Genomic DNA, 55,708 nt, shown 5'->3' on the forward strand with positions numbered 1-55,708 from the left:
CGAATGGGTCGGGTTTGTGCCCGGCGCGGTGCCTGCGGCCTGGAAGCAGTGGCCTGGCATGGTCATGAACCCGCAATTTGATGATGCGGTGCGCCAAGCCGGCGCTGGCGGGAAAAAGCTGGTGCTGCTGTGCCGCAGTGGCGTGCGTTCCATTGCCGCAGCCAAGCGGGCAACCGAGTTGGGCCTGGAGGCTTACAATATTCTGGAAGGTTTCGAGGGCGACCCCGATGCCAGCGCCCAGCGTGGTCACAAGGGTGGATGGCGCCACCAGGGCTTGCCTTGGCGCCAGAACTGAGTCGGCGTCGCCGTCTGTTGCTTTTTGGCGCCGCTTGTCGGCAGAACAGCACCAAACTTGAGAAGAAAGCGTAACAAGCCCTGTCAACCTTGACAGGGCTTGTGCATTTTTTCACGCATTTTTTTTTCAATGGGGTTTTCTTTTCCTTAAGGAGAACTCCATGGACCAGCTTGAACTGACCCGCGAAAAAACGCCCATCAACCCAGCCCTGTCGGCGCATTTGTGCGACCGGATCGAAAAGGACTTCATCAGCCGATGGAACGATCTATGGGGCGGTCGCTCACTGGTGCATGGCCGAGATCCTGGCGCCGATGCTGTGAGGCTCAATGGAAATGATTACCTGAGCATCACCGGGCATCCAACGATTGTTGAGGCACAAACCGCGGCCATTCGCCATGATGCGGAGTTTGTCATCCAGTCGGGATCGTTCCTGCTGGAGACACACCCCGTGCGGGCGTTCGAGAAGAAGTTTGCCCAATGGATAGGCAAAGACGACGGTGTGTTGTGCCAGTCGGGCTATGCCGCCAACATGGGGCTGCTGCAGTGCATTGCTGACGCCCATACGCCGGTCTACATCGACATGCTGGCCCATACCTCGCTGTGGGAAGGTGCCAGGCGAGCAGGTGCGCCGGCTCATCCGTTTCGCCACAACGACGTGGAGCACCTGCGCAGGATGATTGAAAAACATGGTCCCGGGCTTGTGGTGGTCGACTCGGTGTACAGCACCACCGGGGCGGTGGCGCCGTTGATTGAGGTCGTGGATGTGGCAGAGGCTGGGCAGTGCATGATCTTGGTTGACGAATCCCATTCGCTGGGCACCCACGGCCCCGGGGGAGCTGGTTTGTGCATGGAGCTGGGTTTGAGCCATCGCGTTCACTTCATCACAGCGAGTCTGGCCAAGGCGTTTGCTGGCCGAGCGGGGTACTTCAACATTCCCACTGGCTTGCGCAACTACATTTTGAGCACCAGTTACCACAACATGTTCAGCTCTTGTCTGCTGCCGCACGAGGTGGCGGCCCTGAACGCGACACTGGACGTGGTTAAGGCTTGTGACAACGAGCGCGCACGGCTGCAGCTCTTGACACGGCGTATGCGGGCCGCGTTTACGGACCTGGGTTTTCCCGTGCATCAAGGCACCGAGCAGATCATTGCTCTGGAAGCGGGTACCGAGCCGGATACCTTGGTGTTGCGAGATCGTTTGGAGGAGCGAGGTGTGTTTGGCGCGGTTTTTTGCGCACCCGCAACGACGCGCAACCGCACCATGGTCCGCCTGACCTTGCACGCAGCCCTGACCGACGCCGAGCTGGACCACGTCACCTCGGTGGCGCGTGAGATAGCGCCGCTGGTGAAACCATGGGACTGGCCGATTGCGCGGCGCGCTCGGGCCGCAGGGCTCAACTGTCCTGGATGATGCGGGTGTCCTGGGCAGCCAGAAAATGGCTGTAGGGGTAAATGGGCTGTGGCAGATCTGCCGCGTCCAGCACGAAGCTGGCGGCGTACAAGGCGCCGTCGCTCCCCATCGGCATGGTCGGTGCGGTGCGCACCGGTCCCATCAGTCCCAGTTGCTGGTGCAGTTCGATGGCGGCCAGTTGCTGGCCGTTTTCGATGGACCGCACCAGGTCAAAACCCAGCCCGGCCGAGCCTGCGAGTTCCGCGAGGTCGCTCAGGCCGGGTGTGGGCTCCAGTTGCAGCCAATGGCATTCGCCGTTGGCGGTGAGTCCCAGCAAGCCAAACGGGTCTCCGAGCACCACGTATTCAACCCAGTGTTGAGCGGTGTAGGCCTGCAGCGCCTGCGCCACCGAAGGCACTTGCAACAAGGACTGCTGGGCTGGTCGCAGAGCGGCACGCCACAGCGTGTTGAGCCGCGGGTGTGCGGCTACCGACAACTTGTGCAGCACGCCGAGCAGGTGGCGGGTGATGTCGGGGTCTTGCTTGGGTACAAACTGGTCAATCAGGCCGCTGTTGAACGCTTTGACCGCCACTTGTTCGTCGGCCTGGCCCGTCAGCAACACCCTTGAGCCAGGCCAGTCCAGCAAGGTCTCCAGCACGTGCAAGCCGTTGGTGCCGGGCATGGCGTAGTCGATCACACAGGCCTTGGCCAGCTGGTAGCGCGAGGGCGTGTTGGCCCAATAGTCCAGTATTTGTGGCATCAGCGGCTGGCCCTGGCGCCAGCGATCCAGCATGTGCAGTTGCGCAGCAGCGTCGGCTTCCCAGCGGGCTGGCTCTTGGCGCATGCGCTCGGCAAAGCCCGAGGGGCGTGAAAACAACTCGACCTGCCAATTCGGCGGCACCACCATGCCCAGCATGTCCAGGTAGTCCGGGTCGTCGTCCAGAAACAAAATGCTGCCAGGGCGTTGAAAGAGGGAAATCGTCAGTGCCATCGGGAAATACGTTGGGTGCGTGGGTTGTCAGAGCGTGAAGGGTCAGAATGCGCTCAGCATTTCAGCGGCAGGTCGATCATGAACACGGCGCCCAAGCCCGGTTCGGAATGCACGCTGATCGTGCCCTGAGCCGCCTCGACCGCGTTTTTGCAGAATGTGAGCCCCAGGCCGCTGCCGGCGCCGCTTTGGGTGGAAAAGAAGGGTTCGAAGATGCGGTGTTGTTGCTCGTGTGCAATGCCCACGCCGTCGTCCGACACCGCGATGCGGCCTTTGCCGTGGTGCAGACCCACATCCAGCCGAAGATCGCCGGGGTTGGGCGCGTTGCTGGCTGAGGCCAGTGCGTGCAAGGCATTTTTCAGCAGGTTGGTCAGCACCTGGGCAAACAACGGGCGGGAACCCACAAAACAGAAATCCTGCTGAATGTGAACCCGCACACAGTCGCGTTCGCGGGTGGATCGGTAGGGGTAGCCGTTGATCACCTCTTGCACCAGTTCGGCCGCCATGATGGGTTCTTGTTCGCGCGGCAGGCGCAGCAGCTGGGCGTTGGAAATCTGGGTGTCGATCTGCCGGTTCATGCTGCGCACCAAGTTTTGCAGTCGGGTGGACAGCTCGTCAATTTTCTTGCGTTTCGCCTCTGGCATGTCGTGCTTGGCCAGCGTGCGCAGCACGTCGCCCATGAGGTTCACTGTGGCGAGGGGCGTGCGCAGTTCGTGTGCCATCACGCCCATGGTGCTCAGGGTGTTGATCAGGCGGACACGGCGCAGGTTGGCGCTGGACGCGCCCAACAAGAAAGCGATGCCCCACGCAAACACGATGATCGCCATATTTTCACTGGGCACTGAAGCGGTCGTCGCGTTGATTTGCATGTGCGATGCAGCCCATCCGACCAGCGCCCCAACCGCACTGCCCACCGTGGCAATCCGCCAATCCGTGAGATGGTAATAAATCAGAAACATCGCACTGATGCTGGCGAGCCAGGTCGCATTCCCTGCGTTCATCCAGTACATCCAGAAAAAAAATGCGGGTAACGACGTCCAGCACACCACCGAAAAAATCAAGGTGCTGCAGCGTGTGCTGGTGTCCTTTGTCACACAGGGCAGGAGCAGCAAAAGTCCCATGGCGGCAACCCACGCGCGGGCCCATAGGCTCTCAAACGGCTGTGGCCAAACGGTCTGCCATAACCAGTAAAAGATCAGGTTACCGATTAGGGTGCAGAAGCCGGCCCACCACAGACGCATTCGCGATGGATGCAAAATAGGCTCCAGCGGTGCGTGAACGACTTCGTCCAGCAGCCACCGACCGAGGCGCGCTTTGGCGCTGTGGAACCACAACCGGTCCAAAGGCACTATGTTTTCCTTTCAATCATCCAACGACTCCCGCTCGTGCTGTGCACGGCGAGCAGCAGCGCATTGTCTGTTCAATTGCGTGCAACGGCCATGACGTTGCCTGTCAATTTTGACAGTGTGGGGGTCGATGCTGTGCTGGCCGACTGGGTGACCGCCCTCAGCGACCAGGGGGTGGAGTCGGTTCTGGTGCTGGGGCCCAACCCGCTGGGCAGTGTGGACGACCGCGAGGTGCTGGCCGTGCATCCGCCGCGTTTGCTGGGGCCGGCGCAGGCGCTGGCCGAGAGCCGCGACTTTGGCGCCAGCTGGCGCGACAGCGATGCCCCATTGGTGGCGTGGCAAGACATATCCAAATCGGCCCTGGATCCGGCCAGCCGCTGGCGCCGGCTTTGGCTGGCCCATGGTTACCAAACGCTGGTGCGGGTCGCGTTTACCTTGCCGGCGGGGCGCGCTTTTGAATGTTTTTTGTTCAGCCCGCGCATGTTTGCCGGCCGTGCCGAGGCCGCCACGCTGGCCTGGTCGGCGTTCAACATCTGGCCCATGCTGCGCAGGGCCATTGCCGAGCAGCGCGTGAGCCTGAGCCCACGTGAGCAGGAAAGCCTCAACCTGGCGTTTGAAGGATTGACCGCCCGCGAAACTGCCCTGCGCATGGACTGCTCGGAGCGCACGGTGAATTACCACCTGGCCAACGCCATGGCCAAACTCCAGACCGACAACAAGCTCGCTGCCGTGCAGCGTGCTTGCTGGATCGGGCTGATCTGAAAGAGGCGTGCGGCGCCTATGCTGCACTGCCGCAAGACCGTCCGCCGCGCATGGTGATAATGCGCGCATGACTTTTCTGGCCCTCGACGTTGGCAACACCCGCCTGAAATGGGCTCTGTATGACGCACCTTGCGCTGGCGCACGGTTGCTGGCACACGGGGCGCAGTTTCTGGAAAACATTGAAAAGCTGGCCGAAGGCGACTGGTGCGACCTGCCCGCGCCCCGCTGGGTTGTCGGTTGCGTGGTGGCGGGGGATGCCGTCAAGCGCCGTGTGCAGGAGCAACTGGAGCTCTGGGACGTTGCGCCACAGTGGGTGGTGTCCAGCAGTGCCGAAGCGGGGCTGGTCAATGGTTACGACCACCCGGCACGGCTGGGTTCGGACCGCTGGGTGGCCATGATCGGTGCGCGCCAGCGCGTGTTGGCCCAAGGGCCTTCGCGGCCGTGTGTGGTCGTGATGGTGGGCACGGCGGTGACTGTGGAGGCCATTGACGCCGAAGGCTGCTTTCTGGGCGGCATCATTTTGCCGGGCCACGGCATCATGCTGCGGGCGCTGGAGTCGGGCACGGCCGGGCTGCACGTGCCCACCGGTGAGGTGCGCGACTTTCCCACCAACACCAGCGACGCGCTCACCAGCGGGGGCACCTTTGCCATTGCCGGCGCGGTGCAGCGCATGGTGGAAAACCTGCGGCAGCATTGCGGCGCCGACCCGGTGGTGTACATGACTGGTGGCGCCGGCTGGAAGATGGCGCCCAGCATGTCCACCCAGGTGGAGCTGGTGGACAGCCTGATTTTTGACGGCCTGCTGGAAATCGCTGACCGGCGCTTGCTGGCCGTCTGACCCGCGTCAGCCTGGGTCGCCCGCCTCACCCCAGGGCAGCATCAGCGTCAGGGTGAGCAGCCGGGCAAATTCCGGGTGAAACTGGTCAATGATGCGTTGGGGCTCGGGGCACAGATGGCTGTCTGCCATCACGCCAAATTGCACGCCGCCGCCGTAGCTCAGGATCGACACCCCCAGACCCACGGTGCCCGTTTGCGGCACCCAAAACATGGTTTGTTCCAGCGTGGAACCGCACAGTTTCATCTTGCCCAACGGGCCGGGCACGTTGGTCATCACGGCCGTGGTTTTGCGGCCAAACAGGCTCAGCAATGCGTCTTGCGCGGGCTTCACCAGCAGCCCCGCCACCGACAGCAAACCAAAAGTGAGCAGGGGTTGCAGGCTGCCCTTGAGGCTGTTCATGCGCGAGCGCACCGCAAATACGCGCTCGACCGGGTTGTCGGTGCCAATGGGCAGCACCAGCGGGACCAGCCCGAAGCGGTTGCCCAGCTTCCAGGCTTCTTCCATGGGGCGCAGATTGATCGGCACCATGGCGCGAATTTCTTGCCCGGCGGGGTTGTCGCCCATGGCCCGCAGGTAATTGCCAATAGCGCCGGCCACACAGCTCAGCAGCACGTCGTTGACCGAGCAGTTCAGCGCTTTGCCGATGGCCTTCACTTCGTCCAGCGGTATCGGCTCGCACCACGCCACCCGCTTGTGCTGGCCGGGCTGGCCCTTCAGCCGGGTTGGCGAGTCGTCGGGCATCAGCGCGAGCGCAGCCAGATCACTGGCCAGCTGCCCGCCCATGCGGGCCAGGTTCATGGCCTGGTCCAGCGTGTCGCTCAGGCCTTGCTGCGGTGCGGCCAGCAGCGAAAGCGATTTGGCCGCGCCACCCCCGGCCACTTCCAGCGCGCGGGCGGTCAGGTCGCCCAGCGGGCGAATCAGGGTGTCGGCCACCCACTCTTCAGCGCCGTCCAGACCCGTGCGGCTGGGCTGGGTTTTCTTGCGTTGCGGGGGCAGGGCGCCGCCGTCCACCAAGCTCATCATGACGCTGATGAGCGCAATGCCATCAGCAATGCAGTGGTGGATACGCGCGATCAAAGCCGAGCCGCCACCGTATTGCTCGACCAGCTCAAACCGCCACAGCGGGTGGTTGTGGTCCAGCGGCTGCATGGCGAGTTCGGCCACGCGCGCTTGCAGGGCATCTTGCTCGGTCTGACCGCTTTGGCGGGTCAGCGTGTGGCGCACCACATGGCGGCTGAGTTGAAAGTCGGGGTCGTCCAGCCAATGTGCGCCTGCGGCGTCCTGGTGGGCCGCTTGTACAAAGCGCCGGTAGGGCAGCATGCGCTCTTGCACCCGCTCGCTCAGCGCCGCGAGGCTGATGCCGGGCCGCAGAATCCACACGCCCACAATCATCATTAGGTTGGACGGTGAGTCCATGCGCAGCCAGGCGGTGTCCACCTTGCTCATGCGCTCACCTTCCAGCCCCAGGGTGGTGGCCAGCGCTTTCACGGCACTACGCGGCGCAGGCCCGCCGGGTTGGGCGCTCGGTGTGGTCCGGCGAACGGATGGGGCCTGGGCTTGGGTTGCTGGGGCAACGCGCTGAACCATGTCGTCTCCTGCTGCCGGCCCTGTGCAGCGTCACCGGGTGGTGAGCCGGGCGCGGCGTGTTGTGGGTGTTTGCGTCTATTTTGCCGCCAAGGCTGCCCGTAAGATACCGGGCTGGCCCTGATACGGTGAACGTTTTTCGTTCATCCGTCCGCCGCACCCCTTACCTATCTGGAGAAACTGCATGTCCGACCTTCAAACCCGTTTCGATGCCGCCGTCGCCAACTCCAAAAACCTGACCGAGCGCCCGGACAACGCCACGCTGCTGAAGCTTTACGCGCTCTACAAGCAAGCCACCGCAGGCGACAACGCCGAGAAGAAACCCGGCTTCAGCGACATGGTGGGCCGCGCAAAATGGGACGCCTGGAACGGCCTGAAAGGCACCGCCAACGAGACAGCCATGCAGCAGTACGTGGACCTGATCGAATCGTTGAGCTGAGCGGCCAAGCGCCAGCCTCTGCGTTCACCAGCCCCGTTGAGGGGCTATTTTTTTTTGCGCGCAGCGGGCTTTTTGGCCGCCAGCAGCTGGTCGAGATTTTTCACAATTTCGCCTTCAATATGCTCTTTGAACGCGCCCAGCAGAAAGCCCAGCTTGGCGTCCAGTTCAAAGTGGTCGGCTGACACCCGCAAGGTGCCGTTCACGCCGCTGCGGGCAAACTGCACCTCGTCCACGTCGTCGCCTTCGGCGTAGGTGCAACTCATGTCGAAGTCGGCCTCGGCCTGCTCGGCCCATTTCCAGGCCACCTTGCGCGCGCCGCTCAGGCCAAGGTGGTGGTCGCGTCGAATGTGAATGTCTGCCATGTCGTGTTCCGTGGGGCTGAGGTTCAGGGGCGCGCAGACTGCGTGATGGTGACGGGGCTTAACTGCCCCAAGGCCGCATGCCGCGCCGCTTTGGGCTGCGCCGCCAAGGCGCGTACCGCATCATAGAACCGGTTGAAGTCCCGGCCCTCGCGTTCAAACAGCGCCATGAACGCCGGCACTAGTTCGTCGTAGGCCGCCTGGGCGCCAAAGCTGGCGTTGTTGGCCCGCGCCACCCAGGCGTCGTACCCGGCGAAGCCAGCCCAGCGGGTTTTGAGCGTTTCGTAATCGCGCCGAAATGTGGCCATGACCTCGGCCTTGAGGCGCAACTTGTGTTCGTCGTCCCAGCGGCTGTCGCTGTAAATGGCCTGCAGTTCCCCGCGCACCCCGCGCGTGAGGGCTCGAAACTGCTGGCGCCGCTCGTCGAACACCCGGTAGGTCTCCCGCGCACTTTCGCTGGCCTCTTGCGCCAGCCAGCGAGCGCCGCCCAGGCGCTCTACGGCGGTGGCAAACGATTCGTTGAACATGGTGTCGTCTTTGGCGTACACCACCTGGTGAGCGAGTTCGTGAAACAGCAGGCGCGCCAGCTCGCCTTCGGGGTAGCCCATGAAGGTGTTGAGCAGCGGGTCACCGCCGGCCCAGTTCATCCAGCCCAGGGTGGAATACGCCGGCACCGGGTACACCGTCACTTCCAGCGTGTCGGGCAGGCTGCGGGCAAAGGCCTGCGCATCGGCCTCGCTGAAATAGCCCTTGTAGCCCACACAGCCCGCCACCGGAAAGCACCAGGTGTGCAGCGTCAGCGAAAGGGCGGGCGCCGCCACCACGTTGTAAACCGCCGCGCGGCGCTGCAGGTCGGCGTAGCGGTGGTAGCTGGCGTTGTCGGGCAGGGCCAGTTCGGTCACCGCAAAGGCTCGGATGCGCTGGGCCAGCAGCAGGCGCTGTTTCAGGTTGGCGGGTGTCTGGTGGTCGTCCAGCCAGTCTTGCACCGGCCTGGCTGCGTGCATCAGGCGCAGGTGCCCGGTCACCGACTGCCAGTAGTAGCCAACCCCCAGGTCGCGGCTGGCGCAGCCCGACAGGGCCAGCGCCAGCGCCAGGGCGGTCAGCGTGGCGCGCCAGCGCATCAGGTGCTCTCGGGCAGCCCGGCCACTTCAACCAGGCAGTCGTAAAACACCGGGCCATTGCCCATGTCGGTCAGCTTCTGGCTGGTGAGTTCGTTCACGTTGGTGCCAAACGGCCCCAGCTTGCGCCACCACACACCCAGCCCGTTGACCACGCCCGGCCGCGCGCGCGCGCTCACCTTGACCTTGCAGCGGTATTCACCGCGGTCGTTGAACACGCGCACCATGCGTCCGGTCTGGATGCCACGCGCCAAGGCGTCGTCGGCGTGCATCTCCAGCAGGGGTTCGCCTTCCATGTCGCGCAAGCTTTTCACGTTGACGAAGGTCGAGTTCAGGAAGTTGCGCGCTGGCGGCGAGATCATGGCCAGCGGGAAATGTGGGCTGCTGCCTGCGACCTCGAAGTTGGGCAGGTGGTCGGGCAGACCGTCTTGGCCCTGCGCGGCCAGCCGGGGGCTGAAAAAGGTGCAACGGCCTGACGGGGTGGGGAAGCCCCCGTGGGCAAACGGCGCCTCGGGCAGGGGCAGGGTGGCGTAGCCCTGTTCCAGCAGCGTCTCAAAGCTAACCGTGTCGCCAAAGGCGGTGCGGCACAGTTGCAGGTCGTCGTCGGCAAAGCATGGGTCGTCAAAACCCAGGCGCGTGGCCAGCGCGCGGAAGATGTCGGTGTTGGTGCGCGCCTGGCCCAGCGGGGCAATGGCAGGGAGGTTCAGCAGCACGTCGGTGTGGCCGTAGCTGGTGTGTATGTCCCAGTGCTCCAGCTGGGTGGTGGCCGGCAAAATGTAGTCGGCGTAGTCGGCCGTGTCGGTCTGGAAGTGTTCCAGCACCACGGTGAACAGGTCGTCGCGCGCAAAGCCCTGCACCACCTTGCCCGACTCGGGCGCCACCGCCACCGGGTTGCTGTTGTAAACGATGAGTGCTTCGATGCGCGGGCCGAATTCCGGCGACGCTTCGCGCAACAGGTCGTTGCCAATGGTGACCATGTTGATGGTGCGCGGTGTGCGCTGGCCCAGCAAATCGGGCCGATGCAGCGCCGCACGTTGCACCGAAAAATGCCCCGATGCCGACATCAGCAAACCACCCGCTCGGTGCCGCCAGGCGCCCACCAGTGCCGGCAGGCAGGCCACGGCGCGCACCGCGTTGCCGCCGCCGCGCACGCGCTGCATGCCGTAGTTGAGCCGGATGGCTGCGGGTTTCGTCGTGCCGTAGGCGCGCGCCAGGTCGGTGATTTGCTGCACCGGCACGCCGCACACGGCGGCTGCGCGCTCGGGCGGCCATTGCAAGGCGCGCTCGCGCAGGCCTTCCCAGCCTTCGGTGTGTTGGGCGATGTAGTCGTGGTCCAGCCAGTCGTGCTGTATCAGCTCGTGCATCAGGGCCAGCGCCAGGGCGGCGTCGGTGCCCGGGCGCAGGGCAATGTGCTCATGGCATTTTTCGGCGGTTTCGCTGCGCCGGGGGTCAATGCACACCAGCCGCGCACCGTCGCGCTTGGCTTGCTGCGCGAGGCGCCAGAAATGCAGGTTGCTCGCAATCGAGTTGCTGCCCCAGATGAGAATCAGCCGGGACTCGGCAAAGTGCTCGACCTTCATGCCGACCTTGCCACCCAGGGTGTTCATCAAGCCCTCGGCGGCGGCCGATGCGCAGATGGTGCGTTCCAGGTGCGCGGCCCCCAGCTGGTGGAAGAAGCGCGCGGCCATGCCTTCGCCCTGCACCAGGCCCATGGTGCCGGCGTAGCTGTAGGGCTGAATGGCCTGCGGGTCGCGCGCTGCAATGGCTTTGAGGCGGGCAGCGATGTCGTCCAGCGCGGTGTCCCAGTCCACCGGTTCAAAGTGCCCGCTGCCTTTCGGCCCCACCCGCTTGAGCGGCTGCAGCAGGCGCTCGGGGTGGTAGCTGCGCTCGGTGTACCTGGATACTTTGGTGCACAGTGCGCCATCGGTGTGGCGGTGTGCCGGGTTGCCCTGCACGCGTATGGCCACGCCGTTTTCAACGGTGGTGATGAGCGCGCAGGTGTCTGGGCAGTCGTGCGGGCAGGCGCCTCGCACGGCTTTTTGTATCGGGCTTGTCGGCTGATGGCTGCCGGAGGTCGGCTCAGACATGGTCAAAACCAGTGTATGTTGTAGGGTACATAAGTATTCATCCCGGGGTCTGCCGCGCAGGAATCGGACAAAGAAAAACAGCATATCAGGAGAACCCGTATGCGACGTCGTGAGGTCATTTCAAACGTGGGGACGCTGCTGGGCGCGGCTACCATGGGGGCTTGGAGCAGCAGCGCGCAGGCGCAAAGTGCCGGTGTGAGCGACACACGGATCTTGCTGGGCCAGTCGGCGCCGTTCAGTGGTTCGGCCACGCAGTTGGGCTTGCAATTTCATCTGGGCGCCCAGCTGTATTTTGAAGACTTGAACGCCAAGGGCGGCGTGAACGGCCGCCGCATCGAGATCAAGCGGCTGGACGATGGTTACGAGCCCGAGCGCTGTGTGGCCAACACGAAGCAACTCATCAGCGACGATGTGTTTGCCCTGTTTGGCTATGTCGGCACCCCCACCAGCCTGGCGGCGCTGCCGCTGGCCACCGAGGCCAAAGTGCCCTTTTTTGCGCCCTTTACGGGCGCAGAGGCCTTGCGTGAACCCTTCAACCGCTACGCCATGCATGTGCGGGCTTCGTATTTCGACGAGACCGCCGCGATCGTGCGCCAGGTGACGGCAGTGGGTATCAAGAAAATTGCGGTTTTCTACCAAAACGACGCCTACGGCAAGACCGGGCTGGAGGGTGTGGCCCGCGCCATGAAGGGTCTTGGTCTGGAGCCTGCGGCCCTGGGCACGGTGGAGCGCAACACCGTTGATGTGGAGCAGGCGATCAAAACCATCATGGCGGTGAAGCCCGAAGCCATTGTGCAGATTGGCGCGTACAAGGCCTGCGCCACCTTCATTCGGCTCGCCCGCCGACAGGGGTTCGTGGGCAACTTTTACAACGTGTCGTTCGTGGGCACGCAGGCGCTCATGGATGAGCTGGGTGCCGAGGCTCGTGGCGTGGTGGTGAGCCAGGTGATGCCCTTTCCTTATGCGCCCGTGACCCGGTTGTCGGGTGACTACCTGGCCGCGTTGAAAGACAAGCGCGGAGTGGTGCCCAACTACTCGGGCATGGAAGGTTTCGTGGCGGCCAAGGTGTTTGCCGAAGCGGTGAAGCGGGCCGGGCGCGCGCTGACCCGCGATGCGTTTATTACCGCCATTCAGGGCATGCAAAATGTCAACCTGGGGGGCTTTCCGGTGGATTTTTCCCCCAGCAAACACACGGGCTCCAAGTTCGTTGAGCTGACCCTTCTGACCGAAGACGGTCGCATCCGCCGCTGATTCTCTTGCCACCACCCGGCGGTTGTTAGGGGTGTCGCCCACGGGGCGCTGGTACCGGGCGGGTCTTCGGTACCATGGTCGTTTTTCAACCTGGTGCCGGCCTGCGGCACTGAGAGGCGCCCATGCAACTGATCGACTCCATCCTGACCCAGGCGGCGGGTATTGCCGCTGTGCGGCGTGACATCCACGCCCACCCCGAACTCTGTTTTCAAGAGGTGCGCACGGCCGATGTGGTGGCCCAAAAGCTGACCGAGTGGGGCATTGAGGTGCGCCGCGGTCTGGGCACCACAGGCCTGGTGGGCATCGTGCACGGGCGCGATGGCGGCGCCTGCGGCCGGGCCATTGGCCTGCGTGCCGACATGGACGCCCTGCCCATGCAGGAGCACAACACCTTTGCACACGCCAGCCAGCACGCCGGCAAGATGCACGCCTGTGGCCACGACGGGCACACCGCCATGCTGCTGGCAGCAGCCCAGCATTTTGCCAAGCACCGCCATTTTGACGGCACGGTGGTCCTGATCTTCCAGCCGGCCGAAGAAGGCGGCGGTGGCGCACGCGAGATGATCAAGGACGGCCTTTTTGAACAGTTTCCAGTGGAAGCGGTGTTTGGCATGCACAACTGGCCCGGCCTGCCGGTGGGCACGTTTGCTGCCAGCACCGGTCCGGTGATGGCGTCCAGCAACGAGTTTCACATCGTCATACGCGGCAAGGGTGCGCACGCCGCGCTGCCGCACAACGGCATCGACCCGGTGCCCGTGGCCTGCCAGATGGTGCAGGCCTTTCAGACCATCATCACCCGCAACAAAAAGCCGGTGGACGCGGGCGTGATCTCGGTCACCATGATCCACACCGGCGAGGCCACCAACGTGGTGCCCGACAGCTGCGAGATCCAGGGCACGGTGCGCACCTTCACCTACGAGGTGCTGGACATGATCGAGCGCCGCATGGGCGAGATCGCCCAGCACACCTGCGCCGCTTTTGGTGCCACCTGCGAATTCCAGTTCAAGCGCAACTACCCGCCCACCATCAACCACCCGGTGGAGACCGCCTTTGCCCGGGCTGTGATGGCCGAGATTGTGGGAGCGGACAAGGTGCTGGACCAGGAGCCCACCATGGGCGCCGAAGACTTTGCCTACATGCTGCAAGAGCGGCCCGGTTGCTACGCCTTCATTGCCAATGGCGACGGCGCGCACCGAGAGATGGGCCACGGCGGCGGTCCCTGCATGCTGCACAACCCGAGCTACGATTTCAACGACGACCTGATACCGCTGGGTGCCACCTTCTGGGTGCGCCTGGCCGAGAAATGGCTGGCCCAGCCCCGCACCGGGGCGGGCGCATGATCAGCGCGCAAGCCGCGTTTTCGCCGTCCTACGCCCGCGCGCGGGTGCAGTTCCTGGAGGGGGCTGCCACCGCCGGCATGGCCATCACCAGCCACAACCACCCGTTGCCCGGCAGGGACGGCGAGACCCTGGCGATGGACGTGGCGATGGACGGCGCACCCGACGCCGAGCGCCTGCTCATCGTCAGCAGCGCCTGCCACGGGGCTGAAGGCTACTGTGGCTCCGGCGTGCAGGTGTTTGCCACCCACGACGCCGAATGGCGCGCACACGCCCGCGCGGCCGGGGTGGCGGTGTTGTACATCCACGCGCTCAACCCGCATGGCTTTTCATTTGTGCGCCGTGTGACCCACGAAAACGTGGACCTCAACCGCAACTTTCAGGACTTCAGCCAGCCCCTGCCGCAGAACCCGGCCTACGCCGAGCTGCATGCGCTGCTGTTGCCCCACGACTGGCCGCCGCAGCCCGACAACCAGGCCGCGATAGACGCCTATGTGGCCACCCACGGCCTGGCGCGTTACCAGGCCGCGGTGTCGCAGGGGCAGCATGCGTTTGCCGACGGCCTGTTTTTTGGCGGCACAGCGCCCACCTGGAGCAACCTGACCCTGCGCCAGGTGTTGCGCAGCCATGCGCGAAAGGCCCGCCGACTGGCCTGGATCGACCTGCACACCGGGCTGGGCCCGAGCGGTGTGGGCGAGCGCATTTGTGCGTGTCGCGACGAGCCCGCCGCGCTGGCCCGGGCCCGCCGCTGGTGGGACGGCAGCGGTCAGACGCCGGTCACCTCCATCTACGACGGCAGCTCCACGTCGGCGCGCCTGACCGGGCTGATGTGGGGTGCGGCCTACGAAGAGTGCCCGCAGGCCGAGTACACCGGCATGGCGCTGGAATACGGGACCTTGCCCATTGAAGACGTGATCAACGCTTTGCGTGGGGACCACTGGCTGCACCAGCATCCCGAAGCGCCGGCGGCGTTGCGACAGGCCATCAAGCAGCGCATGCTGGACACATTTTATGTCAACACCGATACCTGGCGCGCCCAGGTGGTGGCGCAGGCGCGGCAGGCGCTGTTTCAGGCGGTGGATGGTTTGAACACGCCCTGAGCCGGTACCCAGAGCGGTCGCCTGCCGCAGGCGCTTACGTGCGAAGCGCCACGCGGGCGGCGTCCACGTACAGCCGCTCCATGGCGTCCAGGGGTTCAAAGGCGGCGCAGCGTTCTTGCAGGCTCAGCGCTTGCTCGGCGGCGCTCTCGCCTTCCAGCATCAACAGCCCGCTCGCGTATTCACCCAGTGTGATGGGTGAGTCCGGGTTGAGCGCCAGGGCCTGCTGGTACAAGGCCAGCCCGGTGTCTTTTCGCGCGCCGTAGGTCATGCCGCCAATGAGGCTGCCCACCTTGTCGATCACTTCGGCATGAAACGCCGCCAGCGCCAGGTGGGCGTCTGCGTGGTGGGGCGCCAGCCGCAGGGTGGTTTCCAGCGCGGTTTTGATGCGCAACCCCAGCCCTTGTGCCAGCGCCTTGGCCACACTGATGCCCTGGCTGTAGCGGCCCAATGCGTAGGCTTCCCAATACCAGGCGCCAGCCAGATCGGGCGCCTGCTGTTGCTGGGCCTCGGCCCGGCTGGCCGCTGTTTTCAACAACAGCAGGCGTGCTTCTTCGCGGGGTTCGAGGTAGTTGGCGTAAATGCAGGTGGCCTTGTTGGCCACGGTGGCGCCGGCAGCATCCAAGGCCAGCCCAGCTTCTGCGGCTTGCTGAAAGTCGCCGTTGTGAAACAGCGCCCAGGCGCGCAGCACATCGGGCTCGGTCGGCAGCGGTTCCGCGTCGCCGCGGTGCAGGCGCGCCCAGTGGTCCGGCAGGCTCGCTGCGTCGAAACGGTACGCGCCCGGGTACGGGAAAGGGGGCCATTGGTGCATGTGTGTGGCTTGGACCGGTTCAGGTTGGGGCGGTGTACGCGCCGGTGAGCTGCAGCAGGTGCTGGCGCTGACTGGCTTCCAGGTAGGGCGCCAGCAGGTTGAGCACATGGTAGGCGCCGCGCATCAGCGCTTGCTGCGCGTTGTCGGGTTCCAGCGCGTTGCGGGGGTCGCGCACATATTCAAAACTCAGCCAGTAGGTCAGCACCACCACCATGCAGTGGGCGGTGGGCTCCACTTCGCGTGCGTCAATGTCGACCGCGCCGCTGCGGCTCATGCTGGCCAGCAAGGCGCGGATGGCGCGGGTCTTGTTTTTCAGCACCGCCTGAAAGTGGGTCTCGAGCATCCGGTTTTTGGACAACAGGTCGTTCAGGTCACGGTACAAAAAACGGTAAGCCCAGATGGTTTCAAACAGCGAGTGCATGAAAAACCAGGCGTCTTCTACGTTGCGCACACCATCGCTGGCATTGAGCAGCTCGCTCAGCGAGCGCTCGTAGCGTTCAAACAGCGAGTTGATGAGTTCGTCTTTGGCCGGGTAGTGGTAGTACAGGTTGCCGGGGCTGATACCGAGTTCGGCCGAGATCAGCGTGGTCGACACGTTGGGCTCACCAAAGCGGTTGAACAGTTCGAGCGTCACCTCCAGAATGCGCTCTGCGGTGCGGCGAGGGGCTTTTTTGACCATGTGGCGTGTGTCCTTTGGCCCGCTCAGTGGCTGCGCGTGGGGTGTTGGGGCAGCCCGAGTTGGTGTTGCAGCTGGTCCAGTGTGGCGTGCAGCCGCTGGGTGGCTGATGCGCCTCGCCCCTTTTGCGCCTTGGCCCGGCGCCGCGCGGGTGCCAGCAGGTGCCGCGCGGGGTCGTTCAGCGCGGCGGTGTCCAGGTGCACGCCGTGACGGGCCAGCTTCGGCGCCAGTTCGGCCTGGCGTTCGAGCAAAAGCTGCCGCGTCTGCTGGTAGGCGTGTTCGGCCATTTCGCGGCGCTGGCGGTAGCTAAAGGTGTTGGCAAAAAACAGCTCGGCATCGCGCTGGTCGGGTTCGATCAACACGATGTCGCTCTCGGGGTAGGCTCGTTCGTAGTGCTTCAGCCCCAGCGCCAGCCGCGAATGGATCATCGAGCGAAAGGTCTGGCTCATCACGGCGGGAAAGCCGCCTTCCACCAGCGAGGGGATGCGTTTGGTGCTGCGCGGGTGCTCACTGGCGTGAAACGGCACCAGCGGGTTCAGGCACAGCAGCAGGCCCACGCCCTCGTCCAGTGCCACGGTGGCGTGCAGGGTTTTCTTGAGGGCACCGTCCACATAGTACTTGCCTTCAATATTGACCGGCGGGAACAGCCCAGGCAGCGCGGCGCTGGCCTGTATGGCCCGCGAAATGGGTACGTGGTCCCAGCCTGGGCGGCCAAACGGGGCGGCGTTGCCGGTATCGAGCTGGGTGGCCACCAGCGTCAGGCGCGCACGCAACTCGCGGAAGTCGTTGCTGCGGCCCTCGCGGCTGAACAAGTGCTCAATGTGCTGGTGAATACCCTCGTTGTCGAGCAGGCCGGTGGGCAAGGCGGCACCCAGCCGCTCAAAGGCGTTGGTCAGCGGCTTGCCCTGCACACCCCAGGCCCACAGGGCGCTGCCCAGCAGGCCTGGCAGGCGCTGCAGGCGGTGTCCAAACTCGCCCCAGGCGGGCTTGAGCAGCCAGGAGGGATCGAAGTTTTCTGGATTGGGCAGGTCTTCAATGAACATGGCGCAGAGCTGGCGCGGTGTCATGCCGTTGGCCAGTCCTGCCGCAATGAAGCCCCCGGCCGACACACCCACGTAGTGGTCGCAGGCATTGAAGTCCAGACCTTGCAGGCAGTCGTCCAGGGCGCACAGCGCACCTATTTCGTAGATGGCACCCAGCGGCCCGCCACCGGCCAGGGCCACCGCAATGCGGGGGCGCGCACGCCGTTCGGTGCGCTGGCGCGCAGCAGGCGCGGTGGAGCGGGCGGGAGCTTGGCGGGCTTGCATCATGCGTTCGAGTGTAGACCTCGGAGGTTGCTGGAAGTGCTGCGCTGCAGCATGCCTGGCAGGCGTAAAAAAGGGACGTCAAGCGTCCCTTCTCGTGTCTGGCAATGCGCTGCCAGGTTGTCGTTCAGACGGCTTCGACCACGGGTTCAGCCGCCTTGCGTGGCGCGGCCTTGCGGGCCACTTTTGCTGCGGCTTTGGCCGGCGCTTTGGCCGCCGGTTTTGCAGGGGTTTTGGCGGCAGTCTTGGCTGGGGCTTTCACGGTAGCCTTGCGCGCAGCGGGCTTGGCCGCTGCCTTGACCGGGGCCTTGGTGGCCGCCTTGGCCGGCACTTTGCCGCCCAGGCGGTGCACCGCCTGGCTCAGGGTGTCAATGCGCTCCATCAGCGATTCGATGTCGCGCGCCGAGGGCACGCCAAGCTTGTTCAGCGCCTTGGCCACACGGTCTTCAAAAATGTTTTCCAGCTTGTCCCATTGGCCTGCGGCTTTGCTGGAGATGTCCGTGGCCATGTTGCTCACCCGGTTGGTGGCTTCAGAGATGCGCTCTTCGGCCACGGCCTGTGTCTTGCGCTGAATCGACAGACCCTCTTTCACCAGCGAGTCAAAGGCTTTGCCGCCTTCTTCCTGGGCCTTGGAAAAAGCGCCCAGACCGGCCAGCCAGATCTGCTGTGCCGAATCTTTGATGGCGCCCGACAGGGGCGAGTTGAAGCTGGCTGCAGCGGCTTTTTTGTCGGTGCCAGATTTCTGGATTTTCTTGACCATGGTGAACTCCAAGGAATGCGTTAAGGGTAATGTGGGCAGGGCGATTGGCCCGTGACGTGCTGGCAATGTAAGCCGGCAGGCCCCCGCCTGTGTAGGGGCGCGTGACTAAAGCGAGCGCTTGAACACATGCGGTGGACAGCGGTCGGGCAGGCGGTGTTGAGCGCGGGTTATTGCGGAATCGCCGGACCGCATTCGTGGGCAAAAATGGGGGGTTGAATGGCCGTCATTTTTCAGTACCGCGAACGCAGAAAACCGCAATCAGGAGTCCTTATGCATTATTTCGTGACCGGAGCGACCGGTTTCATTGGCAAGCGCTTGGTCAAAAAACTGCTGGAGCGCAAGGGCTCGGTGGTGCACTTCCTGATCCGCCAGGCGAGCGAAGGCAAGGTGCCCGCGTTGCTCGAATACTGGGGCGTTGGCCCGGCGCGGGCCGTGCCCGTGTTTGGTGACCTGACGAGCAAAAAACTGGGCGTCAGTGCCGACATGGTGAAAGCCCTCAAGGGCCAGGTGGACCACTTCTACCACCTGGCGGCGGTGTACGACCTGGAGGCTGACGCCGAGAGCCAGATCGCCGTGAACATTGATGGCACGCGCAACACGGTGGAGCTGGCCAAGGCCATCGGCGCGAAGCATTTCCACCATGTGTCGTCCATCGCAGCAGCCGGCCTGTACGAGGGCGTGTTCCGCGAGGACATGTTTGACGAGGCCGAGAACATCGACCACCCGTATTTCATGACCAAGCACGAGAGCGAAAAGATCGTGCGCAACGAATGCAAAGTGCCCTGGAGCGTGTACCGGCCGGCGCTGGTGGTGGGCGACAGCCAGACCGGCGAGATGGACAAGATCGACGGGCCCTATTACTTCTTCAAGTTGATCCAGCGCATGCGCCAGATCTTGCCGCCCTGGATGCCCAGCGTGGGCCTGGAGGGCGGTCGTATCAACATCGTGCCGGTGGACTTCGTGGTGGATGCGCTCAACCACATCAGCCACCACAAGCGCGCCAGTGGCCAGTGCTTCCACCTGGTCGACCCCATGGGCTACCGCGTGGGCGATGTGCTCGACATTCTGAGCAAGGCCGCGCACGCGCCCAAGATGAATCTGTTCATCAACGCCGCGTTGATGGGCTTCATACCCAAGAGCGTGAAGAAGGGCCTGATGGCGCTGGCACCGGTGCGCCGCGTGTACCGCGCCATCATGCAAGACCTCGGGCTGCCCGAGGACATGATGAACTTCGTCAACTACCCGACGCGGTTTGACTGCCGCGAAACGCTGGTCGCGCTCAAGGGCAGCGGCATTGCGTGCCCGAACCTCAAGGACTACGCCTGGCGCCTGTGGGACTATTGGGAACGCCACCTCGACCCGGACCTGCACATCGACCGCAGCCTGAAGGGCACGGTCGCGGGCAAGGTGGTGCTGGTCACCGGCGGCAGCTCCGGCATTGGCCTTGCTGCGGCACACAAGTTTGCAGAAGCGGGTGCGGTGACGATCATCTGCGGGCGCGACCAGGACAAGCTAGATGAGGCCTGCAAGGAAGCCCAGGAAAAGGGCTATGCCTTCATCGCCTACGCCGCCGACATTGCGGACATGGCCGACGCAGACCGCTTTGTGCAACTGCTGATCGCCAACCACGGCGGTGTCGATTTCCTGATCAACAACGCGGGCCGCTCGATCCGCCGAGCCATTGAAGGCAGCTACGACCGCTTCCACGATTTCGAGCGCACCATGCAGCTCAACTACTTTGGCTGCCTGCGCGTGACCATGGGCCTGCTGCCGGGCATGGTGGCCAAACGCAAGGGCCATGTGGTCAACATCAGCTCCATTGGCGTGCTGACCAATGCGCCTCGGTTCAGTGCCTACGTGGCCAGCAAGGCCGCGCTGGATGCGTGGACGCGCTGCGCGTCGAGCGAGTTTGCCGACCAGGGCATCAGCTTCACCACCATCAACATGCCGCTGGTGCGCACGCCGATGATCGCGCCGACCCAGATCTACAAAAATGTGCCGACTCTGGCGCCTGAAGAGGCGGCTGACATGATCGCGCAGGCCTGCATTTTCAAGCCGGTGCGCATTGCGACGCGATTGGGCGTGACAGGGCAGGTGTTGCACGCGTTTGTGCCACGGGTGGCGCAGATCGTGATGAACACCAGTTTTCGCATGTTCCCGGATTCTTCTGCGGCGAAGGGGGAGAAGGGGGCCAAGCCACAGTTGTCGCCGGAGGCGGTGGCTATGCAGCAGATGATGCGGGGGATTCACTTCTGATTTCTTTGCCTTTGTGTTGTTCGCTTTCGTGGCTTTTGTGGCTTTTGTGGGCCGGGTCTCGGCCCGGCGGCCGCCTTACTTTTCTTTGCTTCGCCAAAGAAAAGTAAGCAAAAGAAAGGCGAGCCGGATGCGCTGTCCCTCCGCTGCGCTGCGGGCACACTGCGTTGCTCGGTCTGGGCGGGGTCGGGCTGAACTCGCCTTCGGCTCAAACAACGCCCGCCCTGATCCGCCCAGCCCTGCGCTACTCGCCAGCGCATGACGGCGGAACCCGGAAGCGGGTACGGATACGGGGACACGCTCTCCGGCGGAGTGATGGGTATTGACTTCACCCCTGCCCCAGAGGGAGAGGGAGCCCGGCACGCAGCTCTGGGAGGGAAGTCCGTTCCAGAATCCGATCCCGCTTTTTGCTGTGTGGCCGGGCTGAGCAGCGCAGGGGCGAGCGGATCAGGGCGGGCGTTGTTTGAGCGCAGCGAGTTCAGCCCGACCCCGCTCGACGTGAGCAGCGCAAGGCACCGCGCAGCGGCCCGGGCTTCGGCTCGCCTTTTCTTTGCTTACTTTCTTTTGGCGAAGCAAAAGAAAGTGAGGCGCCGCCGGGGCGCGACCCGGCACGCCACAGGCGCCAAAAATGCAGATCACGACGCCTACAATTTGCCAAACGTCAACCCGCCGGAAAGCAAAGAATGACCACCCACACCCCAGTAGACCTCTCCCACATCCACCCCCGCGAAAAAGCTGAAATTCTGGCCCAGGCCCTGCCCTACATCCGCAAGTACCACGGCAAAACCATGGTCATCAAGTACGGCGGCAACGCCATGACCGACCCGGCCCTGCAGCAAGACTTTGCCGAGGACGTGGTGCTGCTCAAGCTCGTGGGCATCAACCCGGTGGTGGTGCATGGCGGTGGCCCGCAGATTGAAACGCTGTTGCAGCGCCTGGGCAAAAAAGGCGAGTTCATCCAGGGCATGCGCGTGACCGACGCCGAAACCATGGAAGTGGTCGAGTGGGTGTTGGGCGGCGAGGTGCAGCAAGACATCGTGGGCCTGATCAACGCCGCGGGTGGCAAGGCGGTGGGGTTGACCGGGCGCGACGGCGCCATGATTCGCGCCCAGAAGCTTCGCCTAGCCGACCAGCAAGACCCCAGCCGGGAGCACGACGTGGGCCAGGTGGGCGACATCGTCAGCATCGACCCGAGCGTGGTCAAGGCTTTGCAGGACGACCAGTTCATTCCGGTCGTCAGCCCGATCGGTTTTGGCGAGCACAACGAGAGCTACAACATCAACGCCGACGTGGTGGCGGCCAAGCTGGCCACCGTGCTGCAGGCTGAAAAGCTGCTCATGCTCACCAACATCCGCGGCGTGCTCGACAAAGAAGGCCAACTCTTCACCGAGTTGACGCCGCGCCGCATTGACGAGTTGTGCGAAGACGGCACCATCAGCGGCGGCATGATTCCCAAAATTGCCGGCGCGCTGGACGCGGCCAAGAGCGGTGTCAACGCGGTGCACATCATCGACGGGCGTGTGCCCCACGCGCTGCTGCTGGAAGTGTTGGGCAACGAGCCTTTCGGCACCATGATCCGTTCACACTGAGGTCTTTTTCCGTGCGGCATGGGGTAGGCGGCGGGGCCGCAAACCCCTGTGCGAGAATCAAAATGTAAGCAGGGGAAGACAACCACCGGGCCGGGAACGCAGCCCGCCAGCCGAACACGAACGGACCGACTGCCCATGACACCCAACGGCCCAGAGCCCATGCCCACCGCGGCATCTGACGACACCCAACGCCACGAGACGGCCGAGCCAGCTGAAGGCTCGGCGGGGCGCAAGCGCCCCAAGCCGGGTGAGCGCCGGGTGCAAATTTTGCAGGCCCTGGCCACCATGCTGGAGCAGCCGGGCTCCGAGCGCATCACCACGGCGGCACTGGCCGCTCGGCTCGGCGTGAGCGAGGCCGCCCTGTACCGCCATTTCGCCAGCAAAGCGCAAATGTTTGAAGGTTTGATCGAGTTCATCGAGCAATCGGTGTTCGGCCTGATCAACCAGCTGGGCGACCGCGAGCCCGATCCGCTGCTGCGCTCGCGCCGCTTGGTCACGCTGCTGCTGCAGTTTGGTGAAAAGAACCCTGGCATGGCGCGCGTCATGGTGGGTGACGCGCTGGTGTTTGAAAACGATCGCCTGCAGCAGCGCATGAACCTGTTTTTCGACAAAATTGAAGCCGCCCTGCGGCAGAACCTGCGCGAGGCGGCGGTGCTGGTGGGCACATCCACGCCGACCGTGGACGCGCAGGCAGACGCTTCGGTCATCACCGCGTTTTGCGCCGGCCGGCTGCAACGGTTTGCACGCAGCGGTTTCAAGCGCGTGCCCACCGAAAGCCTGGAACACAGCCTGTGTTTGCTGCTACCGGCTGGCCGACTCTGAGCGTGAGCAGCCAGGGGCAAAGAGCAACGCATTGAACTACGGGTTAACCCTTGTCGGGCGGCTGTCCTGGCGGTTTTAGGGCTTGTGCTCTAAGCAATTCCCCATAAAAAAAGCCCTGCAATGCACCGCAGGGCTTTTTTTGCGGTAAAAATAGCACGACCGTTCGATTTATCGCGCGGTTTGCTTTTTTCGCCACCCAACGCGGCCCTGCCGCCCCCACCGCATGAGCGTCACGTCCATTGTTCGCCGTTCGCAAAGCGCCAGCGCCGCCAGCAAGCCGATGCAAAAAGGCCAGCAAACCAAGGCAGCGATTGTCGAGGCCGCCCTTGGCCTGGCCACGCAGATCGGCCTGGAAGGTTTGTCCATCGGTGCGCTGGCCGAGGTCATGCAGATGAGCAAGTCGGGCGTTTTTGCCCACTTCGGTTCGCGTGAAGAGTTGCAAATTTCGGTGGTGCGCGAGTACCACACGCGGTTTGAAGAAGAGGTGTTTTACCCCGCGATGTCCGCACCGCGTGGCTTGCCGCGCCTGCGGGCCATGTTTGACAACTGGATGAAGCGCACCTCGGTGGAAATCGACTCGGGTTGCATCTACATCAGCGGCGCGGTGGAGTTTGACGACCGCCCGGGCCCTGTGCGCGACGCGCTGGCCAGCTCGGTCAACACCTGGTTATCGGCAATGCGCCGGGCGGTGGAACTCGCCGTGGCCGAGGGCCATCTGAACCCCGACACGGACGCCGACCAGATGGCTTTTGAAATCCATGCCCTCATTCTGGCGCTGCACTACGAAGCCCGCTTTTTGCGCAGCCCCGACTCGTTGCGCCGCGCCTTGAAAGCTTTTGAGGGCATCGTGGGGCGCTTCAGCTCACCCGCACCCGCCGCGGCCAGCCCCGCGCGCGTTTCTCGGGCGCGCAAACCCCGCGCTGCCTGACCCTTTTTCTCTCACAAACCCATTTCAGGAGTTTTTCATGCCCGTCTACAACCCGCCTTTGCGCGACATGCAGTTTGTGATGCACGAGGTGCTGCACGTCACCGACGAATTCAAGTCGATGCCCCAGCACGCCGACACCGATGTGGACACCATCAACGCGGTGCTGGAAGAGGCGGGCAAGTTCGCGTCCCAGGTGATTTTTCCGCTGAACATCAGCGGCGACACCGAGGGCTGCAAGCTCAACCGCGACACCCACGAAGTGACCACGCCCACCGGCTTCAAGGAAGCCTACAAAACCTACGTGGACGGTGGTTGGGCTGCTCTGAGCTGTGACCCTGCCTACGGCGGTCAGGGCTTGCCGCTGGTGGTGAACCAGTGCCTGTACGAAATGATGAACAGCGCCAACCAGGCCTGGACCATGTACCCTGGCCTTACGCACGGCGCCTATGCTTCGCTGCACACGCACGGCACCGACGAGCAGAAGGCCACCTACCTGCACAAAATGACCAGTGGCGAATGGACCGGCACCATGTGCCTGACCGAACCCCACTGCGGCACCGACCTGGGCCTGATGCGCACCAAGGCCGAGCCACAGGCCGACGGCACCTACAAACTCACCGGCAACAAGATCTTCATCAGCGCCGGTGAACACGACATGGCCGACAACATCATCCACCTGGTGTTGGCCCGCCTGCCCGATGCGCCCCCCGGCATCAAGGGCGTGAGCCTGTTCATCGTGCCCAAGTTTCATGTGAACAAGGACGGCACGCTGGGCGAGCGCAACGGCATTTACTGCGGTGGCCTCGAACACAAAATGGGCATCCACGGCAATGCCACGGCGCAGATCGTGCTCGACGGCGCGGTGGGCACGCTGGTGGGCCAGCCCAATAAGGGCATGCAGGGCATGTTTGTCATGATGAACGCTGCCCGCCTGGGCGTGGGCAACCAGAGCCTGGGGCTGACCGAGGTGGCTTACCAGAACGCCCTGGCGTATGCCAAAGACCGCATCCAGATGCGCAGCCTGACCGGCCCCAAGGCCAAAGACAAACCGGCCGACCCGATCATCGTGCACCCCGATGTGCGCCGCATGTTGCTCACCGCCAAGGCCTACGCCGAAGGCGGCCGCGCGCTGGCCATTTACAGCTCGGTGCTGCTGGAAAAGTCGCACAACCACCCCGACGAAAAGGTGCGCAAAGAGAGCGACGAAATGCTGTCGCTGCTGACGCCCATCGTCAAAGCCTTCCTGACCGACAACGGCTACAACGCCGCCACCCAGTGCCAGCAGGTGTTTGGTGGCCACGGTTACATCAAGGAATGGGGCATGGAGCAGCATGTGCGCGACGCCCGCATCAACATGATTTATGAGGGCACCAACACCATCCAGAGCCTGGACTTGCTGGGCCGCAAGGTGCTGGGCAACAACGGCGCCACGCTGAAGAAATTTGGCAAGCTGGTGGGCGCGCTGGTGCAAGAAGAGGGCGTGAATGAGAAAATGGCCGAGTTCATCAACCCCATCGCGGTGCTGGGTGAGCAGATCACCAAGTTCACCATGGAGCTGGGCTTCAAGGGCATGCAAAACGCCGACGAAGTGGGCGCTGCTGCGGTGGACTACCTGCGCGTCGCCGGCCACCTGGTGTTTGGCTATTTCTGGGCCCGCATGGCGCAGGTGGCCTTGCGCGAAATTGCCGCCGGCAACACCGACCCGTTCTATGTGGCCAAGCTGCAGACCGCACGTTTCTACTTTGCCAAGCTGTTCCCCGAAACCGCGACGCTGATGCGCACGGCGCGCACCGGCAGCAAGGTGCTGATGGACACCGACGCGGCCTTGGCTTGAGCCGGTTGATCCCTTCCTCACGTCCCATCTTCAGAGGTGTTCACATGATCAAGACTTCCCTGGCTACCGTTGTTATGGCGGTTTTTGCGACCGGCGCCTGGGCCCAGACCTCCCCCGTGGGCGTCTGGCATTCGATCGACGACAAGACCAAGGAGATCAAGTCCGAGATCGTCATTGCCGACAACGGTGGTGTGCTCTCTGGCAGGGTGGCCAAGCTCTTGCGCAAGGACGCCAAGCAGGACGCGGTGTGCGATCTGTGCACCGACGACCGCAAGGGCAAACCGGTGCTGGGCATGGAAATCATCCGCGATGCCAAGAAAACCGAAGGCAAGGACGTGTGGGAGGGCGGCAAAATTTTGGACCCCGAAAACGGCAAGGCTTACACCCTGCGCCTGACACCGATTGAAGCCGGTAAAAAACTGGAAGTGCGCGGTTCGGTGTTTGGCATTGGGCGCACGCAAACCTGGGTTCGGGTGACCAACTGAAGTACCTCCTCCGCGCCCGGCGCGACCCCTTCAAGGGGGCGGCACCAGCAGCCCGGCCAAGCCGGTTCTGCGGTGCCTCTCGACCGAATCCCCCTCCAGTGCTGCCCATTGAGCAGCGCCCAAAGGAAACCAACTGATGAACCGATTTCAAGTAAAAAAAGTCGCCGTGCTCGGCGCCGGCGTGATGGGCGCGCAGATCGCTGCGCACCTGGTCAACGTCAAAGTGCCGGTGGTGCTGTTCGACCTGCCGGCCAAGGAAGGCCACAAAAACGGCATCGTGACCCGCGCCATCGACAACCTGAAAAAGCTCAAGCCCTCGCCGCTGGGCGTGGCGAGCGACGCCGAGCTGATCGGGCAGGCCAATTACGAAGAGCACATGGAGCAGTTGCGCGACTGCGACCTGATCATCGAAGCGATTGCCGAGCGCATGGACTGGAAGCTCGACTTGTACACCAAGATCGCGCCCTTCCTGGCACCGCACGCGATCGTGGCGAGCAACACCTCGGGCCTGTCGATCACGAAGCTGAGCGAAGCGCTGCCCGAGAGCATCAAACCGCATTTTTGTGGCATCCACTTCTTCAACCCGCCGCGCTACATGACGCTGGTGGAGCTGATCGCCACACCCACCACCGAGCCGCAGGTGCTGGACGACCTGGAAGCCTTTGTCACCAGTGGGCTGGGCAAGGGCGTGGTGCGGGCCAAAGACACGCCCAACTTCATCGCCAACCGCATCGGCATTGCCGGCATGCTGGCCACGATGAAAGAGGTGGACAACTTTGGCCTGACCTTTGACGTGGTGGACGACCTGACAGGCAAGCGCCTGGGCCGCGCCAGCAGCGGCACGTTCCGCACCGCCGACGTGGTGGGGCTGGACACCATGGCCCATGTGGTCAAAACGCTGCAAGACAACCTGTCGCTGGAGAGCGATCCTTTTTACGAGAGCTTCGGCACACCGCCGGTGCTCAAGGCGCTCATTGACGCTGGCCACCTGGGCCAGAAGGCCAAGGCCGGCTTCTTCCAAAAAGTGGGCCGCGACATCTTGCGCTACGAGCTGGAGAGCGGTGAATACGTGCCCGCCGGTGTCAAGGCCGACGAGGTGTATGGCCGCATGCTCAAGCGCCCGGCCGCTGAGCGCCTGAAGTTGCTGCGCAACGCCGAAGGACCGCAAGGCCAGTTTCTGTGGGCGATTCTGCGCAACAGCTTTCATTACGCCGCCGTGCATCTGGCCAGCATTGCCGACACCGCCCGCGACGTGGACCAGGCCATGCGCTGGGGCTTTGGCATGAAGCAAGGTCCGTTTGAGCTGTGGCAAGAAGCCGGCTGGCTGGACGTGGCGAAGATGGTGCAAGAGGACATTGACGCAGGCAAAGCCCTGAGCCGCGCACCGCTGCCCGACTGGGTGTTCAAAGGCCCGGTGGCCGACGCCGGCGGCGTGCACACGGCGCAGGGTTCGTGGAACCCGAGCCAGGGCGTGTTTGAAGCGCGCCGCAGCCTGCCGGTCTACGCACGCCAGCACTTCCCCGAGCTGTTGCTCGGCGAAGCGGGTGCAAAGTATGAAACCGCGGGCACCACCATCGAAGAAAACGACGGCCTGCGTGTGTGGACGCTGGACGGCGAGGTGCTGATCGCCAGTATCAAAACCAAAATGCACGCCATCAGCCCCGACGTGTGCGAAGGCTTGATGGCGGCGGTGGACCTGGCCGAGAAGGAATACCAGGGCCTGGTGGTGTGGTCGGGCGACGAGCCTTTCAGCGCCGGTGCCGACCTGCAAGCCATGCTGCCCGCCTTCATGGCGGTGGGTGTGAGCGCCATTGAAGATGCCGAGGGCTTCATGCAGCAAACCATGCTGCGCCTGCGCTATGCCAACGTGCCGGTGGTGAGCGCCGTGCGCGGCCTGGCGCTGGGCGGTGGCTGCGAACTGGCCGTGCACAGCGCGCGCCGCGTGGTGCACATGGAGAGCTACATCGGACTGGTGGAAGTGGGCGTGGGCCTGGTCCCCGGCGCCGGTGGCCTGACCTACATCGCCCGCCGCGCCGCGGAAAACGCCGAAACCTCCACCGGCAAAGACCTGCTGCCCTTCCTGACCGAAGGCTTCACCGCAGCGGCCATGGCCAAGGTCGGCACCAGCGCGCTGGAATCGCGTCAGCTGGGTTTCGTGCTGCATTCCGATGTGATCGTTCCCCACAAAGACGAGCTGCTGTTTGTGGCCATCAACGAAGCCAAGGCCCTGTTTGTCGGCGGCTACCGCGCACCGCACAAGCGCCTGTTCCCGGTGGCTGGCCGTTCGGGCAAAGCCACCATTCTGGGCAGCCTGGTCAACATGCGCGACGGCGGTTTCATCAGCCAGCACGACTTCCACATCGCGTCGCTGATTGCGCACGTGGTGACCGGTGGCGACGTGGACCCCGGCACGCTGGTGAGCGAAGAGTATTTGATGACGCTGGAGCGCCAGGCGTTTTGCTCGCTGATCGTGCACCCGAAGACGCAGGAGCGGATTCTGGGGATGCTGAACACCGGGCGCCCTGTGCGGAACTGACGCAATGCAGTCGACCGAGGCCGCAGTGACTTACCCCCTCTCCCGCGTGCGGGAGAGGGTTGGGGTGAGGGCGGACGCCAAGGTGAAAGCACGTGGGTTGCGCGGGCAGATGACCGATGCCGAGCTCCTGCTTTGGCAGCATCTTCGTGGCCGCCGTTTCCAGGATTTCAAGTTTCGCCGGCAGCGCCCGCTCGGCCCTTACATCCTCGACTTCGTTTGTCTGGAAGCAGGCCTGGTGATCGAAGTCGATGGTGGCCAGCACAGCGAGCAGCAGGCATATGACCAAGCGCGAACCACGTTGATTGAAGCCCAGGGCCTGACTGTGGTCCGGTTCTGGAACCATGAAGTGATGAATGAAACACCTGCCGTGCTGGAAAGAATCTGGCACCTGTTGCAGGCCCTCACCCCAACCCTCTCCCGCATGCGGGAGAGGGCGTAAAAACGAATACCGAAGGCACCTCCCATGAAACAGATTCAAGACGCCTACATCGTCGCCGCCACCCGCACCCCCATTGGTCGCTCGCACAAGGGTTCGTTCAAGCACCTGCGCCCCGACGACCTGCTGGCCATTGCGCTGCGCTCGGCGCTGGCCCAGGCCCCGGGGCTGGACCCCAAGGCCATTGAAGACATCATTTGTGGCTGCGCTATTCCCGAAGCGCAGCAAGGCTTGAACGTGGCGCGCATTGGCGCCATCCTGGCCGGCTTGCCCAACACCGTGGGTGGCATCACCGTCAACCGGTTTTGTGCGTCGGGCCTGTCGGCTGTGCAGATGGCGGCCGACCGCATCCGGGTCGGCGAGGCCGAGGTGATGATTGCCGCCGGTGTGGAAAGCATGAGCATGGTGCCCATGATGGGCAATTCGCCCAGCTTGTCGCCCGCCATTTTCAGCGACACCGACGACGTTGAAAAATACGGCATTGCCTATGGCATGGGCCTCACGGCCGAGAAGGTGGCGCAGCAATGGAAGGTGTCGCGCGACGCGCAAGACGCTTTTGCCGTGCAGTCGCACGCGCGCGCCGTGGCGGCCATGAAGGCGGGCGAGTTCACCGACGAAATGACGCCGGTGGAAGTGACCGAGCGCCAGGTGAACCTGGAGACCGCCGAGGTGACCACCACCACCCGCACCGTGAGCCTGGACGAAGGTGCGCGCCCCGATACCACGGCCGAGAGCCTGGCGCGCCTGCGTACGGTGTTTGCGGCGCGGGGCTCGGTCACCGCCGGCAACAGCTCGCAAACCAGCGACGGTGCGGGTGCGCTGATCCTGGCCAGCGAGTCGGCCATCAAGCGCTACAACCTCACGCCGCTGGCCCGCTTCGTCAGTTACGCCAGCCGCGGTGTGCCGCCGCACATCATGGGTATTGGTCCGGTGGAAGCCATTCCGGCCGCGCTGAAATACGCCGGCATGCACCAGAACGACATCGACTGGTTTGAACTGAACGAAGCCTTTGCCGCGCAGTCGCTGGCGGTCATGAACACGCTGGGCCTGGACCCGGCGAAGGTCAACCCCATGGGCGGCGCGATTGCGCTGGGCCACCCGCTGGGCGCCACCGGTGCGATCCGTGCGGCCACCGTGGTGCACGCGCTGCGCCGGCACAACAAGAAGTACGGCATGGTGACGATGTGCGTGGGCATGGGGCAGGGCGCTGCGGGTATTTTTGAGCGGGTGTGAACACCCGCCCCCCCCCGCGCCGCTTCGCGTCACCCCCCCCAAGGGGGGCGGCACTGGCGGCCCGGCAAAGCCGGTTCCGCGGTGCCCTTGCCGAATGCACATCGTCTCGGAGACGACTCAGGATCGGCGCCGTCTTCTGCAAACTGGGGCCCATGAACCCACACATCTTTGACCAGGCCATCGCGCTCACCGCCACCGGTGATGGCCAGTACACCGGTGCTACGTCACCCGCCTACGCCAACATGGTGGGGCCATTTGGCGGTATCACGGCGGCCACGGTGCTGAACGCGGTGATGCAGCATCCCGCCTTGTTGGGCGAGCCGCTGTCGCTCACCGTGAACTTTTGCGCCGCCCTGGCCGACGGCCCTTTCACGGTGTCTGCGCAGCCGGTGCGCACCAACCGCTCGACCCAGCACTGGGTCATGGCGATCACGCAGATCGCCGCTTCGGGCGAGGCTGAGACGGTGGTCACTGCGTCGGCCGTGACCGCCGCGCGCCGTGAAACCTGGAGTGTGGACGACGAGCCCATGCCGGCTGTTCCGACCCCGGCCGAGGTGCCGCCGTACACCGTGCCGTCACCGGTCGAGTGGATCAGGCGCTACGAGATGCGCCCTATCGAAGGCGCGATCCCGAACAGCTGGGACGGTACGGGCAGCGACAGCCTCTCGCGGCTGTGGATGCGTGAGCACCAGCCACGTTCGCTGGACCTCTGCGGTCTCGCTGCATTGGCCGATGTGTTTTTTCCGCGCATCTGGCTGCGCCGCGCCACACACGTCCCTGCGGGTACGGTGTCGATGACGGTGTATTTCCACGCGGGCTCCGCGCTGCTGGCCGAAGTGGGCCATGGCTGGGTGCTCGGCCAAGCGAGGGCGCAGGCCTTTCGCAACGGATTTTTTGACCAGACCGCTCAGCTCTGGACCGAAGCCGGCCACCTGCTGGCCACCAGCCATCAGGTGGTGTACTACAAAAACTGAAGCTGGCTCACGGCCGGCCCAGGAACAGGTACAGCCCGGTGTAGCCGCGGGGTGCGCTCACCACGCTCAGGTACAGCGGCCCAATGCCGGTGTCGGCGCCTACAAACAGACTGCTGCCCGCCCGCAAACCATCAAAGCTGATGTCGCGGCTTTGCGCCCAGGCGTTGCCCGCTTCCAGCGAGCCACCCGCAAACAGGGCTCTTGCCACCCCGATGCGCACCGGCAGGCGCTGGTAGTAGGTGAGGCGCCCAAACAGCAGGTAATTGCCCGCCACCTGGCCCACCCGGTAGCCCGACAGTTGCTGGAAGCCGCCGAGCGAATACTCGTCAAGTGCCCCAGGTGGAATCTGGCTGGCGCGTGCGAAACGCGCCCCCAGGTTGAAGGTGTGCACGCCCCAGGTCTTGACCCCGGTGGCGGTGCCTTCCATGCGGGTGAAACTGGTGCTGCCGTTGCCCTCGAAGCTGCGCCGGCCCGCCACCACCTCGCCTTTCAAGCGGTAGCCGTCCGACGGAAAGTTGGCGAAGTCGAGCTGGTCTGAAATGACGGCCGCGCGCAGGCCCACTTCGCGCCAGCCCAGCGATTGCACCACCTCCTTCGGTACCAGTCCGGCCACCAGCTCGGGCGTGGTGCGCCGCTGCGAGGCCACCACGCCCACACGCATGTCACCCAGATTGCCGAGCAAACCCATGGGCCAGCCCACGTCAGCACCGACCTGAATGCCCTGGCGCTGCACGAGTGCAAGCGCATCGCCGTTGGCGCCGAACAGCCCCACCTTGCGCAGGCTCGCGTCCACATACGCCGCCGCAAAGCGCTCGCTGGCGTTGTCCAGCGGCTGGTAGATTTCAGAATACAGACCCAGGGTTTCGCCCAGCTGCACGCGGTTGCGCCATTCGGCGCCGTGCTCGTTGAGCCAGTGGCGGTTGTGGCTGATGCGCAGGTTGAAAGCGCCTTGGCCCTGGAAATCGGTGCGCAGGTCCAGGCCCACGCGCAGGTAGTTGGGGCCCCAGTCGTTGGGGCGCAGGCGAATCGTCAGGTCCTCTTCACCGCTGTTTTCACGCCGGCTCAGGCGGTAGTCCACCCGTTCGTAGTCACCGGTAGCGGCCAGTTTTTGCAGGTCGCCTTCAATCAGCGGCACGTCCACACGCAAGCCTGCCGCGGTGTCCAGGGTCACGGCCAGGCGCTGGGCGCGCTCTTCGCTCACGCCCTCAAAGCGCACGCTGGCAATGCGCCCAATGCGCTGGGTATTGGCCGCCAGCTGTGTGCGGCGCGCGTTGGCCCATTGCTGGTAACGGGTTGGCTCGGCCGCAAAGCGCACCAGGGCTTCGCTGATGCTCTGGGCGTAATCGTTGCCAATCTTGACCAGCTCGGCCGCCCGGTTGAAGTCGGCCGACGTGAGCTGACCCAGCGGCGGCAACAGCAGCAAGTCTTCTGTGGTCAGCGTGGCGATGCTGGCCTGCACGTTTTGTTCGGTCAGGATGTTGACCATCTGCGCCGTGATACCCAGCACGCTGCCCAGCGTTTCGCGCCCAGCCAGTGGGGTACCGATGTTGACCGCAATCACCACATCGGCCCCCATGCGCCGGGCCACGTTCACCGGCAGGTTGTTCACCAGCCCGCCGTCACCCAGCAGGCGGCCGTCCACTTCCAGCGGGGCAAACACGCCCGGCACCGACATGCTGGCGCGCAACGCCGCCGCCAGGTCGCCGTGCTCCATCACCACGGGTTGGCCGGTTTCCATGTCGGTGGCCACCGCGCGAAAGGGGGTGGGCAGGCCGTCAAACGTGGCCAGGTGGCGGGTTGACAGGGTGTAGCGCCGCAGCAGCATTTCCAGCGAGCGGGTCGACACGGCGCCACTGGGCAGGCGAAACTCGCCGTCGCGAAAACCCAGCTGCAACACCGGCGAGAGCTCGAAGTCTTCTTCCTTGCGGCGCTGCGACAGCAGCTGGCGTGGCTCGCGGCGGTCAAACAGGTCGCCCCATTCCACCGCCAATATCTCGCGCTCCAGTTCTTCGGCGCTCATGCCGCTGGCATACAGGCCGCCAATGATCGCGCCCATGGACGTGCCCACGATCAGGTCCACCGGCACCTGCGCGGCCTCCAGTGCCTTGAGCACGCCCACATGCGCAAACCCGCGCGCACCGCCGCCCGAAAGCACCAGGCCCACCACCGGGCGGGCGGCGGTGTCTGTGCGCGGCGCAGGCTCGGCGGCCCACAGCGGGCCAGCCAGCGCCAGCGTGGCGGCGGCCAAGCCCAAGAGCAGCAGGCGGTGCAGCAAACGAAGGGAGGCGGAAGCGGTAGGCATGGGTGGGGCGCTCGGGGTGAGCGAGGTCAAAAAATGGGTGCCACGGGCAAGCCCGTTTGCGGCAGCCCAAAGTGTAGGGTGCGTGTCCCGTATTGGGCAGCTGAACCCAGACGGCGCGCACCTTTCGTGTTAATTTGCAAAGCTTGCGCAAAACCGCCACGGCGTTGTTGTCTGGTCCAGGACTTTGCGCAATGCCTGATTGGGTAACTTCCAGCTCCCGACGGTCAGCCTTCAAACCCCTGAGCAGGGTTGGCGCAGGCCGTCTCCATCCAGCGACACTTCACCGACCATGAGCGATATCCTCGTCCACACCGAAGCCGGCGTTTGCACCCTCACGTTCAACCGCCCCGACAAGAAAAACTCCATCACGGCCGCCATGTACGGCGCCCTGGCCGACGCGCTGCAGGCCGCAGAAGCCGATGCCAGCGTGCGCTGCGTGGTGTTTCAGGGTGTTGAGACGGTGTTCACCGCCGGCAACGACATTGGCGACTTTCTAAACAACCCGCCCGCCACGCACGACTCGCCGGTGTTCCGCTTCCTGCGCGGCATGGCGCAGTTCCCCAAGCCCGTCATTGCCGCGGTGTGTGGCCCGGCGGTGGGCATTGGCACCACGCTGCTGTTCCATTGCGACCTGGTCTACGCCGGCGACAACGCCGCTTTTTCCATGCCCTTCGTCAACCTGGGTCTGTGCCCGGAAGCCGCTTCAAGCTTGCTGGTGCCCCAGATGCTGGGCTACCACCGCGCGGCAGAAGCGTTGCTGCTGGGCGAGCCTTTCATGGCCGAGGCGGCACTGGAAGTGGGCTTGGTCAACCGTGTGCTGCCCCCCACCGAAACGGCGGGCTATGCGCAGAGCGTGGCGCGCAAGCTGGCGGCCAAGCCCATCAGCTCGCTCATCGAGACCAAGCGCCTGATGAAAAAAGGCCAGTCACAGCAAGTGATGGCGACCATGGCCGAGGAAGGCCAGAGCTTTGGCCGCATGCTCAGCGAGCCGGCTGCGCGCGAGGCCTTCACCGCGTTCATGGAGCGCCGCAAGCCCGACTTTTCTCAGCTCTGAGCGTTCAACGTGGCGCCGCCGAAGGGCGGTGGGCTGTCAGGTTTTTGGGACCCGCGTAAGCTCGCGGGTGATGCAGCGCACGTGTAGCCGCTGCACTCTTTTTATCAGGACGATCACCATGGACGACGACCGTTGCTGCGGCACAGGCACTTGCATCATCAACGACGAAGGCCTCTGCTGGTGCGGCCAGCAGTGGAACGGCGAGCGAATGTGCTTTCCCGAAAAGACGCCCTCAGCGCCCGCCACTGAAACCACCACAGACGCAACGGACGGCGGCGGCGATTGACGCCTTAGCCGGGAAAACGCTGCGGCGTATCGCCGGGCTGCCACACCGGGTATTTCTGCATACAGGTGGCAAACAAGGCGCTGGTTTGCCAGCCTGTCAGCCAGCGCTGGCTGGCGGGCCAGGACGATGCGGTCCACCACGCGGCGTCCACTGCGGCAAACTGCCGCACAAACGGGAACACCGCCGCATCGGCCCAGCAAGGGCCATCACCACCCAGGTGCCCACTGGCCAGCAGGGCGGCTTCCAGTGGTTCGATCAGGCAACGTATCGCTTCGTTACGGTAGGCCGCCTGTGCGCGATCGGGGTGGCGCTCGGGGTATTTGTAGCGGTCCAGCCAGTGTTTGAAGTCGCTGTCGGTGGTGCTCACCAGCTGGCGTGCCAGCGCTCCGTCGCCCCGCTGCAGCCAGCTGGCGTCGCTGGCCTGCGCCAGTGCCCAGTGCATGATGTCCAGGCTCTGCGTCAACACCCCCGCGGTTTCGGTCACCAACACCGGCACGGTGGCCTGGGGCGACACCACCAGCAGCTCCGTCGGCTTGCGTTTCAGGTCCACCTCGCGCAGTTCCACGGGCACCCCGGCCTGGCACAGCGCCAGTCGCGCCCGGATGGCGTAGGGGCAGCGGCGAAACGAATACAGAACGGGCAATGCGGGCGCCACAAGCCTGGCCCCGCTGTCAGGCCGCGCCCACCAGCGCGGTGTAGGCCTGCCGGGTTGTGGGTGACACCGCGCTCAGCACCTGTTCGTGCGACGTTTTCTGTCGAGCCAGCAAGCGTGCCGACGCGACCGCTTTGGAGCGGCAATACCAGTGGCAGGTGTGCTGGAACAAAAACAGCTCGGCCGACAGCGTGAACGCCTGTTCTTTGCGAGTCAGGCCAGCGGTATTTTGCAAAGCGCTGGCGAAACCCTTGGCGTGAATGGCCATGAGCTGGCGCAGGTCGAAGGTGGCTACGGGCAGCCAGCGGCTGGCCAGGGGCACCGCCATTGGCCAGCGCAGCACGCGGGCCTGTTCTTCACCCATGTGGGCCATGTCGGCAGCCAGGCGGCCCATCTGGTCGGCCACCGACTGCTCGGTGCTTTCCAGCATGCGCCAGATCGGTTCGCTGCGCTGGGGGTCGCTTTCGCCCAGCGCCCGCAGGTAGCCTTCGGTCAGGTTTTCCATCAGCTTTTCCAGCTGGTACTGGCGCAGATAGCCGCTGAGCAAGCCAATACGCTGGCGCTGCTCCATGTTTTTCATGGCGAAGGCGCCCACGCCCAAGGCCAGGATGATGAGGTAAGTGTCCATGCACCTATTGTCGGGCCCCGCGCAGGGCACCACGCGTCCCTTGCTGCCGCTTTCAGCCCCTCAATGGCTGCGCAGCAGGTGGTCGCGCAGGCTGAGCAGCAGTTTTTTGCCGGTGGCGTCACCGCTTTCAGCAAAAAGCTCCTGGGCGGTCAGCAGCGCATAGCCCTCCGTGGCCGTCAGTGCCAGTGCGTGGTCGCTCACAAAAGCCATGGACCAGTCGGAAAAGCTGCGTGCTTTCAGCGGGGCGTCCCAGATCTTGTCCACCGTCAGGTGCCGGCTGTCCCTGGTGATCGTTTCGTACAGGTTTGTGATGACCGCCCGTTCGCCTTCAATCAACTGGAGGAATTTGCCAGCGTGGTAGACCAGCATGCCCGTGATGCCGAGGGCTGTATTGTCCCTGCGGGACTGGACCAGCAACGCGTGCAGCTCGTGCGGCTTCAGTGGCTTGCTCGCGATGCTGGCGTAAACAATTTCGTGCAGGGCCATGGTGAGCGGCTTATTTTTGGGTGAATGGTGGTGTGCGTGACGCCATCAATATACGCCTTAAGCAGTAAGCGATGCGTCGCACCCCCCCCGTCCGTGCCTATCGATGTGTGCCCGCAACGCTTGCGCCGGCCAGACCACTGCCCTCCAACATGCAAAAAGCCCCGGCGCTGGCGCGCAGGGGCTTGAGGAACCGGCTTTGCCTGGCGCTGTGGCCAGGCGCGCAGCGGTTTTACTGCATTTGCTGAATGCCGGCGAGCAACCAGCCGCCCGAGCCCTGGCGGGGCTTGCTCAGGTGCCAGATTTCGTCAAACGTTTCGGTGGCCGCGCTGTCGCCTTCACGGGTTTCGCCGGTGAAGCGCACGCTGACCACGTAGCCGTCGGCGTTCTCTTCCACGTCGATCACGTCACCGTCGATGCGCACCACGTCGGTGTGCTGCTCAGCGGCACCGCGGTCGGCCAGGTCCATTTTCAGTTCGGCAAACATTTCTGGCGTGGTGAACTGGCGCAGGTCGTCCAGGTTGCCAGCGTCGTTGGCGGCTTGCAGTCGGATGAAGTTGACCTTGGCGTTGCGCACGAAGCTGGCCACATCAAAGTCGGCTGGGATGCGGTTGCCGGAAGCAGCGTTGGCACCAATGCCTGCGCCGATCATGGAGCCGCCCGAAGCCGTGCCCGTGTAGGCCGCAGCCGGCATGGCCGCTTTGAAGGCGGGCGTTTGCTGCGAGCCACCTGCTGCGCCAGCGCCGGCGTAGGCCATGCCACCACTGGAGCCAGCCTGGGCGGCGGCGCGCTTGCGCATCACCATGCCCACCACCGCCAGCACGGCCATGATCATCAGACCGATCATGAGCATGTTGGCCAGACCTTCACCAAAGCCCAGGTGCGAGGCCAGCGCCATCAAACCAATGCCCGCCGCCAGGCCGGCGATGGGACCCATCCATTTGCTGCGGCTGGAAGCGGCAGCGGCGGCGGCCGGTGCTGCAGTCGCAGCGCCAGGAGCGGCCGATGGCGTTTGCGCAGGGGTTGCGGTGGGCGCTTTGGCCGGGGTGGCGTCGCGCTGCATGCCCAGCGACTTGCCGCCGCCCATGCGGCGAGCCGCCTCGGCATCCATGGCCACGGTGGACAGGCCCAAGGCAAACACCATGGCCAGCAGCGAAAGGGATTTCTTCATCAAGGTCTCCGGTAAAAAGGGAATAAAACGGATTGAAGGTTAAGGCACACGCGCCGCTTTAAAAAGCAGACAAATATGGATGATTTATTCGTTAAAACGGAACATTTCTGTTGAGAATTCCAGGGTAAACCCGATGGGTGCGAGCGCTGCATGGTGGGCGGTGGGCCGGCTCAGACCTGGCGCCAGGTCCGTCGCAGGCCCACAGCCTGCTTACCCGGCGGTCTGGACGTGCAGCCGGCTGCGCGCCTTCAGGGCTTGCTGCACGGCGCGCCGCAAGGCGCTGTAGCGGCCCAGCAGGGTTTCCATGTCGGCCAGCGGCAGCATGCCTGAGGCTGCCGCAGCCAGCACGGCGGCTTTCAGCGCCTGGTAGCGCGCTTCCATGGCCTGAGGGTCCAGCGCCGTGCCGGCTGGCGCCGGTTCGTCGTGGGCGCTCAGCAGTGCCTGCGTGGCCGCCACAAAGGCCTGGTGGTGCTCCATCAGCGCGGCGTCAGCGGCCGAAGGCAGTTGCAGCGGGGCCGCGGCCAGCGCCTGGCTTGCGCAGGTTGCGTAGTAGCGCTGTATGCGCAGCAGCTCAGCCAACCGTTCGCTGCCCCGGGCGGTCAGGGCCGAGCGGCTCATGCGCTCAACAAATGCCTCCACTGCGGCGTCGAGCTGGGTCATGACGGTCTGGTCGCTCACCAGCGCGGTGGGTGCGGCGCCACCCAAGGCGGCACGCGCCATGCGCACGCACAGCTGCCCGAAGCGGGTCACCTCGCGCTCCAGCGCGTCCAGCGCCAGCGTGGGCACGGCCAACACGTTGTCGTCCAGAAAGCGGGGCTGGGCTTCGTCTTCTTCGCGTGCGCGAAAGCGCTGCAGCAGCCAGCGGGTGAGGCGGTCGGCCAGCGGCCACATGAGCAACACGCCGAGCACGTTGAAGGTGGTGTGAAACAGCGCCAGCTTGGTGGCGGGGTCGGGCGGCAGCTCCAGCGCTTCGCGTGCGGTGGTCAAGGCGGCAATGAGCCAGGGCAACAGCAGCAGCGCCACCGTGCCGGTGAGCAGGTTGAAGATCACGTGGGCGGCGGCGGTGCGCCGGGCGTTGGGCGTGGCGCCAATGCCCGCCAGAGCGGTGGTCACCGCGCTGCCGATGTTGGCGCCGATCACCACCGCTGCAGCGCCTTGCGGGCCAATGAGCCCGCTCTGGGCGGCCGCCAGGGTGATGGTCATGGCCGCGCTGGACGACTGCATCAGCACCGTCATCAGCAGGCCAATGCCCAGCTGGGTCAGCACCGAAAGCGCGTCGGTGCCCTGCGGCAGGCTGATCTGGTCGCCCAGGCCCACAAAAGCCTGTTGCAGCAGGCCAATGCCCATGAACAGCAGGCCAAAGCCGGCCAGCGCCGTGCCCAGCGCGCCGCGCCGCTGGTGTTCACCGGCCAGGCGCATCACTGCGCCGAGTCCCACCAGCGGCAGCGCCAGCGCCTCCACGCTGAACTTCAGGCCCACCAGCGCCACGATCCAGCTGGTCATGGTGGTGCCCACGTTGGCGCCAAACACCACCCACACCGCGGGCGCCAGCCCCAACAGGCCGGCGTTGACAAAACCGATGGCGGCCACGCCCACCGCGGTGGACGACTGCACCATGGCCGTGACCAGTGCGCCCGACCCCAGCGCGTGCCAGCGGGTGCGTGTGGCCTTGGTCAAAATGTTGTGCAGGGCCGGGCCGGCCGCCAGCTTGAGGCCGTCGGTCATCATGGCCATGCCCAGCAGGAACAGGCCCAGGCCGCCCACCAGCAGGCTGATCGAATGCCATAGGCTGTCCATTAAAAAACCACCTCGGCCACCAGGGCAATGGCGCCAATGCACACCACGTTGAGCACCAGGCCGCAGCGCATCATGGTGGCCTGCGGCACCAGGTTGGTGGCAAACACAATGGCGTTGGGGGGCGTGGCCACGGGCAGCATGAACGCGCACGACGCCGCCACCGCGATGGCAGCCGCCAGCAGCGGCCCCGACAAGCCGAGTGCCGGCCCCACCCCCAGAAAAATCGGGATCAACAGCGCGGCGCTGGCGGTGTTGCTCACGAGCTCGGTGAGAAACACCACAAAGGCCACCACGCCCAGCAGCAGCCACAGCGCAGGCGCCCCTTGCACGGCACCCACCAGCGCGTCAGCCATGAAGGCGCTGGCGCCGCTCACCTGCATCACCTGGCTCAGCGCCAGCCCACCGCCAAACAGCAGCAGCACGCCCCAGTGCGTCTGGCGTTCGATGGTGTCCCAGTCCAGGGTGCGGCTCGCCACCAGGGCCACCAGGGCCGCGATGGCGATCCAGCTGTCCAGGTCGGCGGTGATGCCCAGCGCCTGGCCCAGCGGTGCGGAGCCGACCCAGCCAGCGGCCGTCAGACCAAAGATGGCCAGCGTGGTGCGCCGGGCGCGGGTCCATTCAAAGGCCTGCGGCTCCAGCACCATGCGTCCGCCCAGGCGCGGGCGCAGCATCAGGTAGAGCACCCCCACCATCAGCGGCATCAGCAGCGCCACCATGGGCAGGCCCAGGCGCATCCAGTCGGCAAAGCCAATGCCCGCCTGTGCCGCCGCAATGGCGTTGGGCGGGCTGCCCACCAGCGTGCCAATGCCGCCAATGCTGGCGCTGTAGGCCACGCCCAGCAGCACAAACATGCGCTCTCGCGGACCGATGCCGTCAGGCGTGTCGGCTTCGTGTTCATCGCCGTCGCGCAGCAGCCCCAGGGCCATGGGCAGCACCATGGCGGCGGTGGCGGTGTTGCTGATCCACATGGAAAGCAGCGCGGTCAGTGCAAACAGCAGCGCCACGGCGCGGGCGCGGTGCCCGGCCGCCAAGCGCAGCACGGCGTGGGCCAGGGCGCGGTCGAGCCCTTGCTGTTGCAAGGCCGCAGCCAGCGCAAAGCCGCCCAAAAACAGAAAAATGATGGGGTGCGCAAACGACGCCAGGGCCTCGCGCATGCCCATGAGCCCGGCCGCCACGGCCAGCAGCGGCACCAGCAGCGCGGTCACGCTCAGGTGCAGCGCCTGGGTCACCCACAGCGCACCGATGAGTGTGAAAAGAGCCAAGCCCGCGCGCAGCGCGCTGGGCGCCTCGACCGCCTGGTGCACCGCGGCGGCCAGCGCCACGCAGGCCAGTGCGCGCAGCAGGGGGCCGGGTGTGCTCAGCGGCATGTGCAGGCCTCCACCGAGCCGAGCGCAAAACCGTTCAAACATGGACGCGCGCCAAAGCCGGGGGCACGCAACGCGCGGTGGGAGCGCTTCATGTTGCTGTAGACACCAACACGTCGGCGCTGCCCTCGGCCAGCATGTGTTTGGTCACGCTGCCCAGCAGCAAGTCTTCGGCTGCCGACTGGCCGTGTTTGCCCAGCACCACCAGGTCGCAGTCGAGTGCCAGCTCTTGCTGGGCCATGCGCAAGGACGGGTCGCCTTCCACAATGCAAGGCTCCCAATGGCCGGCCTTGAGCCCCGCACTGGCGGCGAGTGCTTGCACCTGCTGCACGGCGTGGGTGCGGGCTTGCTGGCGGTAGTGCTCAATGGTGGTGGCGTCCACGCCGGCAAAGTGCAGTTTCTCTTCAAAGGGCACCTGAAAGGCGTTGAACAACACCAGGTGAGCATGCGGCGCCACACTGCGCGCCACCGCCAGCGCCTGCAACGACCAGGGCGAAAAGTCCAGCGCCACCATCACTCGGCGGTAAGCCGCGTGGGGCGTCTGGCGCACCACCAGCACCGGGCGCGTGGTGCGGCGCAGCAAGCGTTCGGACGTGGTGCCCAGCACCTGGCGGCGCAAAAAACCCTCGCCACGCGCGCCCAGCACCAGCAGTGCGGCGTTCAGTGCCTCGGCTTTCTGGCCAATTTCGTCCAGCACCGACCCGCTGGCCAGCACCGTGCGCGCGCTCACATGCCGCGCGGTGTGCAGATCGGCCGCAAGCTGGTCGAGTTGTTGTTGGGCGTCAGCCTCCAGCTGGGTGGCCAGCGGGTGGCTGGTGCCCAGCCACTGCCGCAGGTTGTGCAGGGCGCCACCCCGCATCACATGCATCAGCGTGAGCGGCGCACCGGTTTCATGGGCCAAGCGGGCCGCGCGCTCGGCAGCGTGCCGGGCCAGTGGCGAAAAGTCGGTCACCGCCAGGATCGGTTGCGTCGGTTTCATGGGGCTTGCTCCTTGTGGCGAATGTCGTGGGCCAGGCGTTCAGCGGCGTGGTCGGCCGCGTCGTCAAACGGGTTGAAGATGCGCTGTATGCCCGCCTCAGTCATGGCGCGGCCGTGGGCCGCATCGCGCACCACACCCGCCACCTCGCCACTGTAGCGGGCCGATTGCAAGGCGTGCAGCAGCGCGCGGTTGGACTCCCATTGCGGAAAGCTCGTGATCACCCAGCGGGCGTGCTTCAGGGGCAGGCTTTCCAGAAAATCGGCGTCTTCACCGTCGCCGAAATACACCGGCAAACCACGCGCCTGCAGCGCGCGCACGGCCTCGGGGTCAAAGTCCACGCCCACGGCTTCAATGCCGGCCGCGCGCAGTTGCACCAGCAGGCGGCTGCCGTAGCGACCCAGGCCAAACACGATCACCTCGGCGGGGTTGTTTTGCGCGGGCTGCTGTTCGGCGGCAATTTCGCGAAACGGATTTTTGCGCTCAAACACGCCCAGCCAGGGCGCCAGCCGCTCGTACAGCGGTTGCGAATACAAAATCATGTAAGTGGACAGCGTGATGGTGATCAGCCCCACCAGCGTGGTGAGGCCCAGCGCCTGCACGCCGATGTGGCCCAGCGTGATGCCCATGGCCACAAACACAATGGAGAACTCGCTGATTTGCGCCACCGTGAGCCCGGCCATGAAGCCGGTGCGCTTGCGGTAACCCATGTAACCCATGATCGCCATCACGATGAGCGGGTTGCCCACCAGCACAAACACCGACAGCACGATGGCCGGCACCACCTCGGCGCCCAGGGTGGAGAAGTCGAGCTTGGCCCCCAGGTCGATGAAGAAAAACAGAAGCAGAAAGTCGCGGATGCCGGTTAGTCGGGCGTTCATGGCTTCGCGGTAAGGCGTGGAGGCCAGCGAAAAGCCGGCCATGAAGGCGCCGGCCTCTTTGCTGAATCCGGCCCATTCGCCCAGCGCCGCCAGGGCCACACCCCAGGCAATGGCAAACACCAGCAGCAGCTCTTGCGAGCGCGCCATGGACGCCACCACCGCCGGCAGCACCCAGCGCATCAGCACATACATGAGCACCGCAGCCAGGGTCAGCCGCCAGCCCAGCGACAGCGCCACGTCCAGCAGGCCGGTGTCGCCGCCGCCATCGCCCGTGCCTCGCAGCGCGCTCATGGCCATCATGGCCACCACCACCGCCAGGTCTTGCACGATCAGAAAGCCCACCGCAATGCGCCCGTGCAGGCTGTCCAGCTCGCGCTTGTCCGAGAGCAGCTTGACGATGATGATGGTGCTGGAGAACGTGAGCGCCACCGCCACGTAGATGGCATCCATCACGTCGCGCCCCAGCGCCAGGATGATGGCAAAACCAATGACGATGGTGAACGCCAGCTGGCCCAGCCCCGTGGCCAGCGCCACCGGCCCGATGTGGCGGATGTGGTGCAGGTCCAACTTCAAACCCACCGCAAACAGCAGCACCGCCACGCCCACCTGCGCGAGCAAGTCGATCTGGTCGTGCGCCGTCACCAGCCCCAACACCGCCGGCCCCACCACCACACCGACCACGATGTAGGCGATGAGCACCGGTTGGCGCAGCCGCACAAACACCGCGCCTGCCAAGGCACAGATCAGGAGAAGGATGGCAAATTCGGTAAAAGGTCCATGCATGGTTCAATCTTATTCACAGCGTGGTCAGGGTGGCTGTGCGGTCCGGGGGCTAATTGAGGAATGTCAAGGCTGGCGCCTGTTTGTCCAGCGCGTGACAGGTGGTTTTATTTATGCAGAGCATTTGCTTGCTGAAAATAAGGAGGGCTGCTATCGTGCCCCACCATGAGCCCTGCGACCCCTGACATTGCCGCCCCCGACGCCCAACGCCGCTCGCGCGGCCGTCCGCGCAAAACCGCTGACGAGCGCGACGACGGCAACCGCCGCCAGGCGGTGCTGCACGCGGCGGCGCGCCTGTTTCGCCAGCAGGGTTTTGCCGCCACCAGCACGCGCGACATTGCCGCTGCGGCGGGCATGCGCTCGGGCTCGCCGTTTTATCACTTTGAAAACAAGGCTGCGCTGCTGGGCGCGGTGATGCAAGAAGGCATGCGCAGTGCGCTGCAACGCCAGGCCGAGGCGGTGGGCGCCGCCGCCGAAAGTGGTGCCGACGACCCGCTGCCCCTGAGCGCGCGCGAGTGCCTGCGGGTGCTGGTGCGCAGCCATTTTGAGGTGCTGCTGGGCCCCGACAGCGACTTCATTCCCGTGATGCTCTACGAATGGCGCTCGCTCAGCGAAGCGCAGCGCGCCGAGGTGAACCGCTTGAAGGCTGCTTACGAAGCCGCCTGGGTGCCGGTGTTGCAGGCACTGCACGCCAGCGGCGAACTGCAGGGCGACCCGGGGCTGGCGCGTTTGATGATTTTTGGCGCGCTGAACTGGTCGGTGCAGTGGTACGACGCGACCCGCCAGGCCACGCTGGACGACCTGACCGAAACCGCGCTTCAGCTCTTTTTGAAGGATCCGACATGAAACCCAACGCTTCAGCAGGCGGTGCATACCGCTCGGCTTTTGCGCCCGGGCTGCTGGCGCACCGGGTGGTGGTGGTCACGGGCGGTGGCTCGGGCATTGGGCGCTGCACCGCGCACGAACTGGCCAGCCTGGGCGCCCATGTGGTGCTGATCGGGCGCAGCCTGACCAAACTGCAAGACACGGCCGGCGAGATCGTGGCCGACGGTGGTCGCGCCAGTTTTCACAGCTGCGACATCCGACAGGAAGACGCGGTGCGCACCGTGGTCACGGCCATCGTGGCGGCGCACGGGCGCATTGATGCGCTCGTGAACAACGCCGGCGGGCAGTACATCACCCCGCTGGAAAACATCAGCGCCAAGGGCTGGCAGGCGGTGATCGACACCAACCTCACCGGCGGCTTTCTGATGGCGCGCGAATGCTATGTGCAAAGCATGCAGGCGCATGGCGGATCCATCGTCAACATCGTGGCCGACATGTGGGGCTCCATGCCCGGCATGGGCCACAGCGGCGCGGCGCGTGCGGGCATGGTGAGCTTCACCGAAACGGCGGCCCTGGAATGGGCGCGCAGCGGCGTGCGGGTGAACGCCGTGGCGCCGGGTTACATCGCGTCCAGTGGCATGGATCACTACCCGCCCGAGGCCGGCGACATGCTGCGCGAGATGCGCAGCACCGTGCCCGCCGGGCGCTTTGGCAACGAGGCCGAGACGTCCGCTGCCATTGTGTTTTTGCTCTCGCCGGCGGCCAGCTTCATCAGCGGCAGCGTGCTGCGCGTGGACGGCGCCCGCCCCCAGGTGCGCATGGGTTGGGGCCAGGCGGCCGCGCCCGTTGAGGTGCAGACCCGCGATGCGGTGAAACCGTTTGATGGCTTTCACCGCTATGTGACGCCGAAGGTGTTTCAGGAATGAAAAATCAACAGCTCGCACTGAGCCCAACCCCGTTCGCCCTGAGCTTGTCGAAGGGCCCACCCACACCGATACCAAGGCTTCGACAGGCTCAGCCCGAACGGGGGTTTTTTCGGTTTGAGCGGAGATCGGTGGGCGCACATGTTTGAGTCTTGCTTCAACCCCCAGAGCCCGCAAGCCCAGCAACGGCGAGACGCGATGCTGGCGCGCATCGCCCAGCTGCGCGCTCTGGAAGACCGCGCCGCGCAGGCCTCGGCCAAATCGAAACCGGTGTTTGACAAGCGTGGCCAGCTGCTGCCGCGCGAGCGCCTGGCGCTGCTGCTGGACCCGGGGGCGCCGTTTGTGCCCCTGTGTTCGCTGGCTGGTTTTTTGCAAGACAAACCAGACCCCGACAGGTCGGTGCCCGGCGGCGGCATGCTGGCGGGCATGGGTTTCATCAGCGGCGTGCGCTGCATGGTGGTGGCCAGCGATTCGGGCATTGAAGCCGGTGCCATACAGGCGCGCGGGTTGGAAAAAATCTTGCGCGTGCAAGACATCGCGTTGGAAAACAAGCTGCCCTTTATCCATTTGGTGGAGAGCGCGGGCGCCAATCTCACCAAATACAAGGTGGAAGGCTTTGTGCTCGGCGGTGCCCTGTTTCGCAACCTGGCGCGCCATTCGGCGGCCGGCTTGCCGGTGATCACGGTGCAGCACGGTTCGGGCACCGCCGGCGGGGCTTACATGCCGGGGCTCTCGGACGTGGTGATCATGGTGCGCGGCCGCTCGCGGGCGTTTCTGGCCGGGCCACCGCTGCTCATGGCCGCCACCGGCGAGGTGGCCACCGAAGAAGAGCTGGGTGGGGCCGAAATGCACACCAGCGTGTCGGGGCTGGGGGAGTATCTGGCGGAGGATGACCGGGAGGCGCTGGGGCTGGCGCGGTCGGTGGTGAGGCGGCTGGGATGGAACGCGCAGACCCTCACCCCAACCCTCTCCCGCGAGCGGGAGAGGGGGCAAGACACGCGCGCCGGAGAAGGTGCCTCGCTCCCTCTCCCGCCTGCGGGAGAGGGCAGGGGTGAGGGTTCCCCCGATCCCACCTTCCCCGCCGAAGACATCCTGTCCCTCATGCCCGCCCACCACCGCGAGCCGGTGGACATGCGCGAGGTCATGCTGCGCATCACCGATGCGTCCGACATCCTCGAGTTCAAACCCCTCTACGGCGCCGCCACGGTGTGCGCGCAAGCCCGCATCGGCGGCCATGCGGTGGGCCTCATCAGCAACAACGGCCCGATCGACGTGGCCGGCGCCAACAAGGCCACGCACTTTATCCAGTGGATGTGCCAGCTCGGCCACCCCATCATCTACCTGCAAAACACCACCGGCTACATGGTGGGCAAAGACAGCGAGCAGGGCGGCATGATCAAACACGGCAGCAAGATGATTCAGGCCGTGACCAGCGCCACCGTGCCGCAAATCACCATCCAGTGCGGTGCGTCGTTTGGTGCGGGCAATTACGGCATGTGTGGCCGGGGCTACGCGCCCCGGTTTTTGTTCAGCTGGCCCAACGCGCGCACCGCCGTGATGGGCGGCGAGCAGGCCGCGCGCACCATGCAGATCGTGGCCGAGGCCGGCATGGCGCGCAAAGGCATCACGCCCGACCCGGCACAGATGCAGGCCCAGTTTGACCAGATCGTGAACGTGTTTGAAAGCCAGGCCGACGCGTTTTACACCAGCGGCCTGGTGCTGGACGATGGCGTGATCGACCCGCGCGACACGCGCGCTGTGCTGAGCTTTTGCCTGGACACCTGCGCCGAGGCCGCAGCCCACCAGCCCCGGCCCATGCAGTTTGGCGTCGCGCGAATGTAGATCCCCCCGTTCGGGCTGAGCCTGTCGAAGCCCTCGCCAACGCGTTGGTGAACCCTTCGACAAGCTCAGGGCGAACGGCCCAGTTGACCCAGGAGACCAGCCATGCAATTCACCCACGAGCACCGCGAGATCCAGAACACGCTCAAGCGCTTCATTCAGGACGAGATCAACCCCCATGTGGACGAGTGGGAAGCCGCTGAAATTTTCCCCGCGCACGAGGTGTTCAAGGGGCTGGGCCAGCTGGGCTTGCTGGGGCTCACCAAGCCCGAAGCCTTTGGCGGCGCCGGCCTGGACTACAGCTACAGCCTGGCCATGGCCGAGGCGCTGGGCCACATTGACTGCGGCGGCGTGCCCATGGCCATTGGCGTGCAGACCGACATGGCCACGCCCGCGCTCGCCCGCTTTGGCAGCGACGAACTGCGCGCCCAGTTTCTGGCCCCGGCCATTGCCGGCGATGCGGTGGGCTGCATTGGCGTGAGCGAGCCCGCCGCCGGCAGCGACGTGGCCGGCATCAAGACCTTTGCCCGCAAAGACGGTGACGACTACGTCATCAGCGGGCAAAAAATGTGGATCACCAACAGCCTGCAGGCCGACTGGATGTGCATGCTGGTGAACACCAGCGAAGGCCCCGCGCACAAAAACAAAAGCCTGGTGATGGTGCCCATGCGCGAAAACGGCCGGCTGCTGCCCGGCATTGAAGTGGGCAAAAAGATCAAAAAAATCGGCATGAACAGCAGCGACACCGGCCTGATCTATTTCGACGAGGTGCGCGTGCCGCAGCGCTACCGCATTGGGCAAGAGGGCGCAGGCTTCATCTACCAGATGCAGCAGTTTCAGGAAGAGCGCCTGTGGTGCGCCGCCAGCACGCTGCAAAGCCTGAGCAACTGCATCCAGTGGACGGTGGACTGGGCGCACGAGCGCAAGCTGTTTGGCGCCACGCTGGCCGACCAGCAGTGGGTGCAGTTCAAGCTGGCCGAACTCAAAGCCGACGTGGAGAGCCTGCGCGCGCTCACCTACATGGCCTGCGAACACTACGTGGCCGGCGAAGACGTGACCGAATGGGCCACCATGGCCAAGCTCAAGGCCGGCCGGCTGAACCGCGTGGTGCCCGACACCTGCCTGCAGTTTTGGGGCGGCATGGGCTTCACCTGGGAAAACAAGGTTTCACGCATGTACCGCGACGGCCGTCTGGCCTCCATTGGTGGCGGGGCCGATGAGGTGATGCTCGGCATTTTGGCCAAAAGCATGGGGATGCAGAAGACCCCCCCGCGCCGTTGACGCGGCTTCCCCCCCCCCCGGTGAATGCACTTCTATCTATTGATCCGGCCCTGTGAAGTCTTAAGCTGCATATCGAACGTGACGGTCCTGGAAGTAGCTCATGACGCGCTCGGGGTTTTGCTCCAGCATCGCCATGTGATCGTTGGCCGCATCGCGTAGCTTGGCCTTGGTTCGCACCGGCACGCGCTTGCCCATCTCCTGCTTCAAGTCCGCATTGAGCCGCTCCTCTGGGTTGAGCTGTGGGCTGTAGCTGGGCAGGTAGAACAACTCGATCTTGTCCTGCCGCTCAGCCACCCAAGCCTTCACCAGCTTGCTGTGGTGGACCCGCAGGTTGTCCAGAATCAGAAAGACTTTTTTACCCGCGTCCTTGATCAAAGCTTGTAGGAATTCGATGAGCTTCTCAGCATCGAAAGCCTCGTCAATGATCATCCACCGCGTCTTGCCCTGGTTGGTCACCGTGGCAATCATGGAGAGCTTTTGACGGGTGCCGCCCACGGCCATGGCCACCGGTGTTTTGCCCGCTGGCGCGAAGCTCCTGCCGCGCACATCGGTGTTGACCAAGGCCGTCTCGTCGCCCCAGTGAATCTCGGCCCCCTCGGCCCTGGCGCGCTGCTCAATGCCGGGGTACTCGCCCTCCAACCAAGCCTGCACGGCAGCAGGGCTTTGCTCGTAAGCGCGCTTGATGGGCTTTTGCGGTGTGAAGCCCCAGCGGGTGAGGTACTTGCCGATGCTGCGCACTTGCAGCTTGATGCCAAATTCCTGTTCGATGAGCTGACCCACTGCGGCCCGGCTCCACAAGCTGAAATCCATCTTGAGCTGCTCGGGGCGTTTGTCGATGATCAGGCGCTGGATGGTGTCTTCCTGCGCCTGACCGAGCACCCGGCCATCGCCTCTGGCTCGTCCACGAACAGCGGGACGTATCGCACCCCAGCCGCCAGCGTCAAACAGATCGATAGCCGTTCGCACTGTCGGGTAGCTCAGCCCCGTCATCGTGACGATCTGCATGATCTTGGTGCCTTGTCTGTACAGCCTCACGACCTGTTTGCGTCGTTCGTGAAGTTGCTCCAGTGTCTGACTTCTTGCGCTTTCTTTTTCCATGACACTCTGATCGCGAAAATCAGACAAAGTTCAGACTTTAACGGGCCTTATCTATAACGGGTGATCTCTATGAGCAATTTTCTGGTGGTGCGGCATGGCGATGTGGAGCGCTGGACGCTGAACGATCCGGCGACCCGCAACGCCCTGAGCGACAGCATGGTGCTGGCGCTGTTTGAGGCGTGCCTGCGCGCCCAGCACGACGCGACGCTGCGCGTGGTGGTGCTCACCGGCGCGGCCGGCGCGTTTTGTGCCGGGGGCAGTCTGGGCAGTTTCGCCAGCGCCATTGGGCAGCCCTTGCCACCCGGCGAAACCGACCCGCTGCTGGCCGCCAACCGCAGCTTTGGCGACGTGTTGCACGCGCTCACCGAGCTGCCGCAGCTGCTGGTGTGCGCGGTGGACGGACCGGCCCTGGGCGGTGGCTTTGGCCTGGTGTGTTGCGCTGACCATGTGATCGCCACCGAGCGCTCGGTGCTGGGCACACCCGAGGTCACGCTGGGCCTGCCACCGGCCCAAATTGCGCCCTTTGTGTGGATGCGCCTGGGCGACGCCGCGGCCCGCCAGTGCCTGCTGCAAGGGCGCCGCTGGCTGGCTGCCGAGGCCCAGAGCCTGGGGCTGGTGAACGACCTGGCCGCCGACGGCGCGCTGGAAGCCGCACTGCACGACACCCTGCAACACCTGAACCACGCCGCACCCGGCGCCGTGGCCAGCACCAAGCGCCTGCTGCAGCGCCTGCGCGGCCGCGTGCCCGACCTGCGCGACGAAGCCGCCCTGGCCTTCGCCGCCGCCCTGCGCGGCCCGGAAGCCGAAGCCGGCCTGGTGGCCTTTGCCCGCAAGCAGCCGGCGCCGTGGGTGAACACCGGGGCGGACGGCGCATGAAACGCCTGCAGAAACTTCTCATCGCCAACCGGGGTGAGATCGCCCGCCGCGTCATCCGCACCGCCCACGCCATGGGCATCGACACCGTGGCCGTGTATTCCGACGCCGACCGCGATGCCCTGCACGTGCGCGAAGCCACCACCGCCGTGGCGCTGGGCGGCCTGAGCGCGGCCGATTCGTATCTGCGGGCAGACCTGCTGCTGGCCGCTGCACGCGCCACCGGTGCCGACGCGGTGCACCCCGGCTATGGTTTTTTGAGCGAAGACGCGGCGTTTGCCCAGGCCGTGGTGGACGCGGGGCTGGTCTGGGTTGGACCACCGCCGGCCGCCATTCGCGCGCTGGGCAGCAAGTCGGGCGCCAAGGCCCTGGCGCTGGCCCACGGCGTGCCGTGCTTGCCGGGTTACGCGGGCGCCGACCAAAGCCCCGAGGTGTTTGAGGCCGAGGCCGCGCGCCTGGGCTTTCCGCTCATGGTGAAGGCGGTGGCCGGTGGCGGCGGGCGCGGCATGCGCCTGGTGACCGACATGGCCCAGCTGCATCCCGCGCTGCACAGCGCCCGGTCAGAAGCTCTGGCCGGTTTTGGCAACGGCGACCTGCTGATCGAACGCGCCCTGCTGCGCCCGCGCCATGTGGAAGTGCAGGTGTTTGCCGACGCCCACGGCCACTGCATCCACCTGGGTGAACGCGACTGTTCGGTGCAGCGCCGGCACCAAAAAATCATTGAAGAAGCCCCGAGCCCGGCGGTGTCGCCCGCGCTGCGCGCCGAGCTGGGCCGCTGCGCCGTGGCGCTGGCGCAGGCGGCGGGGTATGTGGGCGCGGGGACGGTGGAATTTTTGCTGGAGGAGGAGTGGGCGAGGGCTTCGACAGGCTCAGCCCGAACGGAGGGTGGCTCAGCTCGAACGGAGGTGGGCTCAGCTCGAACGGAAGTGGGCTCAGCCCGAAACAGCTTCTTTTTGATGGAGATGAACACGCGCCTGCAGGTCGAGCACCCCGTCACAGAAATGCTCACCGGCCTCGACCTGGTCGAATGGCAACTGCGTATTGCGCGGGGCGAGCCGTTGCCGCTCACGCAAGACCAGGTGCGCTGGCAAGGCCATGCCATCGAAGTGCGCCTGTGCGCCGAAGACGACGACCACACGCCCCACACCGGCCGCGTGCGCCATTTCAGCGCGCCCGCCGCGGCGCCCGGCCTGCGGTTTGACCACGCGCTGGAAACCGGCAGCACCGTCACCCCGTTTTATGACGCCATGCTGGGCAAGCTCATTGCCCACGCGCCCACCCGCGCCGAAGCCATGGACCGCCTGGGCCACGCACTGGTGCACACCCAGGTGTTGGGCTTGCCCACCAACCGCGCTTTTCTGGCCAGCTGCCTGCAGCACCCGGTGTTTCGCGCGGGTGGGGCGCTCATTCCGTTTCTGGCCGACCACGGCCCCACCGTGCGCGCCGCCTTGCAGCCCACCCCCGCCGCGCGGGTGGTGGCCGCGCTGGCCGCGCTGTATGCCAACGCCACCCCAGCCGCCGCGCTGCCCAGCCCCTACGCACGCAGCCTGCGCTGGCGCGTGGGCGCCGACACCCTGGCGTTCAGCGTGCAAGAAACTGGTGGCGGCTCGGTGCGGGTGGTTTTGAACGAGCAAACCCATGTGGCCCAGGTGCAAACCGGCCTTGCGTGCGAGCGCTGCATCACGCTGGACGGCGTGGGCTGGCAGGCCCGTGCCGTGGCCCTGGGGCCGGTGGCCGGTGTGCCGTGCTGGCATGTGCAGGTCAGCGGCGGTTCACTGCCCGCAGCGCAGGCCAGCCAAGACCTGTGGCTGGACGACCTGAGCCTGGCCCCGCGCGACGGCGCTGGCGGTGCCACCGCAGGGCGCGACCTGCGTGCCCCGTTCAACGGCAAACTGCTGGCTCTGCACGCCCAGGTGGGCGACACCGTGGCACGCGGTGCACCGCTGCTGGTCATTGAGTCCATGAAGCTCGAACACACCCTGGCCGCGCCGCGCGACGGCACGGTGGAAAGCCTGCACGCTGCCGTGGGCCAGCAAGTGACGCCCGGCCAGCTGTTGGCCACCTTTGCGGTCTGATCGGCATGCCTTTCAAGGTGCTCTCACCCAGCCGCCGTGTCCGGCCCCTTCCCCCGCTGGGGGAAGGCTGGGATGGGGGCCCGCGCGCGAAAGCATCGGCAAACCACACAACACCTTTTCTTGGCCTGTGCAACGGCACCCGTAGAGCCCCCGCCCCAACCGGCCCCCAGCGGGGCAGGGAGGTATGCACAGCAGAGCCCGCCACCCGTTCACCCAACCGCTCACACCCCAGGCGCACCCCATGAGCCACCCCAGCCCCACCGACTTCACCGCCGAAGACCGCAGCGCTCTCATCGACACCGTGCGCCGCTTTGCCACCCAGGCCATTGCGCCCCACGTGAGCGCCTGGGACGACGCGGGTGAAATTCCGCGCACGCTCTACGGCGACGCCGCCCGGCTGGGCTTGCTGGGCCTGGGCTACCCCGAAGCCTTGGGCGGCACGCCCGCGCCCTGGTCGGCGCGCAACGCCATGTCGCAAACCCTGGCCCGCCACGGTGGCAGTGGCGGCGTCATGGCCAGCCTGTTTTCACACAACATTGGCTTGCCGCCCCTGCTGGCCCACGGCACGCCCGAGCAGCAGGCCGAGATCATCCCGCCCGTTTTGCGCGGTGAAAAAATCGCCGCGCTGGGCATCACCGAGCCCGGCGGCGGGTCGGACGTGGCCAGCCTGCGCACCACCGCCCGGCTCGACGGCAGCGACTACGTGGTCAACGGGGAAAAAGTGTTCATCACCTCGGGCATGCGCGCCGACTGGATCGCGCTCGCCGTGCGCACCAACCTGCAAAGCCAGGGTGCCAGCGGCATTTCCATGCTCATGGTGCCCGGCCATTTGCCCGGCATATCGCGCAGCCCGCTGCGCAAAATGGGCTGGCACTGTTCAGACACCGCCCACCTGCGGTTTGACGGCGTGCGCGTGCCCGCGCACTACCTGCTGGCGCAAGAGGGCGCCGGTTTTCGCATCATCATGGGCAACTTCAATGGCGAGCGCCTGGCCCTGGCCGCCATGGCGTTGGGTTTTGCCCAGGCCTGCTTTGACGAAGCCCTGGCCTGGGCCCGCCAACGCCACACCTTCGGCGCCGCCCTTATCGAACGCCAGGCCGTTCGCCACAAGTTCATGGACATGCAAATGCGCATCGCCAGCACCCAGGCCTGGGTGGACGCGCTGGGCGCCCGCGCCGATGCCGGCGACCAGGGAACGGATTGGGTGGCGCAGGTCTGTCTGCTCAAAAACCACGCCACCCAGACCATGCAGTTTTGTGCCGACGCCGCCGTGCAACTGCTCGGCGGCATGGGCTACATGCACGGCACCACCAGCGAGCGCATCTACCGCGAAGTCAAGGTCATGATGATCGGCGGCGGCGCCGAAGACATCATGAAAGAACTGGCCGCCCGCCAGCTGGGGCTGTAGCGCCACTCGCCAACCCTCAAAATCACGGGTTACGTTCAAAGGTGGCGCCCAGGCGCCAGCCCTCACCAATCCCCACAATGCCCGCATGACCAAAACCACCACCCCGCCTGCTGAATTTGAAGAAGCCTTCATCACCGGCCTCAAAGCCATCTTTGAAGAAAAAATCGTCTTCAACCAGGTGCTCGGCCTGAAGATCACCAGCGTGCTGCCCGAACGCGTCACCGCCCGCATCGACATGAAACCCGAGCTGGTGGGCCACTACAGCTACAACCGCATCCACGGCGGCGTCATCAGCGCCGGGCTCGACGCCATGGGCGGCCTCGCCTGCATGGCCGCCATTGGCGCGCGCCACATGGACGAAGCGCCCGAACAACGCCTGCACCGCTTCGCCAAACTCGGCACCATCGACCTGCGCATCGACTACCTGCGCCCCGGCATCGGCAGCCACTTTGAACTGCGCGCCGAAGTCATGCGCCTGGGCTCGCGCGTGGCGTCTACCCGCATGGAATTTCTGGGGCCAGACGGCAAGCTGCTGTCTTGCGGCTCGGGCGCCTACATCGTTTCTTGATGCGGATCGGTGCCCCATGCCACAACCGTTCGGGCTGACCCTGTCGAAGCCCTCACGGGGCTTCTGGGTGATGCACTGGGCCCGTGTGCTCTGGGCTGCGCCCAACACGCTCATTGGCCTGGCGCTCGGTCTGTTGCTGCTCCCGCTGGGCGCACGCATTCGCCGGATCGGCGGCGCGCTCGAAATCGCCGCTCTGCGCCAGCCACCCCGGCGCCCCTGGCCGTTCGCCGCCATCACCTTCGGCCACGTCATTTTGGGCACCCACGCGCAAGCGCTGGAACGCCTGCGCGCGCATGAGCAGGTGCACGTGCACCAGTGCGAGCGCTGGGGCCCGCTGTTTTTACCGGCTTACCTGCTGGCCGGGGCCTGGCAGGGGCTGCGTGGGCGGGATGTGTATTGGGACAACCCGTTTGAGGTGGAGGCTCGGCGGGTTGGGGGGTGTTGAGGGGCTGTTGACGGCCCCAAGCAGCCCGAGAGGTCCTGGCCAGCAACAACCGCAGTGCAGCGATTGCTGCCGTTGTTTGCTGCCAGGCCCTCTTACGCGGATTGCCACGAAGCGGCTGTTGGGGACGGCGACCGGCGCTGGCTCAAATGGCGGCTGTACGAGGTGCTGCGGTCAAAGGAATGCCGCGACACGGGCGGGGCCGAACCATGAAACCCTTCACCATTGCCTGGGCTGGTGGTACCAACCCTGAGATCCGTTCGATACATCGAACTTATCTCACTGAAGTGCACGCCGATACCGATGATGTGTATTCAAGGAAAATCAACTGGTCGACAGAACCACGTTGCCTGTGACCGCACCGCTTTCGACCGCCTGATGCGCCTCAGCAACTGATTTCAAGGGGAGCTTCATCCCTATGTTGTGCTGCAGCGCGTCGCGCCGCAGAACGTCGGTCAGTACCTCGATCG

51 protein-coding genes (2 of these 51 only partly in view) are annotated in these 55,708 nt (G+C 65.1%); 29 read left to right on the plus strand and 22 right to left on the minus strand.

Annotated features, from left to right (window positions below):
• A protein-coding gene (locus tag AC4QBL_RS00215; protein ID WP_472901062.1) for a rhodanese-like domain-containing protein crosses the window boundary here: on the plus strand, positions 1-295 show its 3' portion. Its footprint begins 128 nt before the window's first position; only the last 295 of its 423 coding nucleotides appear in the window; its start codon lies off the left edge, out of view; the stop codon is at positions 293-295.
• A gap of 160 nt (positions 296-455) precedes the next feature.
• Positions 456-1,706 carry an alpha-hydroxyketone-type quorum-sensing autoinducer synthase gene (gene cqsA, locus AC4QBL_RS00220; RefSeq protein ID WP_472907580.1) on the plus strand — a complete coding sequence of 417 codons (1,251 nt, stop codon included), beginning with the start codon at positions 456-458 and terminating at the stop codon, positions 1,704-1,706.
• Here the strand turns inward: cqsA and AC4QBL_RS00225 are convergent.
• Genes AC4QBL_RS00225 through AC4QBL_RS00235 form a run of 3 tightly spaced genes read right to left on the minus strand, consistent with a single transcriptional unit; the run spans position 1,690 to position 3,819 of the window.
• Positions 1,690-2,676 carry a response regulator gene (locus AC4QBL_RS00225; protein ID WP_472901014.1) on the minus strand — a complete coding sequence of 329 codons (987 nt, stop codon included), beginning with the start codon at positions 2,674-2,676 and terminating at the stop codon, positions 1,690-1,692. The genes cqsA and AC4QBL_RS00225 overlap by 17 nt on opposite strands.
• 53 nt (positions 2,677-2,729) lie before the next feature.
• On the minus strand, positions 2,730-3,500 hold the full coding sequence (locus AC4QBL_RS00230) for a sensor histidine kinase (protein ID WP_472907581.1): 771 nt from the start codon (positions 3,498-3,500) through the stop codon (positions 2,730-2,732).
• Positions 3,501-3,504: 4 nt separating this feature from the next.
• Complete coding sequence (locus tag AC4QBL_RS00235) at positions 3,505-3,819, minus strand: hypothetical protein (RefSeq protein WP_472907582.1); 315 nt, start codon at positions 3,817-3,819, stop codon at positions 3,505-3,507.
• A gap of 293 nt (positions 3,820-4,112) precedes the next feature.
• On the opposite strand from AC4QBL_RS00235, the gene AC4QBL_RS00240 reads away from it, so the two are divergent.
• On the plus strand, positions 4,113-4,781 hold the full coding sequence (locus AC4QBL_RS00240; protein WP_472907583.1) for a helix-turn-helix transcriptional regulator: 669 nt from the start codon (positions 4,113-4,115) through the stop codon (positions 4,779-4,781).
• A 67-nt stretch (positions 4,782-4,848) separates the two neighbouring features.
• Positions 4,849-5,619 (plus strand): type III pantothenate kinase, encoded by a 771-nt coding sequence (locus tag AC4QBL_RS00245; RefSeq protein ID WP_472901017.1) that lies wholly within the window; start codon positions 4,849-4,851, stop codon positions 5,617-5,619.
• A 6-nt stretch (positions 5,620-5,625) separates the two neighbouring features.
• Here the strand turns inward: AC4QBL_RS00245 and AC4QBL_RS00250 are convergent, their stop codons facing one another.
• Positions 5,626-7,206 carry a wax ester/triacylglycerol synthase family O-acyltransferase gene (locus AC4QBL_RS00250; RefSeq protein ID WP_472907584.1) on the minus strand — a complete coding sequence of 527 codons (1,581 nt, stop codon included), beginning with the start codon at positions 7,204-7,206 and terminating at the stop codon, positions 5,626-5,628.
• 181 nt (positions 7,207-7,387) lie between these two features.
• Here AC4QBL_RS00250 and AC4QBL_RS00255 point away from each other — a divergent pair, with 181 nt between their 5' ends.
• Entirely contained in the window at positions 7,388-7,642 is a 255-nt protein-coding gene (locus AC4QBL_RS00255) for an acyl-CoA-binding protein (protein ID WP_472901019.1), read from the plus strand.
• A 44-nt stretch (positions 7,643-7,686) separates the two neighbouring features.
• On the opposite strand, the gene AC4QBL_RS00260 is transcribed toward AC4QBL_RS00255, so the two are convergent.
• Genes AC4QBL_RS00260 through AC4QBL_RS00270 form a run of 3 tightly spaced genes read right to left on the minus strand, consistent with a single transcriptional unit; the run spans position 7,687 to position 11,206 of the window.
• Entirely contained in the window at positions 7,687-8,004 is a 318-nt protein-coding gene (locus AC4QBL_RS00260; RefSeq protein WP_472907585.1) for a polyhydroxyalkanoic acid system family protein, read from the minus strand.
• A gap of 23 nt (positions 8,005-8,027) precedes the next feature.
• Positions 8,028-9,122, minus strand: coding sequence for an aminopeptidase (locus AC4QBL_RS00265; RefSeq protein ID WP_472907586.1), 1,095 nt, complete (start codon positions 9,120-9,122; stop codon positions 8,028-8,030).
• Positions 9,122-11,206: a molybdopterin-containing oxidoreductase family protein gene (locus AC4QBL_RS00270; RefSeq protein ID WP_472907587.1), complete on the minus strand. Its 2,085-nt coding sequence runs from the start codon at positions 11,204-11,206 to the stop codon at positions 9,122-9,124. Before AC4QBL_RS00270 ends, AC4QBL_RS00265 begins: the two co-directional genes overlap by 1 nt.
• 99 nt (positions 11,207-11,305) lie before the next feature.
• Here AC4QBL_RS00270 and AC4QBL_RS00275 point away from each other — a divergent pair, with 99 nt between their 5' ends.
• From AC4QBL_RS00275 to AC4QBL_RS00285, 3 genes are all read left to right on the plus strand, one after another.
• Entirely contained in the window at positions 11,306-12,457 is a 1,152-nt protein-coding gene (locus AC4QBL_RS00275) for an ABC transporter substrate-binding protein (RefSeq protein WP_472907588.1), read from the plus strand.
• Positions 12,458-12,579: 122 nt separating this feature from the next.
• Positions 12,580-13,797, plus strand: a complete 1,218-nt coding sequence (locus AC4QBL_RS00280; RefSeq protein WP_472901024.1) for a M20 aminoacylase family protein — start codon at positions 12,580-12,582, stop codon at positions 13,795-13,797.
• The gene (locus AC4QBL_RS00285) at positions 13,794-14,894 is read left to right on the plus strand and encodes a M14 family metallopeptidase (RefSeq protein WP_472901025.1); all 1,101 of its coding nucleotides are present in this window, start codon (positions 13,794-13,796) and stop codon (positions 14,892-14,894) included. Before AC4QBL_RS00280 ends, AC4QBL_RS00285 begins: the two co-directional genes overlap by 4 nt.
• 34 nt (positions 14,895-14,928) lie before the next feature.
• Here AC4QBL_RS00285 and AC4QBL_RS00290 read toward each other — a convergent pair whose 3' ends face one another.
• The 4 genes from AC4QBL_RS00290 to AC4QBL_RS00305 form a co-directional block, all read right to left on the minus strand.
• Entirely contained in the window at positions 14,929-15,702 is a 774-nt protein-coding gene (locus tag AC4QBL_RS00290; protein ID WP_472901026.1) for a hypothetical protein, read from the minus strand.
• 19 nt (positions 15,703-15,721) lie between these two features.
• Positions 15,722-16,381 (minus strand): TetR/AcrR family transcriptional regulator, encoded by a 660-nt coding sequence (locus AC4QBL_RS00295; RefSeq protein WP_472901027.1) that lies wholly within the window; start codon positions 16,379-16,381, stop codon positions 15,722-15,724.
• A 23-nt stretch (positions 16,382-16,404) separates the two neighbouring features.
• Positions 16,405-17,688, minus strand: a complete 1,284-nt coding sequence (locus AC4QBL_RS00300; RefSeq protein ID WP_472901028.1) for a patatin-like phospholipase family protein — start codon at positions 17,686-17,688, stop codon at positions 16,405-16,407.
• Between the two features lie 121 nt (positions 17,689-17,809).
• The gene (locus tag AC4QBL_RS00305; protein ID WP_472901029.1) at positions 17,810-18,442 is read right to left on the minus strand and encodes a phasin family protein; all 633 of its coding nucleotides are present in this window, start codon (positions 18,440-18,442) and stop codon (positions 17,810-17,812) included.
• 270 nt (positions 18,443-18,712) lie between these two features.
• On the opposite strand from AC4QBL_RS00305, the gene AC4QBL_RS00310 reads away from it, so the two are divergent.
• The 10 genes from AC4QBL_RS00310 (at position 18,713) to AC4QBL_RS00355 (ending at position 31,532) form a co-directional block, all read left to right on the plus strand.
• A complete protein-coding gene (locus tag AC4QBL_RS00310; RefSeq protein WP_472907589.1) occupies positions 18,713-20,698 on the plus strand; it encodes an SDR family oxidoreductase in 1,986 nt (661 codons plus the stop codon).
• Positions 20,699-21,378: 680 nt separating this feature from the next.
• Positions 21,379-22,284, plus strand: coding sequence for an acetylglutamate kinase (argB, locus tag AC4QBL_RS00315; RefSeq protein WP_472907590.1), 906 nt, complete (start codon positions 21,379-21,381; stop codon positions 22,282-22,284).
• A 159-nt stretch (positions 22,285-22,443) separates the two neighbouring features.
• Positions 22,444-23,106, plus strand: coding sequence for a nucleoid occlusion factor SlmA (gene slmA, locus AC4QBL_RS00320; protein WP_492131619.1), 663 nt, complete (start codon positions 22,444-22,446; stop codon positions 23,104-23,106).
• Positions 23,107-23,329: 223 nt separating this feature from the next.
• Positions 23,330-24,034: a TetR/AcrR family transcriptional regulator gene (locus AC4QBL_RS00325; protein WP_472907592.1), complete on the plus strand. Its 705-nt coding sequence runs from the start codon at positions 23,330-23,332 to the stop codon at positions 24,032-24,034.
• A gap of 37 nt (positions 24,035-24,071) precedes the next feature.
• Positions 24,072-25,868, plus strand: coding sequence for an acyl-CoA dehydrogenase C-terminal domain-containing protein (locus AC4QBL_RS00330; RefSeq protein WP_472901034.1), 1,797 nt, complete (start codon positions 24,072-24,074; stop codon positions 25,866-25,868).
• Between the two features lie 44 nt (positions 25,869-25,912).
• The gene (locus AC4QBL_RS00335) at positions 25,913-26,353 is read left to right on the plus strand and encodes a DUF2147 domain-containing protein (RefSeq protein WP_472907593.1); all 441 of its coding nucleotides are present in this window, start codon (positions 25,913-25,915) and stop codon (positions 26,351-26,353) included.
• A gap of 136 nt (positions 26,354-26,489) precedes the next feature.
• Positions 26,490-28,889: a 3-hydroxyacyl-CoA dehydrogenase/enoyl-CoA hydratase family protein gene (locus AC4QBL_RS00340; RefSeq protein ID WP_472907594.1), complete on the plus strand. Its 2,400-nt coding sequence runs from the start codon at positions 26,490-26,492 to the stop codon at positions 28,887-28,889.
• 4 nt (positions 28,890-28,893) lie between these two features.
• On the plus strand, positions 28,894-29,328 hold the full coding sequence (locus AC4QBL_RS00345; protein ID WP_472901037.1) for an endonuclease domain-containing protein: 435 nt from the start codon (positions 28,894-28,896) through the stop codon (positions 29,326-29,328).
• A 24-nt stretch (positions 29,329-29,352) separates the two neighbouring features.
• Complete coding sequence (locus AC4QBL_RS00350; protein WP_472907595.1) at positions 29,353-30,558, plus strand: acetyl-CoA C-acyltransferase; 1,206 nt, start codon at positions 29,353-29,355, stop codon at positions 30,556-30,558.
• 152 nt (positions 30,559-30,710) lie between these two features.
• Positions 30,711-31,532, plus strand: a complete 822-nt coding sequence (locus tag AC4QBL_RS00355; protein ID WP_472901039.1) for an acyl-CoA thioesterase — start codon at positions 30,711-30,713, stop codon at positions 31,530-31,532.
• A 7-nt stretch (positions 31,533-31,539) separates the two neighbouring features.
• Here the strand turns inward: AC4QBL_RS00355 and AC4QBL_RS00360 are convergent, their stop codons facing one another.
• Complete coding sequence (locus AC4QBL_RS00360; RefSeq protein ID WP_472907596.1) at positions 31,540-33,834, minus strand: patatin-like phospholipase family protein; 2,295 nt, start codon at positions 33,832-33,834, stop codon at positions 31,540-31,542.
• A 289-nt stretch (positions 33,835-34,123) separates the two neighbouring features.
• Between AC4QBL_RS00360 and AC4QBL_RS00365 the strand changes: the two genes are divergently transcribed.
• Both AC4QBL_RS00365 and AC4QBL_RS00370 read left to right on the plus strand, forming a co-directional pair.
• Complete coding sequence (locus AC4QBL_RS00365) at positions 34,124-34,888, plus strand: enoyl-CoA hydratase (protein WP_472901041.1); 765 nt, start codon at positions 34,124-34,126, stop codon at positions 34,886-34,888.
• 118 nt (positions 34,889-35,006) lie between these two features.
• Positions 35,007-35,174 (plus strand): hypothetical protein, encoded by a 168-nt coding sequence (locus AC4QBL_RS00370; RefSeq protein ID WP_472901042.1) that lies wholly within the window; start codon positions 35,007-35,009, stop codon positions 35,172-35,174.
• 4 nt (positions 35,175-35,178) lie between these two features.
• Here the strand turns inward: AC4QBL_RS00370 and AC4QBL_RS00375 are convergent, their stop codons facing one another.
• The 8 genes from AC4QBL_RS00375 to AC4QBL_RS00410 form a co-directional block, all read right to left on the minus strand.
• Positions 35,179-35,817 carry a glutathione S-transferase gene (locus AC4QBL_RS00375; RefSeq protein ID WP_472907597.1) on the minus strand — a complete coding sequence of 213 codons (639 nt, stop codon included), beginning with the start codon at positions 35,815-35,817 and terminating at the stop codon, positions 35,179-35,181.
• A gap of 28 nt (positions 35,818-35,845) precedes the next feature.
• Complete coding sequence (locus AC4QBL_RS00380) at positions 35,846-36,454, minus strand: hypothetical protein (RefSeq protein ID WP_472907598.1); 609 nt, start codon at positions 36,452-36,454, stop codon at positions 35,846-35,848.
• Between the two features lie 60 nt (positions 36,455-36,514).
• Positions 36,515-36,940, minus strand: a complete 426-nt coding sequence (locus AC4QBL_RS00385) for a BLUF domain-containing protein (protein WP_472907599.1) — start codon at positions 36,938-36,940, stop codon at positions 36,515-36,517.
• Positions 36,941-37,169: 229 nt separating this feature from the next.
• Positions 37,170-38,108 carry a Tim44 domain-containing protein gene (locus tag AC4QBL_RS00390; protein ID WP_472907600.1) on the minus strand — a complete coding sequence of 313 codons (939 nt, stop codon included), beginning with the start codon at positions 38,106-38,108 and terminating at the stop codon, positions 37,170-37,172.
• Positions 38,109-38,318: 210 nt separating this feature from the next.
• The gene (locus AC4QBL_RS00395; protein WP_472901047.1) at positions 38,319-39,905 is read right to left on the minus strand and encodes a Na/Pi cotransporter family protein; all 1,587 of its coding nucleotides are present in this window, start codon (positions 39,903-39,905) and stop codon (positions 38,319-38,321) included.
• Positions 39,905-41,272 carry an SLC13 family permease gene (locus tag AC4QBL_RS00400; RefSeq protein ID WP_472907601.1) on the minus strand — a complete coding sequence of 456 codons (1,368 nt, stop codon included), beginning with the start codon at positions 41,270-41,272 and terminating at the stop codon, positions 39,905-39,907. Before AC4QBL_RS00400 ends, AC4QBL_RS00395 begins: the two co-directional genes overlap by 1 nt.
• 88 nt (positions 41,273-41,360) lie before the next feature.
• Positions 41,361-42,248 (minus strand): universal stress protein, encoded by an 888-nt coding sequence (locus tag AC4QBL_RS00405; protein ID WP_472907602.1) that lies wholly within the window; start codon positions 42,246-42,248, stop codon positions 41,361-41,363.
• Positions 42,245-43,909: a cation:proton antiporter gene (locus tag AC4QBL_RS00410; protein WP_472907603.1), complete on the minus strand. Its 1,665-nt coding sequence runs from the start codon at positions 43,907-43,909 to the stop codon at positions 42,245-42,247. Before AC4QBL_RS00410 ends, AC4QBL_RS00405 begins: the two co-directional genes overlap by 4 nt.
• A 162-nt stretch (positions 43,910-44,071) precedes the next feature.
• Between AC4QBL_RS00410 and AC4QBL_RS00415 the strand changes: the two genes are divergently transcribed.
• From AC4QBL_RS00415 to AC4QBL_RS00430, 4 genes are all read left to right on the plus strand, one after another.
• Complete coding sequence (locus AC4QBL_RS00415) at positions 44,072-44,752, plus strand: TetR/AcrR family transcriptional regulator (protein ID WP_472901052.1); 681 nt, start codon at positions 44,072-44,074, stop codon at positions 44,750-44,752.
• Entirely contained in the window at positions 44,749-45,657 is a 909-nt protein-coding gene (locus AC4QBL_RS00420; RefSeq protein WP_472907604.1) for an SDR family oxidoreductase, read from the plus strand. The genes AC4QBL_RS00415 and AC4QBL_RS00420 overlap by 4 nt, the downstream gene beginning before the upstream one ends.
• Positions 45,658-45,795: 138 nt before the next feature.
• Positions 45,796-47,496 carry an acyl-CoA carboxylase subunit beta gene (locus AC4QBL_RS00425; RefSeq protein ID WP_472907605.1) on the plus strand — a complete coding sequence of 567 codons (1,701 nt, stop codon included), beginning with the start codon at positions 45,796-45,798 and terminating at the stop codon, positions 47,494-47,496.
• A gap of 102 nt (positions 47,497-47,598) precedes the next feature.
• A complete protein-coding gene (locus AC4QBL_RS00430; protein WP_472907606.1) occupies positions 47,599-48,774 on the plus strand; it encodes an acyl-CoA dehydrogenase family protein in 1,176 nt (391 codons plus the stop codon).
• Positions 48,775-48,834: 60 nt separating this feature from the next.
• On the opposite strand, the gene AC4QBL_RS00435 is transcribed toward AC4QBL_RS00430, so the two are convergent.
• The gene (locus tag AC4QBL_RS00435; RefSeq protein ID WP_492131620.1) at positions 48,835-49,872 is read right to left on the minus strand and encodes an IS630 family transposase; all 1,038 of its coding nucleotides are present in this window, start codon (positions 49,870-49,872) and stop codon (positions 48,835-48,837) included.
• A gap of 69 nt (positions 49,873-49,941) precedes the next feature.
• On the opposite strand from AC4QBL_RS00435, the gene AC4QBL_RS00440 reads away from it, so the two are divergent.
• The 5 genes from AC4QBL_RS00440 (at position 49,942) to AC4QBL_RS00460 (ending at position 55,241) form a co-directional block, all read left to right on the plus strand.
• The gene (locus AC4QBL_RS00440; RefSeq protein WP_472906850.1) at positions 49,942-50,748 is read left to right on the plus strand and encodes an enoyl-CoA hydratase/isomerase family protein; all 807 of its coding nucleotides are present in this window, start codon (positions 49,942-49,944) and stop codon (positions 50,746-50,748) included.
• Between the two features lie 5 nt (positions 50,749-50,753).
• The gene (locus tag AC4QBL_RS00445) at positions 50,754-52,820 is read left to right on the plus strand and encodes an ATP-binding protein (protein ID WP_472906856.1); all 2,067 of its coding nucleotides are present in this window, start codon (positions 50,754-50,756) and stop codon (positions 52,818-52,820) included.
• Between the two features lie 241 nt (positions 52,821-53,061).
• Positions 53,062-54,228 (plus strand): acyl-CoA dehydrogenase family protein, encoded by a 1,167-nt coding sequence (locus AC4QBL_RS00450; protein ID WP_472906849.1) that lies wholly within the window; start codon positions 53,062-53,064, stop codon positions 54,226-54,228.
• An 85-nt stretch (positions 54,229-54,313) separates the two neighbouring features.
• Positions 54,314-54,796, plus strand: a complete 483-nt coding sequence (locus AC4QBL_RS00455; protein ID WP_472901059.1) for a thioesterase family protein — start codon at positions 54,314-54,316, stop codon at positions 54,794-54,796.
• Between the two features lie 16 nt (positions 54,797-54,812).
• Positions 54,813-55,241 carry a signal peptide prediction gene (locus tag AC4QBL_RS00460; RefSeq protein ID WP_472906848.1) on the plus strand — a complete coding sequence of 143 codons (429 nt, stop codon included), beginning with the start codon at positions 54,813-54,815 and terminating at the stop codon, positions 55,239-55,241.
• A gap of 321 nt (positions 55,242-55,562) precedes the next feature.
• Here the strand turns inward: AC4QBL_RS00460 and AC4QBL_RS00465 are convergent, their stop codons facing one another.
• Positions 55,563-55,708: the end of an NADPH:quinone reductase gene (locus tag AC4QBL_RS00465; RefSeq protein WP_472906847.1), read on the minus strand. It continues 841 nt past the right edge of the window; the window shows 146 of its 987 coding nt (coding positions 842-987); its start codon lies off the right edge, out of view — the gene reads right to left on this strand; it ends in the stop codon at positions 55,563-55,565.

This window comes from Hydrogenophaga sp. L99 (assembly GCF_058731905.1).

What these genes read in the sequence shown, in the direction of transcription:
- AC4QBL_RS00380 (WP_472907598.1), bottom strand. Translation starts at nt 36,454, where the DNA reads ATGGACACTTACCTCATCATCCTGGCCTTGGGCGTGGGCGCCTTCGCC.
- argB (WP_472907590.1), top strand. Translation starts at nt 21,379, where the DNA reads ATGACCACCCACACCCCAGTAGACCTCTCCCACATCCACCCCCGCGAA.
- cqsA (WP_472907580.1), top strand. Translation starts at nt 456, where the DNA reads ATGGACCAGCTTGAACTGACCCGCGAAAAAACGCCCATCAACCCAGCC.
- AC4QBL_RS00295 (WP_472901027.1), bottom strand. Translation starts at nt 16,381, where the DNA reads ATGGTCAAAAAAGCCCCTCGCCGCACCGCAGAGCGCATTCTGGAGGTG.
- AC4QBL_RS00275 (WP_472907588.1), top strand. Translation starts at nt 11,306, where the DNA reads ATGCGACGTCGTGAGGTCATTTCAAACGTGGGGACGCTGCTGGGCGCG.
- AC4QBL_RS00400 (WP_472907601.1), bottom strand. Translation starts at nt 41,272, where the DNA reads ATGCCGCTGAGCACACCCGGCCCCCTGCTGCGCGCACTGGCCTGCGTG.
- AC4QBL_RS00310 (WP_472907589.1), top strand. Translation starts at nt 18,713, where the DNA reads ATGCATTATTTCGTGACCGGAGCGACCGGTTTCATTGGCAAGCGCTTG.
- AC4QBL_RS00305 (WP_472901029.1), bottom strand. Translation starts at nt 18,442, where the DNA reads ATGGTCAAGAAAATCCAGAAATCTGGCACCGACAAAAAAGCCGCTGCA.
- AC4QBL_RS00415 (WP_472901052.1), top strand. Translation starts at nt 44,072, where the DNA reads ATGAGCCCTGCGACCCCTGACATTGCCGCCCCCGACGCCCAACGCCGC.
- AC4QBL_RS00245 (WP_472901017.1), top strand. Translation starts at nt 4,849, where the DNA reads ATGACTTTTCTGGCCCTCGACGTTGGCAACACCCGCCTGAAATGGGCT.
- AC4QBL_RS00350 (WP_472907595.1), top strand. Translation starts at nt 29,353, where the DNA reads ATGAAACAGATTCAAGACGCCTACATCGTCGCCGCCACCCGCACCCCC.
- AC4QBL_RS00325 (WP_472907592.1), top strand. Translation starts at nt 23,330, where the DNA reads ATGAGCGTCACGTCCATTGTTCGCCGTTCGCAAAGCGCCAGCGCCGCC.
- AC4QBL_RS00265 (WP_472907586.1), bottom strand. Translation starts at nt 9,122, where the DNA reads ATGCGCTGGCGCGCCACGCTGACCGCCCTGGCGCTGGCGCTGGCCCTG.
- AC4QBL_RS00355 (WP_472901039.1), top strand. Translation starts at nt 30,711, where the DNA reads ATGAACCCACACATCTTTGACCAGGCCATCGCGCTCACCGCCACCGGT.
- AC4QBL_RS00455 (WP_472901059.1), top strand. Translation starts at nt 54,314, where the DNA reads ATGACCAAAACCACCACCCCGCCTGCTGAATTTGAAGAAGCCTTCATC.
- AC4QBL_RS00390 (WP_472907600.1), bottom strand. Translation starts at nt 38,108, where the DNA reads ATGAAGAAATCCCTTTCGCTGCTGGCCATGGTGTTTGCCTTGGGCCTG.
- AC4QBL_RS00250 (WP_472907584.1), bottom strand. Translation starts at nt 7,206, where the DNA reads ATGGTTCAGCGCGTTGCCCCAGCAACCCAAGCCCAGGCCCCATCCGTT.
- AC4QBL_RS00280 (WP_472901024.1), top strand. Translation starts at nt 12,580, where the DNA reads ATGCAACTGATCGACTCCATCCTGACCCAGGCGGCGGGTATTGCCGCT.
- AC4QBL_RS00440 (WP_472906850.1), top strand. Translation starts at nt 49,942, where the DNA reads ATGAGCAATTTTCTGGTGGTGCGGCATGGCGATGTGGAGCGCTGGACG.
- AC4QBL_RS00300 (WP_472901028.1), bottom strand. Translation starts at nt 17,688, where the DNA reads ATGATGCAAGCCCGCCAAGCTCCCGCCCGCTCCACCGCGCCTGCTGCG.
- AC4QBL_RS00370 (WP_472901042.1), top strand. Translation starts at nt 35,007, where the DNA reads ATGGACGACGACCGTTGCTGCGGCACAGGCACTTGCATCATCAACGAC.
- AC4QBL_RS00230 (WP_472907581.1), bottom strand. Translation starts at nt 3,500, where the DNA reads ATGGCGATCATCGTGTTTGCGTGGGGCATCGCTTTCTTGTTGGGCGCG.
- AC4QBL_RS00460 (WP_472906848.1), top strand. Translation starts at nt 54,813, where the DNA reads ATGCCACAACCGTTCGGGCTGACCCTGTCGAAGCCCTCACGGGGCTTC.
- AC4QBL_RS00360 (WP_472907596.1), bottom strand. Translation starts at nt 33,834, where the DNA reads ATGCCTACCGCTTCCGCCTCCCTTCGTTTGCTGCACCGCCTGCTGCTC.
- AC4QBL_RS00260 (WP_472907585.1), bottom strand. Translation starts at nt 8,004, where the DNA reads ATGGCAGACATTCACATTCGACGCGACCACCACCTTGGCCTGAGCGGC.
- AC4QBL_RS00430 (WP_472907606.1), top strand. Translation starts at nt 47,599, where the DNA reads ATGCAATTCACCCACGAGCACCGCGAGATCCAGAACACGCTCAAGCGC.
- AC4QBL_RS00410 (WP_472907603.1), bottom strand. Translation starts at nt 43,909, where the DNA reads ATGCATGGACCTTTTACCGAATTTGCCATCCTTCTCCTGATCTGTGCC.
- AC4QBL_RS00425 (WP_472907605.1), top strand. Translation starts at nt 45,796, where the DNA reads ATGTTTGAGTCTTGCTTCAACCCCCAGAGCCCGCAAGCCCAGCAACGG.
- AC4QBL_RS00340 (WP_472907594.1), top strand. Translation starts at nt 26,490, where the DNA reads ATGAACCGATTTCAAGTAAAAAAAGTCGCCGTGCTCGGCGCCGGCGTG.
- AC4QBL_RS00285 (WP_472901025.1), top strand. Translation starts at nt 13,794, where the DNA reads ATGATCAGCGCGCAAGCCGCGTTTTCGCCGTCCTACGCCCGCGCGCGG.
- AC4QBL_RS00420 (WP_472907604.1), top strand. Translation starts at nt 44,749, where the DNA reads ATGAAACCCAACGCTTCAGCAGGCGGTGCATACCGCTCGGCTTTTGCG.
- AC4QBL_RS00365 (WP_472901041.1), top strand. Translation starts at nt 34,124, where the DNA reads ATGAGCGATATCCTCGTCCACACCGAAGCCGGCGTTTGCACCCTCACG.
- AC4QBL_RS00290 (WP_472901026.1), bottom strand. Translation starts at nt 15,702, where the DNA reads ATGCACCAATGGCCCCCTTTCCCGTACCCGGGCGCGTACCGTTTCGAC.
- AC4QBL_RS00225 (WP_472901014.1), bottom strand. Translation starts at nt 2,676, where the DNA reads ATGGCACTGACGATTTCCCTCTTTCAACGCCCTGGCAGCATTTTGTTT.
- AC4QBL_RS00330 (WP_472901034.1), top strand. Translation starts at nt 24,072, where the DNA reads ATGCCCGTCTACAACCCGCCTTTGCGCGACATGCAGTTTGTGATGCAC.
- AC4QBL_RS00345 (WP_472901037.1), top strand. Translation starts at nt 28,894, where the DNA reads ATGCAGTCGACCGAGGCCGCAGTGACTTACCCCCTCTCCCGCGTGCGG.
- AC4QBL_RS00395 (WP_472901047.1), bottom strand. Translation starts at nt 39,905, where the DNA reads ATGGACAGCCTATGGCATTCGATCAGCCTGCTGGTGGGCGGCCTGGGC.
- AC4QBL_RS00385 (WP_472907599.1), bottom strand. Translation starts at nt 36,940, where the DNA reads ATGGCCCTGCACGAAATTGTTTACGCCAGCATCGCGAGCAAGCCACTG.
- AC4QBL_RS00270 (WP_472907587.1), bottom strand. Translation starts at nt 11,206, where the DNA reads ATGTCTGAGCCGACCTCCGGCAGCCATCAGCCGACAAGCCCGATACAA.
- AC4QBL_RS00405 (WP_472907602.1), bottom strand. Translation starts at nt 42,248, where the DNA reads ATGAAACCGACGCAACCGATCCTGGCGGTGACCGACTTTTCGCCACTG.
- slmA (WP_492131619.1), top strand. Translation starts at nt 22,444, where the DNA reads ATGCCCACCGCGGCATCTGACGACACCCAACGCCACGAGACGGCCGAG.
- AC4QBL_RS00435 (WP_492131620.1), bottom strand. Translation starts at nt 49,872, where the DNA reads ATGGAAAAAGAAAGCGCAAGAAGTCAGACACTGGAGCAACTTCACGAA.
- AC4QBL_RS00240 (WP_472907583.1), top strand. Translation starts at nt 4,113, where the DNA reads ATGACGTTGCCTGTCAATTTTGACAGTGTGGGGGTCGATGCTGTGCTG.
- AC4QBL_RS00255 (WP_472901019.1), top strand. Translation starts at nt 7,388, where the DNA reads ATGTCCGACCTTCAAACCCGTTTCGATGCCGCCGTCGCCAACTCCAAA.
- AC4QBL_RS00335 (WP_472907593.1), top strand. Translation starts at nt 25,913, where the DNA reads ATGATCAAGACTTCCCTGGCTACCGTTGTTATGGCGGTTTTTGCGACC.
- AC4QBL_RS00450 (WP_472906849.1), top strand. Translation starts at nt 53,062, where the DNA reads ATGAGCCACCCCAGCCCCACCGACTTCACCGCCGAAGACCGCAGCGCT.
- AC4QBL_RS00235 (WP_472907582.1), bottom strand. Translation starts at nt 3,819, where the DNA reads ATGGGCCCGCGCGTGGGTTGCCGCCATGGGACTTTTGCTGCTCCTGCC.